The sequence below is a fragment of the Streptomyces sp. MH60 genome, from assembly GCF_002939385.1.
In the GTDB taxonomy this organism is placed as follows: Bacteria; Actinomycetota; Actinomycetes; order Streptomycetales; family Streptomycetaceae; genus Streptomyces.
In genome coordinates, this window is the sequence record NZ_MULI01000049.1 from 1 (window position 1) to 53,176 (window position 53,176).

The following is a 53,176-nucleotide window of genomic DNA, read 5'->3' on the forward strand; positions in this document are numbered from 1 at the left end:
CCCGCGGCCAGCAGCAGCCGGCCGGCCGCCGGACCGAGCGGCACGACGCCGGACCGGTCCCCCGCCCACGCCACCAGCCCGGTGACGAGGGCGACGGCCACCCCGCCAAGCAGCGGGACGGGCCGCCGCCGGCGCCGGTCGACGAGGGCCAGACGCAGGGCGGGCGCCCGCAGCAGGGCGGCGAGGACGGCGGCGAGGAGGAAGGAGACGGTGGCGGCGGCGATCCCGTAGAGCATGGGGACAAGCTATGCCGAATATCATGTTTTGCGACGAATCGCACCGCCGGACCGGCGTGGTGCCGCACCCCTTTGCCGCACCCCTCTGCCGCACCTCTCCACCCCCCGTACGGGCCCGGCGGGGTCAGGGTTGCCTCAGCGACGCAGATCACCGCACGTCCGACTACAGTGCGGCGGAGGATGGGGGTACTCTCAGACAGACTGAATAAGTTACCGCTTAGTAATACCGCCCCCTCGTAACCTCGCAGGCCCGAGGAGCCCTCAAATGCAACTCGCCGCGATCATCGTGTCGCTGGTCCTGATCGTGGTCGGCGTCGCACTGTTCGGCCGCGCCGTCCTGCAGATCGTCAACTACATGCGGCTGGGCCAGCCGGTGCCGGCCGGAACGCGGACCAACGACCCCGTGGACCGCACCGTCACCGTGGTCAGGGAGTTCCTCGGCCACACCCGGATGAACCGCTGGGGCATCGTCGGTGTGGCGCACTGGTTCGTCGCGGTGGGCTTCTTCTCCCTGCTACTGACCATCGTCAACGCCGTCGGCCAGCTCTTCCAGGCCGACTGGATCCTGCCGGTCATCGGCGACTGGGCGCCGTACAACGTCTTCGTCGAGTTCATCGGCACGATGACGGTGCTCGGCATCCTGGTGCTGATCGTCGTCCGGCAGCTCAGCCACCCGCGCAAGCCGGGCCGCAAGTCCCGCTTCGGGGGCTCCAACTTCGGCCAGGCGTACTTCGTCGAGGCCGTCATCCTCATCGTCGGCGTCTGCATCTTCATGCTGCACGCGCTGGAGGGCGCCCTCCACCACGTGGACGGCTACGAGGCGTCGTTCTTCATCTCGTACCCGGTCGTCTCCGCGCTCCGGGACGCCGACCTCGGCACGCTCCAGAACCTCGTCTACTTCTTCGCCGGGCTGAAGATCGCGACCTCCTTCATCTGGATGATCACGGTCGCCCTGAAGACCGACATGGGCGTGGCCTGGCACCGCTTCCTGGCCTTCCCGAACATCTGGTTCAAGCGCGACGCGAAGGGCGGCACCGCACTCGGCCCGCTGCTACCGATGACCTCGGGCGGCAAGCCGATCGACTTCACCGACCCCGGCGACGACGACGTCTTCGGAGTCTCCCAGGTCGAGCAGTTCTCCTGGAAGGGCCTGCTGGACTTCTCCACCTGCACCGAGTGCGGCCGCTGCCAGTCGCAGTGCCCCGCCTGGAACACCGGCAAGCCGCTCTCCCCCAAGCTCCTGATCATGTCCCTGCGCGACCACGCGCACGCCAAGGCCCCCTACCTGCTGGCCGGCGGCGGCAAGACGATGGAGGGCGAGGAGAAGGCGTCCGAGGAGCAGCTCGCCGGGGTCCCGGCCGCCGCCCTCGCGGAGGCCGAGCGCCCGCTGATCGGCACCCTCGAAGAGAACGGCGTCATCGACCCCGACGTCCTGTGGTCCTGCACCACCTGCGGCGCCTGCGTCGAGCAGTGCCCCGTCGACATCGAGCACGTCGACCACATCGTCGACATGCGCCGCTACCAGGTCATGATCGAGTCGGCGTTCCCGTCCGAGGCGGGCACGATGCTCAAGAACCTGGAGAAGAAGGGCAACCCCTGGGGCCTGGCCAAGAAGCAGCGCCTGGAGTGGCTCAAGGAGCTGGACTTCGAGGTCCCGGTCGTCGGCAAGGACATCGAGGACCTCACCGAGGTCGAGTACCTGTACTGGGTCGGCTGCGCCGGCGCCCTGGAGGACCGCGCCAAGAAGACCACCAAGGCCTTCGCCGAGCTGCTCCACATCGCGGGCGTCAAGTTCGCGATCATGGGCGGCGACGAGAAGTGCACCGGTGACTCCGCCCGCCGCCTGGGCAACGAGCCCCTGTTCCAGGAGCTCGGCATGGAGAACGTCATGACCCTCAACGCCGCCTTCGGCGAGGAGATGGACGACGACGGCAAGGTCACCGACGAGTCGCGCAAGCCCAAGTCGGCGAAGAAGATCGTCGCCACCTGCCCGCACTGCCTCAACACCCTCGGCAACGAGTACCCGCAGCTCGGCGGCGACTACGAGGTCATCCACCACACCCAGCTGCTCCAGCACCTGGTGGACGAGGGCAGGCTGGTCCCGGTCACCCCGGTCGAGGGCATCATCACCTACCACGACCCCTGCTACCTGGGCCGCCACAACAAGATCTACACGCCCCCGCGCGAGATCATCGCCGCCGTCCCGGGCGTCCGCAACGAGGAGATGCACCGCCACAAGGAGCGGGGCTTCTGCTGCGGCGCCGGTGGCGCGCGGATGTGGATGGAGGAGCGGATCGGCAAGCGCATCAACAACGAGCGCGTCGACGAGGCCCTGTCGGTCAACCCCGACATCGTCTCGACCGCCTGCCCGTTCTGCCTGGTCATGCTGACGGACTCGGTCAACGGCAAGAAGAACGAGGGCAAGGCCAAGGAGTCCATCCAGGTCGTCGACGTCGCCCAGCTGCTGCTGGACTCCGTCAAGACCCCGGGCGACCCGGCCGGCGAGCCGGCGCCGGAGAGCGAGCCGACGCCGGAGCCGGTGAAGTAGCCGCCTTCGGCCGCGTTCTCGACCGACACCCCCGGGTTCCCTGCGAACCCGGGGGTGTCGTCGTATGTCGAACACGTGCATCATTACCCGGTCGTTGTCGGTAATGGTGATACGGGTCGATACGGACGAGGTGAACGGTGCGCCTGCGAAGAAGCACCACCCTGACCGGCACAGCCGCCACCGGCTGCCTGCTGCTGCTCGCCGCGTGCGGCCACGGCCCGGCGCCCACCACCGAGGACGCCGCCCCCACCCCCGTACGCGCCGCCCAGGCCCCCGCCCTGCTCCCCGTCCCGCACGGCGACGGCAGCGAGGTCCCCGACGACTTCAACGGCGACGGCCACCGCGACCTGGTCCTCGACGACCTGGTCAAGGCGGAGAGCCACGCCGACGACGCGGGCATCGGGATCGTCTACGGCTCGCCGCGCGGACTGGTGCCGGGAGCCCGGCAGTTGCTCACCCCGAAGAAGCACGCGGCGCCGGTGGACGGCCGGTTGCCGGCCGTCTTCGAGGCGGAGGCGAGCTGCGACCTCGACGGCGACGGCTTCACCGACCTGGTGGTCACCACCGACCCGCCCTACGACGGCCAGGGCCGCCCCCCGGTCCCCCTCCAGCTCCTCTTCGGCTCCCCGTCGGGCCCGACCGGCCGCGCGGTCCCGCTGGCCGTCCCCGACCGGGCCCGCTACGGCAACGACTGGCCCGAACGTCCGGTGTGCGGCGACTTCGACGGCGACGGCGCCGAGGACCTGGTCGTCCACGCCTCGGGCGGCCGCCTCAGCCATCTGCGCGGGCCCTTCACCCGCAAGGGCGCCCCGCACCGGGCCGGCGCGCCCGTCCCGTCCCCCGGCGAGGCGCCGACCGGCCCCGCCGCCGACGTGAACCACGACGGGTACGACGACCTGGTCGTCCGCGCCTCCGCGGGCCCCGGCAAGGCGGCCCTCGTCCTGGGCGGCCCCGACGGCCCGACCCGCACCGGCGCCACCCTGCCCACCGGCGTCGACATCGCGCTGGGCGCCTTCGGCAAGGGCAAGGCGCTGGACGCGGCCGTGGGCGGCCCGGACGGCACCGCGATGCGCTACGACCTGCCCACCGCGGCACGCGCCGCCCTCGACATCCCGGGCTCGACGCTCGACACCGCCGACTTCGACGGCGACGGCCTGAGCGAGCTGGTCTCCAGCGGCTCCGGCGTACGCGTCGTCCCCGGCCGCAAGGCCGGCCTCACCACCCGGGCCGCGGTCACGGTGCGGCCCGCGACGACGGGCACGACGCGGGTGCTGACGGCCGGCGACTTCGACGGCGACGGTCTCGCCGACCTGGTGGTGCGCATCTGCCCGAGCGACACGAAGGACTCCGTCGAGGTCCACCGGGGCACGACGAAGGGCCTGGTGACGCCCCAGGCCGCCGTCACCTTCTCGACGTCCCAGTTCCTGACCCCGTAGGGGACCGGCGGGCGAACCCCGCGAGTGCGCCCCTCGGACCTCGGGGACTCCTCGGGGAGCACCCGTAGGGGATGTCACAGCTCGGCCGCAAAGGACCCCCCGAACGGCCGGGCCCCGCACGTCACTCTCCGGGACCAGGTACGTTCGAAGGCGTGGCTGGATTCAGGATCGGACGCGGCCGGGACAACGGCGCTCCAAACGCGCGACCGCAACGCCCCCCGTACGGACAGCAGGCGCCCCAGGGACCGTCGTACGGCGGCCCCGCGACGCCTCAGCCCCCGTACCCGCAGCAGCCGTACGGGGGCGGCGCCCCCGCGCCCGGCGGCTCCCCGTGGCCGCAGGCGCACGGCGGCGGCCACCCCGGACCGGGCGGACACGGCGAGCCGGAGTACTTCGGCGACGGCGGCTACGGACAGGGCCCCGGCGGGCACCCCCAGCAGGCCCCGTACGACCCGTACGCGGCCAACAACCCGGGCCACACCCAGGCGTTCAGGGTCGACGACCCCTACAACCAGGGCGACACCTACCGCGCCGGTTCCGCCCCGGCCCCCGGCCCGGTCGGCCCCCGCCTGCACTGGAAGGACCTCCTGAAGGGCGTGATCCTCGCGCCCAACCAGACCTTCCTCCAGATGCGGGACTACGCGATGTGGGCCCCGGCGCTCATCGTGACGTTCCTCTACGGCCTGCTCGCGGTCTTCGGCTTCGACGGCGCCCGCGAGGAGGCGATCAACGCCACCCTCTCGAACGCCATCCCGATCGTCCTGACCACGGCGGTCGCGCTGGTGCTGAGCGCCTTCGTCCTGGGCGTGGTCACCCACACCCTGGCCCGCCAGCTCGGCGGCGACGGCGCCTGGCAGCCGACGGTCGGCCTCTCCATGCTGATCATGTCCCTCACGGACGCCCCGCGCCTGGTCGTCGCGATGTTCGCCGGCGGCGACGCGCCCTTCGTCCAGATCCTCGGCTGGGCCACCTGGGTCGCGGCCGGCGCCCTGCTGACCCTGATGGTCAGCCGCTCCCACGACCTGCCCTGGCCGAAGGCGCTCGGCGCGTCCGCGATCCAGCTGATCGCCCTGCTGTCGATCGTGAAGCTCGGCACGTTCTAGTCGTCGGCGTACGAAAGGGCCCCGGTGTGCGTCACACCGGGGCCCTTGCCCTGCCGCACCGTGATCACCTCCTGCTACTGTCGCCCTGCTCACGCGGGACGAGCGGCGAAGACGTGAAACGCCCCCCTGCGTGACCGCCCTGGGGAGGGACTCCTTTCGTGATTCGTCCGCTGAACAAGCGGGCCGTGCGCCGTCGGCGTGCGCTCGGCCGTATCGCTCTCACCGTCACGCTCGCCGTGACCGCCGGAATCGGCACCGCCGCGGCGACGGCCGCCGCCGACACCCCCGCCGCGTCCGCCGACCCCGTCGTCGTCAGCCCGGGCGCACGCTTCGTACCCCGCGCCACCATCGTCCTGAACGCCGGCGAGACCGGCTTCCTCACCGCGCAGGAGGGCGACGACCGCCTGCGCTGGATCGACTACGCCACCGGCGCGACGACCGTCCTCGACCACCGGCTGCCCGCGCCGCTCTCCTACGACGTGGACGACTTCCGCTTCGACCGGTACCCGGGACAGTTCGGCCACGGCTCCGACACCGTGGCCCTCTACGCGCCGTCCCCCGCCCCGCACGTGACGCTCCAGCAGCGGGCGGGCGACGGGCCGACGGTCACGGTCCCCGTCCCGGAGGGCCAGTCGTACGTGGCCACCTACGGCGACACCGTCGTCACCCGCACCGGTGCCGAGAACGCCGTGACGAGCCTGCACCTGCTGCGCCTGGAGAACGGCGAGGTGCGGGACCGGAAGCTGGCGGGTCTGCCGGAAGGGTGGAACCTCAGCATCGACTCGGGCGACACCCGGTCCGTGGCCGTCCACGGCATCAAGTGGGAGGGCACCACGATGTCCCAGGGGTGGTGGGTCGCCGACCTCGCCACCGGGTCCCTGAAGACGCTCTCCCCACAGGGACAGAGCGTGTCCTTCGACCGGGACACCGTCTTCCACCTCGGCGCCCCGGAGTCCTACGCCGCCCAGGTGTACCGCCGGGACGACCTGGACGCGGAGCCGGCCACCCTCGACCTGCGGGACGTGGGCACGTACGACGACACCATCCTGCCCTTCGGCGACGGCTTCGCCACCGTGTCCCCGCCCAACCCCGGCAACGACGAGTACCGCGGCAACCACCTCTTCCTGGAGGACACCGAGGGCAACTCGGAGTCCCTGCTGGCCGTCGCCTCCCCCTCGGTGCACCGCACGCCCGACGGCTCACTGCTGGTGACCGGCGCCGAGGAGGACACCGACCGCGGCCCGCTCGACTGGGGGTACTACCTCCTCACGCCCGCCGCCGACGGCACGGTCACCCGCAAGCGCGTCGCGGACATCGAGGACCGGGAGGCCGAGCCGTTCGGCATCTCGCTGGGCAGCGGCATCCTCACCACGGCCGACGACTCGAACCTCTACATGCCGGGCACGTACGTCGGCGGCTACCGCAGCACCTGGCTGAAGACCTCCGGCCGCCCCGAGGAACTGCACTCGACCGTCGACGGCCTCGTGAGCGGCCGTGACGACGACTGCGGCGACACCGAGAACGGCCCCTGCGTGACCATGTTCGCGAGCGGCGACGGACACCACGGCCGCAAGGCCGGCACCGAGCAGGACGTCACCATGCTCTACCGCAACGGCGACGCCTCCTGGGGCCCGCGGGTGACCTCCGGGCTCGGCAGCCCGCAACTCGTCGACCTGTCCGGCCGGTACGGCGTGGTCGACCAGGCCTGGGGCAGTGAGCAGGCCGTCCTGCGCTTCGCGGACGGCGACACCGGCCGCGTGCTCCAGAAGCGGGAGCCGGTCGCGGCCGCCGTCTGGGGCAGCACCCTGTGGAGCGCCGACGGCAGCTGGGACCACCCCGGCCAGAACCTCCCGACCACGGTGGCGGCGAAGAACCTGTCGACGGGTGCCGCCGGTGAGACCTTCGACGCGGGGTGCGTCCCCCGCGAGGTCCAGGCCGTGGGCCGCTGGGTGTACTGGCAGTGCGACGACTCCTGGCCCAACTACCGGGGCGGCGGCGTCTACGACCGGCAGACCAAGCGCTCCCTGAAGCTCGGCACCGACAAGACGCTCCTCGGCGACGGCTACCTGGTCCGCCAGGCGGACGCGACCGGCCTGACCCTCGTCGACCTGCACGGGGGCCTCCAGGCCGGCGGCACGGAGGCGGACCTGCCCCGGCGGGTGATCGTCACCGCGGCGGAACTGGGCGACCGCACCGTACGCCGGGCCGGGTGGACCGTGGACCGCTTCGGCGGGCACGTCGCCTACACGGGCGCGGACCGCCGGGTGCGGATCGTCCCGTCGGGCGTCCCGGCCTCCCGGGTCGCCGTCATCGACGCGGAGACGCCCGCCCTCGACCTCAGGGCCGGGGCGTGGAAGCCCCGCTGGTGGCTGTCGAAGCCGGCGGCTTCCTGGACGCTGACGCTGAAGAACAAGGCGAGCGGCACAACCGTGCGGACCCTCTCCGGCGGCGAGGCCCGCGGCCTGGTCTCGACGTCCTGGGACGGCAGGGACGCGGCCGGGAAGTACGTCCCGAACGGTGCCTACACCTGGACCCTGACGGCGAAGCCCGCCGACGGCGCAGGGGCCGGCCTGTCCGCCTCCGGGACCGTGCCGGTGACCGGCGGCACCGCCGTGTGGCGGGACATGGCGGGCGACGACGGCTTCGGCGACCTGCTGACGACGGACTCCGCCGGGGCCGTGTCGCTGTACCGGGGCACCGGGACCGGCGCCGTGTCCTCCCGCACCGCCGGGTCCGCCGGCGCGTTCGCCACCGGCTCGGTGCTCGTGCCCGTCGGCGACGTGGACGGGGACCGGTGCGCCGACGTGCTGGCGCGGGTCGGCGACGAGTTGCGGGCCTACCGTCCGGGCTGCGGCAAGGTCGTCGGCGCCTCGTCGCCGTACACGCCGGTCGGCAAGGGCTGGGGCCAGTACGACCGGCTGACGTCACCGGGCGACCTGAACGGCGACGGCCACGTCGACCTGATCGCGCGCCAGACGACCACCGGCGACATCTACTTCTACGCGGGCACCGCCGACCACCACCTGAAGTCCCGGGTGCGGATCCAGGCGAACTGGAAGCTGTACCAGTCGATCACCGGCGCCGGTGACCTGAACGGCGACGGGCGCGGCGACCTGCTCGGGCTCGACTCCGCCGGAGTCCTGTGGCGGTACTACGGCACCGCGGCCGGCAGCGTGACCAAGCGGGAGCGGGTCGGCGGCGGCTGGAACGTCTACTCCGCCCTCGTCGGCACCGGCGACCTCTCCGGCGACGGCCGCACCGACCTGCTGGCCCGGGACACCACCGGGAAGCTGTGGCGGTACGCGTCCGCGGGAGACGGTACGTACGGCGGCCGGGTGCTGGTGGGCACGGGCGGCTGGAACACGTTCAAGGGCCTGTACTGACCTGAGCGGGCACGGAGAGGGGCCCTCGGCGGGACGACGTCCCGCCGAGGGCCCCTCTTCCTCGCTGGTCAGGCGTCGAGCACCTGCCCGTCCCGGCGCACGACGGGCGGCAGGACGGACCACGGGAAGTTGATCCAGTCATCGGTGCGCTTCCACACGTACTCGCACTGGACGAGGGAGTGCGACTTCTCATAGATCACCGCGCTGCGGACCTCGGCGACCGTGTCGAGGCAGAAGTCCCGCACCAGCTTGAGCGTCTTGCCGGTGTCGGCGACGTCGTCGGTGATCAGGACCCTCTTGTCGGAGAAGTCGATGACGTTCGGGACCGGCGCGAGCATGACGGGCATGTCGAGCGTGGTCCCGACCCCGGTGTAGAACTCCACGTTCACGAGGTGGATGTTCTTGCAGTCCAGCGCGTACGCCAGCCCGCCGGCGACGAAGACGCCCCCACGGGCGATGGACAGCACTATGTCCGGTTCGTACCCGTCGTCGGCCACGGCCTGCGCGAGTTCGCGCACGGCGACGCCGAACTGCTCGTAGGTCAGATTCTCCCGAACATCACTCATGCGCGCGTCCTGCTCATCACTGGGTTCATACCTGGGTCCGATGGAAATTGAGGTAGGACCGGGAGGCGGTCGGCCCCCGCTGGCCCTGGTAGCGGGACCCGTAGCGCTCGCTCCCGTACGGGTGCTCGGCCGGCGAGGTGAGCCGGAACAAGCACAGCTGCCCGATCTTCATCCCCGGCCACAGCTTGATCGGCAGGGTCGCGAGATTGCTCAGCTCCAGCGTCACGTGCCCCGAGAAGCCCGGGTCGATGAACCCGGCGGTGGAATGCGTGACGAGCCCGAGCCGCCCGAGCGAACTCTTCCCCTCCAGCCGCGAGGCGAGGTCGTCCGGCAGCGTGATGACCTCGTACGTACTGGCCAGCACGAACTCGCCGGGATGCAGGATGAACGGCTCGTCGCCCTCCGGCTCCACGAGCCGGGTCAGATCCACCTGCTCGACGGAGGGGTCGATGTGCGGGTACCGGTGATTCTCGAACACCCGGAAGTAGCGGTCGAGACGCACGTCGATGCTCGACGGCTGCACCATGGAGTCGTCGAAGGGCTCGATGCGGACCCGTCCGGCGTCGATCTCGGCCCGGATGTCCTTGTCTGAGAGAAGCACGCACCGAGGATACGCAAGGCGCGCGGAGCAGCGACAACCGCCGCCGCGCCGCGCGCCCGATCCCGCTCTGTGGCCGTGCTTACCGCTTCTCCGCACCCACCGGCACGGCACTCCGCAGCCGCGCACACCGCGGACATCGGACGAGCCGACCGGGGCCGAGTCGATCGGCCTGCTGCATCGGGAACGAGGTGGCGGTGAACACGTGCCCATCGGCACAGCGGACGACGGTGCGCTCCATCAAGTCCTTCAAGTCCCTTCCCCAAGAGCCGCGTCTGGCTTACTACCCTGACGACAAAAGCCACAGTACGGGATGAAAGAGACGACTCTCCAGGCGGCACTCCGCCCTCATGCGCACCCTCTCCGGGACCCCCACCGTACGCCCCAACTCGGAGCCCCCGCAGCCTCGTCCCCACCCCCGGAACGATCACCGGCCCCACGGCGCGAACACCGGGGGCCGGGCATGGGGTAGAGTGAGCGAGCGTCCAGGCACCAACCTCGGTCGGCGTCTTACGCGGGTGTAGTTTAATGGTAGAACATCAGCTTCCCAAGCTGAGAGCGCGAGTTCGATTCTCGTCACCCGCTCCACTTCGAACCCCCAGGTCATCAGCCCGGGGGTTTCTTGTTGTCTAGTCCGATCGCAGGCTGGCGTGCCCTCCGCATGCCCTAGCCTGCGGCCTCTCGTCGCCCCCTCGTCTCGGACGGCGAGAGGTGGTCGTCGCCGCCGACATCGTGGACCGCGATCCACGGATCGGACCGGGTCGCAGCACGCTCGAACGCGAGCCTCGCTCCGAGCAACTTCGTGTAGCAGGCAACGAGCCGGTCGAGGTCGATCGTGGACACCGTCAGATGGTTGATTCCTAAGAGATCAGGCATGACCTGCCATCCGTTGGTAAGGCATTCGAGTTCGACGGCTGTGGTGCCGGAGGCACCGGGCGTTCGGCACGAGGCCCGGTCCGGCTCCTCGTGCCGAACGCCTGGTCTGCCGACGGCTGTTCACTCGCCGGGGTCGGGCAACAGCCCGTCCCCGCCGAAGCAGGATCCCGGCAGTGGGGCACCGCCGTTCTTGCGGACCGCGATCGCCATGAGTTCGTCGAGGTCGTAGATCGCCTGCCCCGGCGTTCCGTACCGGGTGATCTTGCCTCGGCTGGCCCACTTGCGGATGGTCGCGCACGTCACGCCTACGGCGAGTGCGGCGAGCTCGGTGGTGACCCAGTTGCACATCCGTGGGCCGAATAGTCAGCCCTTCGCCAGGATGAGTCGGAAATGAGCGCCCTTGAAAACGGGGTGGCCGTCCGAGCGGGAGACCAGCAGAAGCGCGCCGTCGGCCGCTTCGGCGATGTCACGGGCGCGGTGGAGACCGTCGCCCCGGCTCTCGCCCTTGGTGGAGCGGCCCGCCCGGAAGACCAGGTCCTCCCGGCCCGGCGGGTAGGTGATCCCGGCTCCGTTGTCGCGGACGTCGACAAGCCACTCGTCACCGGACGGTTCGACGTGCACGGAGACGCGCCCCGACTCCGAACCGGCCAGTTCCTCACCGGCGTTCGCCAGCAGCTCGTAGAAGAGCGCTTGGGCGGCGCGGGCGCTGATCCGCGCCACGGCGGCGTCCGGGCCGCCGGTCTCCACCCGCACGCCGGGGAACGCCTGCTGCCACAGGCCGATCGTCTCGCGCAGCATGGGCACCAGATCGGTCGTCCCGGCCACTCCCCGTTCGTCCGCGGAGAACTCGGCGGTCTGCCGCTCCAGCCGCTCCAGCCGGGCGTCGATGTCCGCGGCCGGGGTGGCGCCCTCCAGGACGGCCAGGTACTCCTCGTAGTCGGAGTTGAGGCCGTGCCGTCGGGCCTCCCACAGGCGTACGGCATGACCGTGGTCCTCGGACGCGGCCGCCTCCGAGTCCGCCGCCCAGTCCCGCAGGGCCGTCTCCAGCCGCTGCTCCGCCCGCTCGCCCAGGAAGGTGAGCACCCCGCAGCGACGCAGCCGGACTTGCTCCGCGGAGGCCTGCGCGGTCAGCCGGAGACGGCCGAGCCCGGCCATGGCCGCGGTGAGGACGTCGGCGTCGGGGACCAGGTCGGCCGTGAGCTGCGCCACCGCCAGCAGTTCGTCCGCCGTGACCTCCTCGCCGGCCGGTGCCGCGGTGAGCGCCGCCCAGAACGCGATGTGCGCGACGCGTGACGGGCCGAGTGTCCGGAGCACCGTGTCCTCGACGGCGGCCCTGAACTGCCGCTCCTCCCGCCACCGGGACAGCCACCGTTCGCCCCCGCGGGCACGGCCCTGCCGCTCGGCCAGAGCCTGGAGGAACAGGTGGAGCAGCTCGGGATCCCAGCCGGTCGCGAAGGCGAGCGCATCCGCGACGACGATGCCGCCGAGACCGGTCAGGTCCAGGATCCAGCGGAGCGTCGACCATCGCGTGGCCTCGTCCGGGCCCAGCCGCTCGTCGAGTGCGACAGGGGTGCGGCCGACGAAGGTCGTCAGCGGCCACTGCCGTCCCAGCAGGCGCACAAGTGCCGTGGACCGGCCGGTACGCAGGGTGGCGAGCTGGAGAAGGTCCCGCAGCACCAGTACCGCACACGGGCTGCGGTCCGCCGGCGCGGCCAAGGCGGCGCCCACGGCGACGTACGGCGGCATCGCGTCCAGGCCCTCCGGCTCCCTGGTCTCGGGGCCGCCGATGAACAGGTCCAGGTTGCCCACGGGCCGGAACCGCTCGATCTCGGGGTCGGCGAACGCCCTTGCCACCGTGGCGAGGTAGCCGCCGGTGATCTCCTCGGTCCTGACCCGGTCGAAGTCGTCGGAGTGCAGGTAGGCGTTGAACGCCGCGGTGAAGCGCTGTGCCGCGCCGAAGCCGCCGTCGTCCAGGGAGGCGTACGCCTCCAGCAGTTCCCGGGCGGAGTCGTCGGCCGGCACCCAGTGGGCGTAGCGGACCTGCCGCTGGCGCTGGACGGGGTCAAGGTGCCATTCGAGGAGCTGCGCCGGGGACAGCTCGGGATTCCAGGCGGGCAGCGCAGGCACCTGTTCCGGGCCGGTGCTGCGCGTCCCGTCGTCGATCTGCCGGGCCGCGATCCGCAGCAGCCCCGCGTCGATGAGCGCATGGCTCGACTCCGCCCACGCGGGGTCGGCGGCCCCCTGCTCCTCCCGCTCCGCGAGCCGGGCCCGCAGCGCCTGTCGGCCCACCGCGAGCCCCTTCTCGAGTGCCGTCTCGGCGATCTCCAGCAGCCGCAGCGTCCGAGTCCAGGACACGGCGCAGCTGCGCTCCAGTTCCGCCATGTCCAGCTCGGGCAGAGCCAGGTCGGCGTCGCCTGCCCGCTTCCGCAGGGCGTCGCGGCGGTCCCGGAGATCGTCCCGCAGCTCCTGACGGCGGTCGGCGAGGGCCTGGAGGCGGCTGGACAGGCCGGCCCGGTCCGGCAACGGGCCGTGTTCCAGCAGGTACCCGGCGGCCTCCAGCTCGCCTTCCTGCAACAGGCTGTCGAAGACCGACTGCTCGTCCTCGTCCTCGGCGATGCCGCGCAGCACCGCGTCGACGAGGACGTCCTCGTCCAGCCGTTCCGGGGAGCGCAGCGCCACCGCCAGCCGGCCGAAGCGGAACCGCCCCGGCCACTGGCTCAGCAGGTCGATCAGGGGGGAGTCGGTCATGCGTGCACCCTTGCCCATGTGGCCACCGGCTCCAGGCGCTGGAGCAGGGCCAGCGCGGGGTGGCGATACGGCGGTGGAAGGACGTCCGCCTCGCTGAACAACCCGTCCCATGCCCGGGCCGTCCGCACGGCGAAGCCGCGGAAGGCGACCGGGACCGCTGTCTCGGCGTCGGCGCGGCTCGCGGCGGCGGACAGGCTGCGCGCCTCCAGCACAAGCGCCTCGACGCGGTTGAGGTAGGACGTCTGCCTGCCCCACTGGATGCGCTCCTGCCCGGCGGCCGCGACCAGCCGGTCGACATGGCGGCGGACGTCGGAGGGCAGGCCGGAGCCGAGCGCGGGGCGCAGCGCGGGATCCGTGGCGGCCGCATCGATGAGGGTGAGGAAGCCGTCCGCCGCGAACATCCCGTCGTGCCAGGCCTGGCCCGAGTCGAAGTTGAAACGCTGGCGGCGCCGCCGGATCTCGTCGATCCTGCGGGCCAGCTCTGCCCAGCGCTCCCCCACCTCCGCGGCCGTCATGGTCGTGGCGAGCTGCGCGCTGAACGCGTTCAGTGGCAGACCGCCGTCGAGCGGCCCCAGTTCGGCGACGAAATCGGCGAACTCGCGCCACCGCGGAGGCAGCGCCTCCTGGAGCAGCCCGACCACCTGGCCGCCGGCGGGGCCGCCCCACAGCAGCGTCTCGGCGAGTCCGCCGACGGCCGCCGCGCTCTGGTCCCGGGGGGCCTCGACCTCCAGGGCGCTGACCTCCAGTGCGCCGCCCACCGGGCCGAACTCCAGCGGCAGCACCGCCGTGCACACCGCCACCGTGAGCGGCTCCCCGTCGTTCGGCAGTATCCGCCCGATCAGGGCGGCCTCGAAGAAGGCGTACCGTCTCCAGGCATCCCTGACCAGCCAGCGGGCCCAACGAAGGCGGTGCACGGCCGGCACCCGGTCTGCGGACCGCAGGAGCATGGCGGCACCCCGGCGCAGATCGGCGACCGGAACCTCGCGCTCCTCCCACACCTCCAGGACCCGCCAGGGGTCGTCGAGCTCGCCCAGGACTTCCGTCATCACCTCGCCGTAGCGTCCCTCGGCGTGGGCCGCACGCGCCTTCTCCAGAGCGGCGTAGGCGGCGATCGCGCCGTCGGTGACCCGCGAGACGGGCGGCCCGGTCTCCCGCCGCGCCGGTTCGTGCTCCGGCTCCTGCGCGACACCCAGCCGGGACAGCACATCGGCCACGAACCCGGCGCCGTAGACCCGCACCCCGACCTGGCTGGCGGTGCCGGTCCCCTCAGCGCGGACGGAGTTGCGGCCCAGCGGGGCGAAGCTGCCGAGCTGGAGGGTGTCGTCGCAGACCACCACCCGGACACCCGTGCGACGCCGGTGCACGGTGATGCCCGGTGTCGACTCGACAACGCCGGTGAACGACTGCACCTCGGCGTCCCTGCCCGGCGAGGGCTGCACCAGGTGAACGGCGACGCCGCTCTCGGCGCGTTCCCGCATGGCCCGCGCGACGCGTTCGGTGGCAGCGCGAGGGCTGATGCGGCCGTCGGCGAGGACCAGCCGGGTGGTGGCACCGTGCAGCGCCTGCCAGAGGTAGTCCTGGTGGGAGCCGTCCTCCACCAGTTCCACGCTCGGCGCCTCGTCCGTGGCCTGCCGCACGGTGTCACGGAGCGCGGCCTGGTACTCGCGCCAACTCGCCGCCCAGATCCGCAGCATCTCCGGGGTGCCGTCGGCGGGGCCCGGCGGCAGCGGGGTCTCCGTGCTCTCGGCGCCGAACGGCTCGGCGGGGCCGGCCTCGGCCTCGGGGAACTCCGACTCCTGGGTGAGAATCTCCAGCCGGTTCTGCCCGGCGAACCCGGACCGGCGGACCCACAGCAGCAGTTCGGTGACGCAGCCGGGCAGTGCGGGACCGTACTTCGACGGCTCGACCAGCAGCCCCGTCATCTCGCCCGCGAAGCCGCTCACCAGGTCGAGCGGGCTGTGCGCGCTGACGTAGGCGCGCGCGTTGTCCTGGACCACGACGCACCCCGCGGTGCGCGCGCTCGCGGAGGACAGCAGCACCTGGCCCGGGTACTTGGCGGCCAACTCGTTCAGCGCGGTGCGCACCTCCGGGGCGGGCGTGTCGCTGATCGTGCGTCCCGACGACACGACGACACGGACCTTGCGCCGCAGCGCGGCGCGCAGATCGGGCAGCAGCCCGCTCAGGGTGGAGTAGCGGATCGCGGGTGAGACGATGACGATCTGCCGCTGCGCCTTCTCCAGCAGGTACTTGAGCGCCCACTCGTGCCCCTGGACGCTCTCGATCGGCTCCAGGCCGGCCCGCGCCTGGAGCAGTGCCCGCAGCCGCTGCTGGATGCGGCGCCCGAGTTCCTCCAGCGTCCTCTGGGCCTGCGCGGTGTGCGCGGCCTCCGTCGTCGGCAGCTTCTCCACCTGGGCGGCGAGCCGGCTCAGCAGCTGTGGGGCCCCCTCGGGCTCCAGCAGCACCCGGCTCGCCCTGCCGCGCAGCGCCTGCACCAGGGCGCTGTCCGGCTGTTTGTCGCCGAGCCGGGCGAAGTACTCCTGGAAGCGGGACTCCGCGCGGGCGCTCCAGAACCGCTTGCCCGCGTCGGAGACGGACACGGTGAGCCGCCCGCTGTCCTCGTCGGTCCGGACCTGCACACCGACGGTGTACCAGCGGATCTCGTCGGGCGGCTGAAGCAGGGGGTTGCCGAAGCTGATATTGAGGATGCGACGCCGGAAACCGGCCCCGCCGCCGTACCGGGTGGCCGCACGGACCGCGGCCAGCAGATCGCGGGGCGGTAGATCGGAGGCCTTCAGGCTGTGGTCGACCGGGGCGCGCAGAGCTGCCGGGGCGGCCCTCGGGGTGCCTTCCCGCTCCGCGAAGAAGCTGCCGGTGATCGGTTCGAACAGGTAGGCGCGGGTCTCCTGCGTCGTGCTGCCCTCGGCGAGTGCGGTGCCGGCCGCCGCACGGATGCTGTCGCGGCCCCCGTCGCTCAGTTCCAGGGCGCCGCTCTGGAGGTCGATGGTGAGCAGTCCGCGGGTCCACAGCGACGTCACCACGTCGAGCACCACCCGGTACGGCAGCACGAACAGGTCGGCCAGCTCCTGCACCTTGGTCAGCCCGGTACCGACGGCCTTGGTGACCAGGGTCTCCAGGGTGGTGTCGCCCTCCTCGGGGCCGACCTCCATCTTGAGGGTCACCATGCGGCACGGGAGCGCCAGTTGGACGAGATCGTTCACCGCGTTCTCACTTCGTCGGCGGAGACGACCTTGCCGTGGTGACGCAGCACCTTGATCACCGTCGCCCAGTGCTCACCGCCGTAGGTGGCGAAATGCCGGAGGTCGCCCACGACGACGAGGAGCCGCTTGGCCCGTGACATCAGGACGTTGATCAGTTCCCGGCTGCCCACATGGCCGACGTTGCGCTCGATGCCGCCGCCGGGGTCCGCGGTGGAGCGCACCAGGGAGACGATGACCCGGTCGGCCTCCCGGCCCTGGAAGGCGTGCACGGTGTACTCGCGGCCGCGCACCGAGTCCCGGCCGCTCAGCAGCTCCAGCTGGGCCTTGTAGGGCGTGAGGACGGCGAGGCTGCCGTCGTCGTCCAGGCGGTCGGGCGGCGCGGACGCCGGCAGCATCGACTGGGCGATCCGGTCCACCAGGTTCACCTCGCCGTCATTGCGCCAGCGGGGTTCGTCGCCGAACCCCTCGCAGCCACCCGTGTCGACCCACACCAGCGGCCGGCCGCGCAGGAAGGCCGGTTCGGTCAGGTCGTGCGGCTTGTGCCGCTCGGTCTTGAGGAAGCTGAGGGGCAGCCCGTCTTCCTCGCGCAGCGGTACGCGGGGGTAGAAGGCGCGACTGACCGGCTCGGCGATCGTCTTGTCCATGCGGAACTGTTTCTCGATCCGGCCCACGGCCGAGTCCGCCAGCTTGTAGTCGGCCTCGGTCTTGCCCGCGAAGATCTGCTCGAACAGCCGCAGTGCCTTGCGGTGGTCGTCCTTCTGCTCGTACTCCAGGGCCACCAAAGGGTCCGGGTGATGGCGCAGGGAGTCCAGGAATGCCTCCAGCTCTTCCTCGCGGTGCGGTCCGAGCTGCAGATGGTCACCGATGAGGGTCCAGCGCACACCGAGCACCAGCGGGACGATGATCTCCATGGACCACGCCTTCGCCGCTTCCTCGACGATCACCCAGTCGAACAAGTCCTTGGGGTCCCAGCGCCCGTCGTTGACGGTCGCGGCGATGGAGCAGGTGGCGAGGACGACACTCGCGCCGCTACGGATCCGGTCGCTGAGTTCCAGCTGGTTGGAGGTGATGTGCTTGAGCCACTGCTCGGCCAGTTCCCGGCGGGCCCCCTTCAGCGGCGGCAGGTTCGGCAGGTCGATCCACCAGCGCTCCGCCAGTTCGACGAGGTCCTGGGGGTACGGCTGGTCGTCGTATGGCGGATGCTCGTAGGGCTTGCGGGCGAGCCGGGTCCTGAGCAGCCGGGTCGAGGCGTCCTGCACCGACCGGGTCAGATGGGTGAGGGTGTGGGCGCGCACCAGTTCGTCCCGTACCTCGTCCTCCTTCTCGGCCGGCGTCTCGCGCAGGATGAGGGTGCGCGGGCTCTGCTGCTGGATCAGCTTGCGGGCCAGTCCGTCCAGGGTGTGGTTGGACTGTGAGGTGACCAGGATGCGGGCGCCCTGCTCCACGGCCAGATTGCGGCGGACGGCGGCGGCGGTGAGCGTGGACTTGCCGGAGCCGGGCGGCCCCTGCAGGGCGAAGAACGGGTGGGTGCCGAGCATCCGCTCGATGAGCTTGCGGGAGACGGCGTCGAAGTCGACCTCACCCTCCAGCGGGTGCGCGTCGATCCAGCGGCCGCGCCCGAGGTCGAAGGAGAACGGCTCGCGCAGCGACTCGATGAGCAGCGGCTGCGCCCGCAGCAGGGCCAACCCCCGCTCCTGGCGGTCGAGCTGGGGACTGGTGCCGCCGTCGTCGTCGTGCCGGATCCAGCCCGCCTTGGGGATGGTGCCCGCGCCCTGCACGGAGACTCTGACCGTGTACGGGTCGACGTACTCCTGGAAGACCGCGGTGAAGGTCTTGCCGCCGAAGTAGGGCTCGCGGGTGGAGCCGCGGCTCACCACGTTCAGCAGGGTGGCCTTGCCCTCGCGTTCGCCGTCGAGAGCGGCGAAGAAGTCCGCGAACCGCGGCCGACGCCGCTCGTCGAGCGCGTAGGCCGACAGCATCGGGGACGAGTGCCGCCGGTCGGCGTCCGCTTCCTCGTCGAACTCGATGGTCACCAGGCCCTGCTGAGCGTCGCCGACCACCCGGAAGGGGTAGGAGCGGGCCTGGAGCACCATGCGCTGGTAGTTGAGGAGGAACTGGAGGGAGCGCAGATACATCTCGTTGAGCGTGTCGGTGCGGGCGTGTCCGCGCACCGCCTCCTGGAGGTCCGTCCACGAGCGCCGGTCCTTGACCACCTCGGACATGTTCTGACCGGGCCGGAAGGGGATCAGTTCCAGCCCGCTCTCGATCTTGCGTCTGCGCTTGGCCGTCACCAGTTCCATGGTGATGTCCTTGTCCCGCAGGTACTTGATGACCAGAATCTGCTCGAAGTGCTTGCGCATGTTCGTCATGGGGACGGGGTCGTACAGGACAGCGCAGAACCAAACCGCTCGCCGCCCGATCAGCACCCACTGCGCCTCCTTGAGCCGGTCCTCCGGCCCGGTGGCGTAGCCGAGGGCGCCGCGCGCCGAGTGGACGAGCACGGCCTCGGCGAGTTCGCGCTGGAGGAAGAACCGCAGCTCCTCCTGGCCCACCGGGGTGGCCGGCGAGTGCCGGATCCATTTCCGGTCCTCGTAGAGCATCTTCACGCTCTCGTCCGGCATGAAGGCGACGAGCCGGGGCCGCTTCTCCTCCGGCTCCGCCCAGTGGGCGCGGATCTTCTGCCAGCTCTCCCCCAGGTGCTTGGCCGCCTGGTAGGCGGTCCAGCGACTGTCCGGGTGGGGTTCCATCATGCGGCGCAGCGCGTCGGCAAGGGCCGTGGGCAGTTCGGCCGTGGCGAGGTGGGAAGCCATGGCCCGCTGGAGCTGGGCCAGGGCGGTCTTGCGACCCTCCGGTCCGGCCCGCCGCACCTCCGCGTACGGCTCGGGCAGGACGTCGGGGATACGTCCGCAGAACCACTCCCAGGCCGTGGCCGCCAGGCCGTACACATCGGTGGTCACCCAGTCCCGGCGGACACTGGTGTGCTCGTCAAAGAGGTAGGCGTGCAACTCGGGTGCGAGGTAGGCCAGGTGGCGTTCGGAATCGATGCCGACGGGGGCCGTGTAGAACTGGCGGACCTCGGCCACCGTCTCGGCTCCGCTGCCCGCGCCCACGGTGCGGATCACGTTCCCCATCAGCGTGCTCATCTCGAACCGCGACAGGACGATGTCGACCTCGTCCGGCTCCGACACGTCGATCACGTGGGTGTTGAGGGAGGCCGCGGTGAGGTTGCGGTGGATGATGCCGGCCGAGTGCAGCTCGTTCAGGGCGTCCAGCAGGGTGCTGAAGTGCTCGAAGGCCCGGGCCGGGTTGCGGCGCGCCCAGGCCACGGTGTGGTCGATGTTGATGGGCTTGCCGCGCTCCCTGGTGAGGGTGAAGGCGATGTCCTCGCTCGGGACGAACTTGCCCATGGCGATCTGCGGCAGGGCCGGGTGGTTGAGCGCACCCACCCGGAGCAGGTTGCGGGCGGTGTGCTCCCACAATTCGCCGGCCAGGTCGGTGATCCTGTCGAAGATCGTGAGCTGGTAGGCGTCGTGCCCGTGGGATGCGTCGGTACGGCGGTGCAGGGTCGCCCGCACCAGGCGCTCGGGAACCACGATCTCCGGTTCGCCGAACAGGGTGTAACCCTCGAACTGGGCGTTGTCCCGGCAGAAGAGCCGGTCGATGAGTTCCTTGTACTTCGCTACGTCGTTCACCGGCGCCCCGTTCCCCTCGGCGTCCCCTCGTGCCGTCATTCTCGGGCGGTTTCCGACGGCCTGTCAGCCCGTTCGGCGAACACCACGCCGCCGCGGCCCTTGTCCTCGCCGTCCGGCTCGCCCTCGTCGGCCCACGCGCCCGGATCGAGGTCGAGCACGACGACCCCGTCCTGCGTCCCCACCGCGACGCCTCCGTCGCCCAGCCCGGTCAGGGCGTGGCAGCGCAGCCCCAGCCGCACCGTGTGCAGCAGCCGGGTGCCCGTGGGGTCCCACACCCGCAGCTCTCCCTCGCGGCCCACGGTGACCAGCACCCGGTGCGTCTCCGCCGGGCCGCGGACCACCGCCGTCGCGGCGAGCCTGCCCGGCCGTCCGGGGAACAGCGGATTCCAGGGCCCCTCCGGGCCGGCCGCCCACCAGACGTGGTGGCCGCCGTCACCGACGACGGCCAGGACGGTCGTCATGTCGTACCGGATCGAGGTCATCGCCGTGAAGGGGGCCGGCAGCCCCGTCGGAACCCGCCCCAGGAGAGCGCCGTCGCGCGCGTCCCACCAGCGCAGTTCTCCCGCGGCCGTGAGCCCGGCGAAGGCGGCATGCCCCCCGGCCAGTCGCAGCCCGGCGAGGAACTCCACGGGCGCTGCGGCAGGCGGCAGGGCCGGGGCGAGGCGCTGCGAGGGCACGGGCTTGCCGAGCGACTTCCCCGGTACGGCCTCGCCGTTCCGCCCGGCGTTGCCCCGCTCGGCCCGTACGGCCTCGCCGTCTCGCTCTCCAGCTTCGGTCTCGGCTCCCCGCTCTCCACCGCCGGTGGGGGCGCCGTCGATCCGGACGGTGCCGTCCTGGTGAGCTGTGGCCAGCAGGGTTCCGCCCTCGGGAACCGGCAGGGACGCCAAGGCCAGGACGTCGCCGCGGAGGCCCGGGGCGTCGAGCGCGGTGCCGTCGGCCGCGCTCAGGCGGGCGACGCCCCCGTCGGTGTACGCCACGCACAGCACGCCGCCGTGTACCGGGTCGGCGGCTTCCGCCAGGGCCCGCACCGGGGGCGGTGCCGTCGGCTGCCCGGTGGCGCTCCTGCCGCGCGGGTCCCACAGCCGTACGGTGCCGTCCTGGCCCGCGGTCGCCAGCACCGCCCCCTCCTCGGGATCCGTGAACGCCGTCACCGCGTACACCGGCCCCTCATGCCCCGTCAACCGCCCCAGCTCCCCCTGTCCACGCGGGTCCCACAGCCGCACGGTCCCGTCCTCACCCGCGACCGCCAGCACCACCCCCTCCTCGGGATCCGTGAACGCCGTCACCGCGCGTGCGCCCTGGCCGTGGGCCTGCCACTCGGTCTCGCGCCGACTGCGATCGGCCTGCCACACCAGCGCCCAGCCCTTCGCGTCGACCGTGACGAGCCGCTCGGCGCCGCTGCCCGGCTGCTCGAACACCGCCATGCCGTTCACCGGGCCGTGGTGGCCGGTCCGGCAGCGGCCCTCCCGGCCCTCAGCGGGGTCGAACAGCCAGAGCGGCCCTGGAAGTCGCCGATCGCCAGCTTCCCGGCGAAGGGCGCCATGGCCCGTACGGCGTCCCCCAGCAGCGAGTACGCCGGGTCGGCGGGCCGCCCGGTCGACACGTCCCAGAGTCGCAGCGTGCGATCGCTCCCGGCTGCGGCGATCAGGTCCGTTCCGTCCGGCTCGCGCAGCGGGGCGAGCGCGCACTGGGCTCCCTCGCGCGGGCCGCCGCGCAGTGCGGGTGCCGTCTCCAGGCCGGTGCGCAGGTCCCAGGCCCGCACCACCCCGGCGTCCCCGGCGCCGACGAGCAGCTTCCGCCCGTCCGCACGGCGGGTGAGCGCCTGCAACGACCGCATCGGCGCGTTCAGTCCGGCGAGGGTCAGATGCGGGGCGTGCGACGACAGCGCGGCCCACCGCACAGTCCAGGATGCGGCAGGACCGTCGTACGGCGGCATGCCGGGCGCAGCCGGGGCGGCGCCCCCCATCCGCCGGCTGCCCAGCTCGCGCAGTCCTCTGCGGTCGGCCGGAGAGGCGGCGACGGCCAGGTGCGCCAGGGCCAGGGCCCCGGTGACCGCCGGGGGCAGGGCGGCGAGCCCCGCGCCCGACCGCAGCGCGGCACCCGCCTGCGCTGCCGGGTCCAGGTGGTCGAGCACCCCGAGGTGTCCGGCCAGCACCCGCCAGCCCTCGGTGCCCGCCTCGGCGGCGTGTCCGGCGAGATGGCGCACCAGGTAGGGGTGCGGCCGCGGAACGGCCGTCGTGCCCTCGTCCTTCGCCGCGGCCAGCCGGGTCAGGGCGGTGACGACGCGCAGCCTGTCCTGCTGCGTCCGCCAGGTGTCCCGCTGATCGTCGCCGCCGAGGAGGAAATCGCGGAAGGTGCGGTGCGCCAGCCGGTAGACGGCCTGCCCGTCCTCGGCGTCGAGCATGATGTACGGCGCCGCGGCCCTGGCCACGGCATCCAACCGGGCGGCGTCGACGGGGGTGTCGTTCAGCGCGGAGGCGACCGTCGCCCAGATCCGTTCGGCCCGGGGCAGACCGCGGCCCTGTGCGAAGGCCAGGGCGCGCAGGACGGCTGTACTGCCCGGCAGCGCGTCCCGCAGCCGCGCCACGACGGCGGCGAACAGCCGCCGGTGGTCCTTGCCGAGCAGTTCCGCCAGGTCGGCCCGTCTGCGATCCAGGAGCAGCGTCGGATCAGCGATGATCTCGTGCACCGCCAGCGTGGCGTAGAGGAAGTCGCGCTCCGCCGCCGGCTGCGGCGCCGTGCAGACCAGGGCGACGACCCGCTGGACCGCCGCGTCGAGGTCGATCTCCGGGTGTGCGAACGCGCCGCGTTCGGCGAGCAGTGCCTCGCGCACGTAGATGGCGAGGTCCTGGGGGTCCCGTCGCAGGCGCAGGGTCTCGGCCGCCGGCCGTCCCAGCCCTTCGAGCAGGTCCTCCACGACGGCCCGCGGCACGTCGAGGCTGTCGGTGGACGACGGCCTGGTGCCCACCACCACGCGCACGCCGGGCAGCGCGCCGAACGCACGGAGCAGGCCGGCGAGCCGGTTCGGGTCGTCGGACGCGTCCAGGGCGTCGGCGAACAGGGTCCAGCGCCGTTCACCGGGCCGTACGGCGTCCAGGAGGGCGCGGATGCGTTCGTCGTCGTTGGAGGCGTCCGGCGCAGTCGCCACGGCGAACACCTCGGCGAGCTGCCCCACGGCCTGCCGGACCGAGGCGCCGGTGAGATTCAGGAAGGTGTCCGCCCGGGGTCGCGGAACGTCCTCGGGCCACGGATCGTGCCGCAACGCGGGTCCGGCCCCAGGTGATTCGCCGTGCCCCGCGGCGCGCAACAGGATGTGGCCGAGGAGCGCGGACTTCCCACAGCCGGGCGGCCCGGTCACCGCCAGCACGCCATGGTCGGCGTCCGCCAGCCAGCCCGCGATCCGGTCGCGCTCCCCGGACCGTCCGACGAACAGCCACGACAGCTCGCCGGAGGGGGACCCGGCCGGGACGGGGGCGGATGCGTCGGCCGGGACGGGGGCGGGTTCGGCGGACGCCGTCTCCGCGCGCGGCCGTGCGTAGTCCTCCAACGTCATGATCACGGATGCGGCCGCCCCGTCCCGGCGGGCCAGGATCTCGTCCCCGGCCAGCTGGTACCAGACCCGGCCCGGCTCCAGCAGGTCCTGGATGCGCTGCGCCAGGTCCCTGAGGCGTATGTGGCTGTAGTTGCCAGAGAACTCGCCCAGCACCGTGGTGAGCACCTCGCGGAAGGAGGCCAGGTATCCCCAGCCTTGGTCGGCCCCCGAACCGATGATCACCAGGCGCTCGGCGGCGCGCCGATTCACGACGTACATCAGCAGCTTGTCGACGAAGCGGGCGGCTCCGCACGCCTCGACGACCACGACAGCCCAGTAGTCCTCGCGGGCGCGGCGGCGGAACTGGCGGACGATGTGATCGCCCAGCTGGTCGGGCTTGACGCTGTCGTCCTCGTCGTCGACGCCCGCGCCGCGGACGGCGAGCAGGGCGTCGTCCTCGTTCGACTCGCCGTGACCGAACCAGAGCAGCATGGAGTTGCGGGGCGGGCGCGCCCGGGACCACTCACGCAGCCGTGCCTCGGTGGCCCCGCCGGTGCGGTCCTCGCCCTGCCACGGCCGGTGTTCGCCGCCCCAGCCGGTCAGCAGTTCGGCGACGCCGTCCGCCTCCGCCACGACCTCGTGCAGCTCGGCGAAGCGGCTCGTGTCGACGTACGTGTCCATCGGCAGCGTGACGATGGTGAAGCCGTCGTCCTGGCCGAGGGGGTCGGGCAAGCCCCCGTCCAGCCCGTCACCGTGCATGCGGGTCCCACTCCCCGTGTCGTCTCTCTCCGCGCGTCCGAACTCCGCTCAGCCGACCATGACCAGCCGGGTGACCGGGTCGCCGCCGGCGCCCACCTTCACCCGGTACAGGCCGGGGTCGTCGAGCAGCACACGGGCGCTGAGCAGCGCGTCCTCCCCTGGTACGGGTGTCAGCAGCGGCTTGCGGACCGGGTTCTGAAGCGCCTCGGCACCGGCGTCCTCCACCAGGCAGCTGACCCGGTCCGGGTCCTGTTCGGTGCGTGCCACGACCTCGAAGGCGGTGCCGGCCGGGACCCGGTCGGGGGTGTCGAGCCCGACGTCGGCGCCGCCGAGGCGTGCGCCGCGCCGGTTTCCGGTGAGCAGGCCGCGGGCGAAGTCGAGAACCGAGCCGGTGACCGCGAGGGCGGCATGCTGCTGGGCGACGGAGTAGGTCTCCACGTCGCGGTGGGTGGTGGAGTAGCGAAAGACGGTACCGTCGCCGCCGTGGTCGTACTCGACGAGCCGGCCGATCGCGTCGCGCAGGAGTTCGCCGTCGTCGTGCCGGTCGTAACCGACGTGCCGGGCCTCGACTACGCCGTCCCGGATGCGCAGCGACTGGGTGGTGTCCTGGGCGGTGCCTTCCACGATGCGGTGGCCGGGCAGATCGACCCCGTCGAGCCGGGCGTGCAACCGGAAGGCCGCGTCACCCAGTTCGCGGTCGCCGCCGACGGCCTCCACGTCACCGGGGGTCAGCGCCACCACATCGTCCCCCGTATCCAGGCAGCGGTAGCTGGGCAGCAGTTCATGCACGCCGGGCAGGGTGCGGGCCAGCCGACTCAGGTTCCTCGCGGGGAGCCCCAGCATGCCGCGGCCGCTGTTGAGGATCTCCATGGCCTTGACGGCGCCGTGGAAGGGCGTTCCCGCGGTCAGCACGGCACGGACGTCGGTGAGGGCGCCCGGGATCAGCCCCAGCGCCGCGGCCACCAGGCCGCCCATGGAGTGCGCGACGATGACCATCCGGGCGGGCCGCTGGTCGGGGGCGGCGGCCCGGGCCGCTCGGCAGTCGGGATGGGCGCGCCAGGCGGTGAGATGCTGGTCGATCCTGTCGGCCAGCGCCTTGGCGTTGTGCTCGACGGGAAGCCGCCAGTCGTAGCCGAACTCGCCGACGGCGGCCGGGTGGACGACGGCCTTGCGAAGGCCCTTGACCAGCGGGCCGTAGGGCTCGAAGCCGTCGGTCAGCGGCATCCAGGCCGGCGTCCGCAGCAGTCGGCCGGGCACCACCCGGCCGAGTCGGCCCGCACGCTCGTGGTCGGTCAGGACGAGCGCGTCCATGCCCTTCTCGAGGTCCCAACGGGCGGCGTACTCCGCCACCTTGCGCATGCCCCACAGCATGCGACCCGTGGCGGCCTCGTATAACTCCGTGCCCATGATCCCCGGCACGACCAGGACTGCGTCATGCGTGGTCCCCGGCCGGGCAGGACCCCTGTCCCGAACAATCGTCGAATCCATGGAGCAAAGTTAATGGAGGAGCACGGGAGACGATACGGGCTTGCTTCCGGACGAATCGTTCCACGCTGCCGGAGCCGGGGCGGCGCGGGACGTCCTTTCATCCGGACCGACTGTGGGACCGGTGGCGAACCGTCCTCCGGGTCTCCCTTGACGGGTTCACTCGTCGGCTCGGCAGTACGGTGAACCCGTGACCTCCTTACCGGAAGAAGCGCCGTCGCTGATCGGTGAAGACGACCGCGAGGCAGCCGTGCGACGCCTGCAGGAGGCGTACGCGGAAGGGCTCATCGCACACGAGGTGTTGGACGAGCGCCTTCATCGGGCGCTCAGCGCCCTGACGCAGAGCGAACTCGCGTCCGCTCTGTCCTCGCTCCCGGAGGGACACCCGGACAGCACGGCCACGATCGCCGCCGCCGGTGGACGGATCAAACGGCGTGGCGCGTGGCGGGTGCCTCGTGTCCTCAAGGTCGGGTCAGCATATGGAAGGGTGCGCCTGGACCTGTCCCGGGCGGTCATCGAGCACCCGGTCGTCGACATCGAGCTGCAACTGGGAACCGGCGGGGCCAGGATCACGGTGCCTCGTGACGCGACAGTCGACGTCGAAGGGTTGAGCACGGGCTGGAAGGACCTGCGCTACAGGGTCCCGCGGCGTTCCCGGCCCGGCGGGCCGACGATTCGAATCTCCGGGGTCATGGGATACGGACGCCTGAAGATCCGCCACTCCCTGCGTTGAGTCCCCATCCGGTGCTTCGACCCCGCCGGCTGCGGGCGCGGCACTGGGCGGGCACCAGGTCTCCCCGTGCCTCGCGAAGAGCCGTGCCCACGACAGGCCCCGCCACGGCCACCTGCCGAAGCTCGTCATCTGACCAGGTACTCGCCCACGTGCCTCCCGGCAGCACCGACGACGCGGCCCCGCTCGCCCTGCGGGTGCCGACGCCATGAGACGACGGCGGCGTCCGCCCGCTGCTGACGCTCCGCTACCGATGACCGACCGTCACGCCGCCTTTACGCGCCGGGGAGTAGGCTGAGGGGACCGAGGGCATCAGGCACGCCGGCGGCGGGCCGGCTCCACCCTCGGAATCCAACGGAGTTCCTCACGCCGGACGGCGCCCCCTTCACTCCGTGCATGCCCGCCGACTCTCCTCCCACGAGTTCTCGCTGATCGTCGTCCCCGCTCTTCTCAAGAGACGGGCGCGGGCGGGCCGTCAGCCGCCGTGCCCCGTAGCCCTCTACGCCGCGGCCGGTGCCCGCGTCCGCCGCACCCACCGGACCGCCTCGCCGCCCCGGGTACCAGAAACGCCCACTTCGTCAGAGAGAACTCACGTGACCACCGCTCCGGACGCACCGTCCGCCCTCCCCCTGCCCCTCGTCCGCCTGCGCCTCGCGCCACGCGGCGTGCTGCCCCGCCGGAACGACGGAGTGTGGTGGCCGCACTCCCGCGACCTGCTGACGCAGCTCCCCAAGTTGCTCGCCGCGCTGCCGAGCGCGTGGGGCGACATCGTCGGCGTCACCGTGGACGCCGCGGCCTGGTCGGCGGCACCGGGGCGCATGTTCGTCGCCAACCAGGTCGTACGCCTGAACAAGGCCCCGGTCTCGCCGCCCGCGCTGGACAGGGTCACCCTGCTCTCCCCCGGTCTCGGCCGTTGGGACCTGCTGGTGGTGTCGCCGGACGCGACGGAGGAAGCCGCCGCCCTCCTCATGGCCACCGCACTCGAAGGCCGCGTGCCCGGCGCCGACGGAGAAGTCCGCCCTCCGGTGCCGACGGCGGCAACGGATCCTCGCAGCCATGTGGGACCCACCGGGCCGGGAACCCGTGCCCGGGGGTAGGCGCCGCCGTAGGGCAGGTTCGGGTACGCGCCCGGTCCCCGCAGCTGCCTTGCTCGCCGCTCCGAGTCATCCGCCCGCCTCTCAGGGAGCTTCCCCCTCATGACCATGGCCACCACCTCCGCCACGCGTTCCGACGGCCCCGGCAGCGACTTCGCCCGGCTGTCGAAGAGGATCGCGGACGCCGGTCTGATGAGGCGCCGCCCCGGCTACTACACGTTGCGGATCACCGCCGTGACGGGGCTCTACGCCGCCGGCTGGGCCGCCTTCGCCTTCCTCGGCCCCTCATGGTGGACGCTGGCGGTCGCCGCCTTCATGGCCGTCATGTACGGGCAGGTCGCGCTGGTCGCCCACGACATGGCCCACCGGCAGGTGTTCCGCCGCCGCCGGGCCAGTGAAGTGTCCGGTCGGATCGCCGGCGCGGCGATCGGCATGAGTTACGGCTGGTGGCAGGACAAGCACACGCGTCATCACGCCAACCCCAACACCGAGGACCTCGACCCCGACATCGGCCCCGACCTGCTCGTCTGGTCGCCGGACCAGGCTCGCGCGGCCACCGGTCTCCCCCGCCTGCTCGGCCGCTGGCAGGCGTTCCTGTTCTTTCCGCTGCTCACGCTGGAGGGTTTCAACCTGCACGTGGCGAGCGGCAGGGCGGTCGCCAACCGCCGGCTCAAGCGCCGCGCGCTCGACGGCAGCCTGCTGTTCGCGCACTGCGCGGTCTACCTGACCGCCCTGTTCTGGGTGCTGCCGCCGGGCATGGCGTTCGCCTTCCTCGCCGTCCACCAGTGCCTGTTCGGCGTCTACCTCGGGTCCGCCTTCGCACCCAACCACAAGGGGATGCCGATCCTGTCGGCCGACGACCGCCCCGACTTCCTCCGCCGCCAGGTGCTCACCTCACGCAATGTCAACGGAGGCCGGCTCACCGACCTGGCGCTCGGCGGCCTGAACCACCAGATCGAGCACCACCTCTTCCCGAGCATGCCGAGCCCCAACCTGCGCAGGGCCCGCGCCATCGTCCGGCGGTACTGCGGGGAACAGGGCGTCGACTACGCGGAGACGGGGCTGGTCGCCTCGTACCGGCTGGCACTCGCCAGCCTCCACGACGCCGGCGCACCGCTCCGGCGCTCCCGCGCCCGAGCCTAGAAGCCGGAAGCCGCGGACCGGCGTGCCGGTGTGGACGGCCGTCGCCGGTACGGCCCGCCGGGGTCCGGGGCGCCGTACCGGCGTCGGGGTGGGTTACTTGGTGAAGGTGAAGTACTTCCAGGAGCCGTGCGTCGTGGAGTTGATCGTGTCACCGGAGGAGCCGTTGACGTACGACGAGCGCATGCGGGCGCGGAGGCCGGACTCGCCGGGTGCCTCCAGGCGTACGGCCGACTTGCCGCCGGTGCCCAGGGCGAAGTACTCGGTGGCGGAGTCGCGCCAGGCGCCCCGGTAGTAGACCTGGAGCTGGAAGCGCTGCTTGCGGCCCTTGTAGTAGTTCATGGTGGTGGTGAACACCGGATCGGTCTTCTTGTGGAAGTAGTAGTACGTCGTGGAGCCGATCCGGCCCGTCTTGTAGTGCTTGGAGACGGCGGTGGAGACCCTGACGTGGGCGTACCCCGTGGACTTCACGGTCTTCGCGGCGTAGCGGGCGTCGCCGGTGAAGACCGCGGAGACGGTGGTGTCGCGGGTCAGGGTGACGGTGGCCGACAGGTTGCCCTTGGAGTTGACCTTGGCCGTCCTGAGCAGCTTCTTCGGCTTGTCGGTGCCGAAGGGGTCCGTGTAGATCGAGACGGTCCGGTTCTTGTACGTCGTGCCGAGGTGCGCGGTGAAGGTGACCTTCTTGCCGTACGCGTACACCTTGCCGTTGTTGTTCAGGCTCAGCACGGCCGTCCTGCGGGAGACGTCCACCGCGTCCGAGCCGGCGGCCGGGGCGTGCGTGGCGTCGCCCGCGTAGGAGACCTTGTAGGTGACCTTGCCGCCGGCGGGCGGTGTGTCCGTGAAGGAGAAGCTGCCGTCCGCCTTCGTCCTGACGGCGGCCAGCGTCCTGCCCTTCGGCGACTCGACGTCCGTACGGGTCACCTTCAGGCCGGTGCCGGCGGCCAGGGGCTTCCTGGAGGTCAGCTTGCCGGTGACGGTGAGCTTCTTGGCCCGTTCCGACTTGGCCGGGGCCGCCACCTTGAGGGAGGGCAGTTCCTTGGTGGGGTCGGTCAGGGCGCGCAGGGTGTGGGTGCCGTAGGTGTTCACGGAGACGGCGAAGACCCGGCTCGAGTCCGGCGCCCAGGCGAGGGCCCCGTCCACGAGGGTGTCGGCGCCGCTGCTGTTGCCGGTGTTGGGGAAGTCGTACTCCCGCACGGGCACCTTGTCACCGGGCCGGTGGACGTGGACGTCGGGGTCGTACCAGGAAAAGCTGCCCCCCGCGACGCTGCCGTCCGGCGCGACCCGCACCGCGTTCGGGTAGGCGTCGATGGGGTAGCCCGACTGCTCGGTGAGGTCGGCCGTCGAGTAGGAGCCGAGGCCGTAGCCGTACTCCGGGTCGCCCCACGAGGTGAGGACCTGCTTGCCGTCGGGCGTCAGGTCCAGCTGCTTCACGGCCGTGTCCATGGCGCCCTTGACCCGCAGCGCGGCCCCGTCCGCCGAGACGTCGTAGACGGCGAGGTCGCCGCCGTTGCCGGCCACCAGGACGCCCGGGACCGCGGGGTCCGACGCCAGGAACATCCCGAAGGCGCCGTAGAAGTCGGCGTCGCCGCGCTGGGCGAGGTGCACGACGGGTTCCGGGCCGGAGGTGTCCAACGAGCCGAAGTCCGTCCCGTGGGCGAACCAGATCCGGCCGTCCACCACCTCCAGGTCGCCGGGAGCCGCGCCCACCGGGTAGCTCGCGGTCCGGGTGTACGTGCTCGTCGCCACCGAGACGATCCGGTTGCCGCCGGTCACGGCCGCGTACAGCTGCCCGGAGTCGGCGGACAGTGCCAGGCCGGAGACACCGGAGAGGCCGGTCAGTGTCGCCTTCACGGTGCCGCTGTAGTCGGTGACGACGATCTTGCCGCCGGTCGGGTCGGAGACGTAGACCCGCTGGTGGGCTCCGTCCACGACCAGGTCGCCGACCGACTTCACCGGAAGGCCCTTCGCCGAGTCGGCCGATGCCGGGCCCGCCACGCCCCCCACCAGGACGGCGGAACTGAGGACGACCGCGAGTGCCGTCGCGGTCGCGATGCTGCGCGTGCGCACAGTGATGTGAACCCCCACAGAAGAAGCCCGGTTCGCACCGGGCGAGAACGAGAGGCCGCGCGTCCCCCCGCACCCGACGACGGGTGCGCGAGCGCTGCCGAGGACGCAGCGTATGACATGTGAGGGACAAGTGAAGACGGCGAGGTCCGCGCGCGGGAGCCGCGCGCCGGGCACGCGTCGAAAGAAGTCGCGCGCCGCTGTCGATCCGGTGGCCTCCCGTTCGACATCTTGACGTAGGACGCATCGCCCGGAACCCACAGGACCTGATGAGGGAACGCATGGATCAGCTGCTGCGAGTGCAGAACTTCACCGTCTCGAGCGACGGCGTCGCCGCCGGCGAGGACCAGAGTCTGGAGCGGCCCTTCGGCCACGCCGTCGATCCGGCGCGGCTCATGGCCTGGGCCGGCGCCACGGCGAGCTGGCCCAACCGCACCGAGCCAGGGGGGAGCCGGGGCCTCGACGACTACTTCACCCGGGACTTCAGCCACAACATCGGCGCCGAGATCATGGGCCGCAACAAGTTCGGGCCCCAGCGCGGGCCGTGGCAGGACCACGACTGGCGCGGCTGGTGGGGCGACGAGCCGCCGTTCCACACACCGGTGTTCGTCCTGACCCACCACACGCGTCCGTCGTTCACGCTCTCCGACACCACGTTCCACTTCGTGGACGGCGACCCGGCCGGCGTGCTCGCGCAGGCGCGGGAGGCCGCGCAGGGCAAGGACGTCCGGCTCGGCGGCGGCGTGTCCACCATCCGGGAGTTCCTCGACGCCGACCTCGTCGACACCCTGCACGTGGTCGTCGCGCCGGTCACGATGGGGTCCGGGCTGCGCCTGTGGGACTCGCCCGAGGAGCTGCTGGACCGGTTCCACGGAGAGGCCGTGCCCAGCCCGAGCGGCGTGACGCACCATCTGTTCTGGCGCAAGTGACCACCCGGACCAGCCGTTCACGGCCCGGTGCCTCGGGGGGCCTTCACCGGCCAGTGCTTCAGGGTCCGGCCCGTCGACTTGTCCGCGAACTCCCCCGGGATTGTCCGTGATCCGTAACGGCGGGATCCCGCGGCCCGGTTCTCCCGTCCTGTCATGTGGTCCCCGACGTGAGCGGGGGCGGCGAGGAACTAGGCGAAGGCGGGGCGGCGGACATGGCGCGGCACGGTGGTGGACGAGGCTGGTACGGCAAGGTCGTCGGGGCGGCGCTCGGTGTGACGATGCTCGCCGTCGGCGCCTCGGTGTGGACCGCGCAGGCCGACTCCGTCGGGGGCCCTCCGGCGCCGGGGGCGTCCGCGTCGGCCACGCCGGGCGGTGCCGCCGAGCCGGTCGACATCAGCATCGCGCACGCCTCGGACGCCGGGCCGCGCGGCGTGAACATCACCATCGACGACGGTCCCGACCCGGCGTGGACGCCCCAGGTGCTGGACCTGCTGGACGAGTACGGGGTGAAGGCCACCTTCTGCATGACGGGCGGTCAGGCGCAGGCCCACCCGGACCTCGTGAAGGACGTCGTCGCCGCCGGGCACCGGCTGTGCGACCACTCGGTGTCGCACGACACCGGCATGGACAAGAAGTCCGAGGCCTACCAGTCCAAGGAGATCCTGGACGCCGAGCGCATGATCATCGAGGCGTCCGGGGGCGTCCGGCCGATGTACTACCGGGCCCCCGGCGGGGCGTTCACCCCCTACAGCCGCAAGCTCGCCGCCTCCCACGGCATGCGTCCGCTGGGCTGGAACGTGGACACCAAGGACTTCGAGCGGCCCGGCACGGACGCCATCGTCGCCACCGTCCAGCGGGAGCTGTCCAACGGCCCGACCATCCTCTTCCACGACGCCGGGGGCGACCGCACCCAGACCGTCGAGGCCCTGCGGCAGGTCCTGCCCTGGCTGAAGGAGCAGGGCCACACCTTCGGGTTCCCGGTGCGCTGAGCGTGGCGGGGGCTCAGCCCGTCGTCGCCGGCTGCGGAGCGGGGGCCGTGACCGGGCGGCGCCGGGTCGGGATGCCGAGGGTCGGGTTGGCGACGCCCCAGGCCGCGGACTTGCAGACGAGTTCCTTGTAGAGGGCGGCGAGCCGTCCGGTCAGGGCCCCGCGCACGGCCCGGTCGTCGGCGGTGACGTACTGGATCAGGCCCTGGCCGCGGCCCAGCGAGATGCACTGGTTGAAGTAGCGCGGCGTCACGTTCGGCAGCTTTCCGCCGGTCAGCCGGGCCGCGATGGCGTCGGCGGCCTGCCAGGCGGTGGGGACGCCCGAGGCGCACGACATCCGCAGCGGCTTGCCGCCGGGGCCCGCCGCGAGCGCCGCGTCGCCGACCGCGTACACGTCCGGGTGGGACACCGAGCGCATGGTCGCGTCGACCACGATCCGGCCGGTGTCGGTGACCTCCAGCGTGGTGGCCCGGGCCAGCGGGTGGACGGCGAATCCGGTGGTCCACACCGTCACGTCGGCCGGTACGGACGTGCCGTCGGCGGTGACGACGTGGTCCGCGGCCACGGCCGTGACGGGGGCGTTCTCGTACGCCGTGATGCCGAGGGCGGCGAAGACCTTCCGCAGGTGGCGGCGGCCCCCGGGGGAGAGCCAGTCGCCGAGGCCGCCGCGCGCCGTGAGCGACACGTCCAGGTCCGGGCGGGCCTCGGCGATCTCGGACGCGGCCTCCAGGCCGGTGAGCCCGCCGCCGACCACGACCACGGACCCCCCTGCCTCCAGCCCCGCCAGGCGTTCGCGCAGCCGGAGCGCGCCCGCGCGGCCGGCGATCTCGTGGGCGTGCTCCACGGCACCGGGGACGTCCTGCGGGTCCCAGGCGCTGCCGAGGGCGTAGACCAGGGTGTCGTACGCCAGTTCGGCGGCGCCGTCCGGACCGGTGACGGAGACGGCCCTGCGGTCGGCGTCCACGCCGGTGACCCGCGCGATCCGCACGTCGACCCCGGTGTGCGCGAACATCGCGTCGAGCGGCCGGGTCCTGAGGTCCTGGCCGACGGCGAGCTGGTGCATCCGGACCCGTTCGACGAAGTGGGGCTCGGCGTTGACGAGGGTGATGGCCGCGTCCTCGCTCCGCAGTCGCCTGGCGAGGCGACCGGCGGCGACGGCTCCGGCGTATCCGGCGCCCAGGACGACGATGCGGTGCCGCGGGGTGTGCTGCATGACGTGCTCCCTTGTCTCCGGCCGCTGAGGGTCTCTCCAGCGGGACTCGCCCCGTGAACCGGGCAGCCCGCCGATTCCTGACAGGGACGGGGAGTGACGCGCACCACAGTCCGGTCAGAAGACCTGGAGCAGGGGGTCCCCGTGGTCGGTGGCCGTCCACCGACGGGTGGCGCGTTCGAGCTTGTCGGGGTTGACCTGGTTGCGGAAGCCCGCGAGTCCCTCGGGCGTGACCTCCAGGCACATGATCCCGATGACCCGGCCGTGCACGACGGCCACGACGGCGGGGTCGCCGTTGGCGGTGACGGCGTAGATCTCGGCGGGACCGCCGGTCAGGGCGCGCTTGGCCTTGCCGGGCTTGAACAGGCCCCGCAGGAACGTCGCCACGGCGCGGGCGCCCTCGAACGCCTTGGCGCGGGCCGGGATTTTGCCGCCGCCGTCGCCGATCGACACGGCGTCCTGGGTGAGCAGCCGGATCAGCGGTTCGGTCCGGCCGCTGGTGGCCGCCGCGAGGAACTCGTCGACGATCCGCCGGGCCGCGGCCTCGTCGACCTCGGTGCGGGCCGTGCCCCGCGCGACGTGCTTCCTGGCCCGGTGCAGGGTCTGCTGGCTGGCGTCCTCCGTGATGTCGAGGATCGCGGCGATCTCCCGGTGCGGGTACCCGAACGCCTCCCGCAGGACGTACACCGCCCGCTCGGCCGGTGAGAGCCGCTCCAGCAGGGCGAGGACCGCCAGGGAGACCGACTCGCGCTGCTCGGCCGTCTCCGCCGGGCCGAGCATGGGGTCGCCGTCGAGCAGCGGCTCGGGCAGCCACTGGCCCACGTAGGTCTCCCGGCGGGCGCGGGCCGAGGTGAGCTGGTTGAGGCAGAGGTTGGTGAGGACCTTGGTCAGCCAGGCCTCGGGGACCTCGACGCGTCCGACGTCGGCCGCCTGCCAGCGCAGGAAGGTTTCCTGCACGGCGTCCTCCGCCTCGCTCGCGGAGCCGAGGAGGCGGTAGGCGATGGCCTCCAGACGGGGCCTGGAGGCCTCGAACCGTTCCACGTCGCGCACGGTCAGGGCCATGGCCCGGATTGTAACCAGACGTCAGTTGCCGGCCGCGGGTGCCACCAGTTCCTTTAGCGCGATGTTCAGTTCCAGCACGTTCACCCGCGGTTCGCCGATGAAGCCGAGGGTGCGGGAGGCGGTGTGCTCGTCGACGAGCCGCTGGACGCGCTCGGCGGGCAGGCCGTTCCGCTCGGCGACCCGGTGCACCTGGAGGCCGGCGTACCGCGGGGAGATGTCCGGGTCCAGTCCCGACCCGGAGGAGGTGACGGCGTCCGCGGGCACGTCCTCGGGCCGCACGGGGTGGCCGGGCACGGAGTTGTCCTTCACCACGGCGGCCTTGGCCTCCCGCACCCACCGGACCAGTTCCGCGTCGTCGGCGGAGCGGTTGGTGGCCCCGGACAGGATGAGGTCGTACTGGGTGTTGACGCTGTTGGTGCCGAGGCCGTTTTGGGGGCGGCCCTGGAACCACTTCAGGTCCGGCTCCGGGGTCTTCCGGCCGTCCCGCAGCGGCAGGTCGTACGCCTGGCCGATGAGGGACGAGCCGACGACCCCGCCGCCGTCCGCGGTGATCTCCGAGCCGTTGGCCTTCCCGGGGAACAGCCCCTGTGCGACGCCGGTGACGACGAGCGGGTAGACGATGCCGGTGACCACGGTCAGGACGAGCAGGGCGCGCAGGCCCGCCGCGACCAGCCGGGCGGCGTTGGTCAGCGAAGTGTTCATGTGGGTCAGCCGATCCCGGGAAGGAGGGAGACGATCAGGTCGATGAGCTTGATGCCGGCGAACGGGGCGATGAGGCCGCCCAGTCCGTAGACGGCGAGGTTGCGGCGCAGCATCCGGTCGGCGCTCATGGGCCGGTAGCGCACGCCCTTCAGCGCGAGCGGGACCAGCACCACGATGATCAGCGCGTTGAAGACCACCGCGGACAGGATCGCGGAGGACGGGGAGGACAGCCCCATGATGTTGAGCTTGTCCAGGCCCGGGTAGACGGCCGCGAAGAGCGCCGGGATGATCGCGAAGTACTTGGCGACGTCGTTGGCGATGGAGAACGTCGTGAGCGCCCCGCGGGTGATCAGCAACTGCTTGCCGATCTCGACGATCTCGATGAGCTTGGTCGGGTCGGAGTCGAGGTCGACCATGTTGCCGGCCTCCTTGGCGGCCGACGTGCCGGTGTTCATGGCCACGCCGACGTCCGCCTGGGCCAGCGCGGGGGCGTCGTTGGTGCCGTCGCCGGTCATCGCGACCAGCTTGCCGCCGGCCTGCTCCCGCTTGATCAGCGCCATCTTGTCCTCGGGCGTGGCCTCGGCGAGGAAGTCGTCGACGCCCGCCTCGTCGGCGATCGCCTTCGCGGTCAGCGGGTTGTCGCCCGTGATCATGACGGTCTTGATGCCCATGCGGCGCAGCTCGTCGAACCGTTCCCGCATGCCCTGCTTGACGACGTCCTTGAGGTGGATGACGCCGAGGACGCGCGCGCCGCGCTCGTCCTCGACCGCGACGAGCAGCGGCGTACCGCCCGCCCGGGAGATGCGTGCGGCGGTCGCGGCGGCGTCCTCGGCGACCGCGCCGCCCCGCTCCTCGACCCAGGCGACGACCGAACCGGCCGCGCCCTTGCGCACCTTGCGGCCGTCCACGTCCACGCCCGACATACGGGTCTGGGCGGTGAACTCGATCCACTCGGCGCCGGCCGGCTCGCCCTGCCGCCGCTCGCGCAGCCCGTACCTCTCCTTGGCGAGGACGACGACGGAACGGCCCTCGGGTGTCTCGTCGGCGAGCGAGGAGAGCTGGGCGGCCTCGGCGACCTCGGCCTCCGTCACCCCGCGCACCGGCACGAACTCGGCGGCCTGCCGGTTGCCGAGTGTGATCGTGCCGGTCTTGTCGAGGAGCAGCGTGGAGACGTCACCGGCGGCCTCGACCGCGCGGCCCGACATCGCCAGCACGTTGCGCTGCACCAGGCGGTCCATGCCCGCGATGCCGATCGCGGAGAGCAGGGCGCCGATCGTGGTCGGGATGAGGCAGACCAGCAGGGCCACCAGCACGACCAGGTCCAGACGGGTGCCGGCGTAGTGGGCGAACGGCGGGAGGGTGGCGCAGGCCAGCAGGAAGACGACGGTCAGCGAGGCCAGCAGGATGTTCAGCGCGATCTCGTTCGGCGTCTTCTGCCGGGCCGCCCCCTCCACCAGGCTGATCATCCGGTCGATGAAGGTCTCGCCGGGCTTGGTGGTGATCCGGACGACGACGCGGTCGGAGAGCACCTTCGTCCCGCCGGTGACCGCGGACCGGTCGCCGCCGGACTCGCGGATGACGGGCGCCGACTCCCCGGTGATGGCCGACTCGTCGACGGAGGCGACGCCCTCGACGACGTCGCCGTCGCCGGGGATGACGTCCCCCGCCTCGCAGACGACCAGGTCGCCGACCGTGAGTTCGGTGCCGGGAACCGTGGTGCCGTCGACCCGGCGGGCGACGGTGTCGGTCTTCGCCCTGCGCAGGGTGTCGGCCTGGGCCTTGCCGCGGCCCTCGGCGACCGCCTCCGCCAGGTTGGCGAAGAGCACGGTCAGCCACAGCCAGGCGCTGATCGTCCAGCCGAACCGGTCGCCTGGGTCGGTGAAGGAGAAGGCCGTGGTCAGGACGGAGCCGACGAGGACGACGAACATGACGGGCGACTTCACCATCACCCGCGGGTCGAGCTTGCGGAACGCCTCGGGCAGCGAGGTGAGCAGGTGCTTCGGGGTGAAGAGACCCGCGCCGACGCGGCCCTCCCCGGGCCGGGGCCCGGCGGGTGCGTCGCCGTGCGGCGCCCGGGGCGGGGTGGTGACTGTGGACATGGCGTCCTCTTGCTTCCGCGTGTCGGTGGTCATGCCAGCCCCTCGGCGAGCGGGCCCAGGGCGAGGGCCGGGAAGTAGGTCAGACCGGTGATGATCAGGACGGCGCCCACCAGCAGCCCGGCGAACAGGGGCTGCTCGGTGCGCAGGGTGCCCTGGGTGGCCGGCACCGGCCGCTGACCGGCCAGCGAGCCCGCGAGGGCCAGGACGAACACCATCGGCAGGAAGCGGCCGAGGAGCATGGCGAGGCCGAGGGTGGTGTTGAACCACTGGGTGTCGGCGTTCAGGCCCGCGAAGGCGGAGCCGTTGTTGTTCGCGGCGGAGGTGTAGGCGTACAGGATCTCGGAGAAGCCGTGCGCCCCGCTGTTGGTCATCGAGTCGCCCGGGGTGGGCAGGGCCATCGCGGCGGCGGTCAGGACCAGGACCAGGGCCGGGGTGATCAGGATGGAGCAGGCGGCGTACTTGATCTCGCGGATGCCGATCTTCTTGCCCAGGTACTCGGGGGTGCGCCCGACCATCAGGCCCGCGATGAAGACCGCGATGACCGCCATGACCAGCATGCCGTAGAGGCCGGAGCCCACCCCGCCGGGCGCGATCTCGCCCAGCATCATGCCGAGCATGGTGATGCCGCCGCCGAGGCCGGTGTAGGAGGAGTGGAAGGAGTCCACGGCGCCGGTGGAGGTGAGGGTGGTCGACACCGCGAAGATCGACGAGCCGCCGATGCCGAAGCGGACCTCCTTGCCCTCCATCGCGCCCCCGGCCGCCTGCAACGCCGGGCCGTGGTGGGCGAACTCGGTCCACATCATCAGGGCGACGAAGGCCAGCCAGATGGTGGCCATCGTCCCGAGGATCGCGTAGCCCTGGCGCACCGAGCCGGTCAGGACGCCGAAGGTGCGGGTCAGGGCGACCGGGATCAGCAGGATCAGGAAGATCTCGAACAGGTTGGTGAACGGCGTCGGGTTCTCGAAGGGGTGGGCGGAGTTGGCGTTGAAGTAGCCGCCGCCGTTGGTGCCCAGCTCCTTGATGACCTCCTGGGAGGCGACCGCGCCCCCGTTCCACTGCCGCGGAGCACCCAGGAACTGGCCGACCTCGTGGATGCCGGAGAAGTTCTGGATGACCCCGCAGGCCACCAGGACCAGCGCGCCGACGACGGCGAGGGGCACCAGGACGCGGACGACTCCGCGGACCAGGTCGGCCCAGAAGTTGCCCAGTTCGCCGGTGCGGGACCGGGCGAAGCCGCGGACGAGGGCGACGGCCACGGCGATGCCGACGGCGGCCGAGACGAAGTTCTGCACGGCCAGGCCGGCGGTCTGCACGACGTGGCCCATGGCCTGCTCGCCGTAGTACGACTGCCAGTTGGTGTTGGCCACGAAGGACGCGGCGGTGTTGAACGCCTGGTCCGGGTCGATGGAGGCGAAGCCGAGCGAGCCGGGCAGGACGCCCTGGAGCCGCTGGAGCAGGTAGAGGAAGAGGACTCCGGCGAGGGAGAAGGCGAGGACGCCGCGCAGGTACGCGGGCCAGCGCATCTCCGTGTCCGGGTCGGCACCGATGCCCCGGTAGATCCACTTCTCCACCCGCAGGTGCGTGGACGAGGAGTAGACCCTGGCCAGGTAGGTGCCGAGGGGGACGTAGGCGAGCGCCAGCGCGGCCATGAGCGCGAGCAGCTGGAGCACGCCGGCGAGGACGGGGCTCATGCGGTGCTCAGAACCTCTCCGGGTGGATCAGGGCGAGGACGAGGTAACCGAGCAGGGCGACGGCCACGATCAGACCGACGATGTTCTCCGCGGTCACAGCCTCGTCACCCCCTTGGCGGTCAGGGCGACGAGCGCGAACACCGCGATCGTGATGACGACGAAGGCCACGTCGGCCATCGCTGGCTCCTAGTGAGGTTCGGGAGAGAAGCTGACAAGGAGATGAGAGACCCCTCCCGACCGGTTTCGGCCACCGTTGACGGCTTCCATACGGCGGCGCGAACGCCCTTGACACCTCTCTGACGACGGGGCCGACGGAACGCCCCCGGACCGCGCGAAGACGACGAGGCGCAGGACCGCGAAGCGCGCGACACCGGTGAGGGCGGAGGCGGACAGGTAGACGGCCTGTTCGAGCACCGCACCGGGCGTCGCCACCACCTGGTGCAGGGCGAGCATCGCCACGGACGTCACCGCGAACGCCGCCCCCGCCGATCCGGCCGACTGGGCGTGCTGGCGCCAGGTCGTACGCCCGCCCGCGCCGAAGGTGAAGCGGGCGTGCAGCTCGGTGCCGAGCAGCGTGGACGCCGCGGTGACCAGGGCGTTGGCCAGGGCCCAGGGGACCCAGGAGGCGAGGCCGGCCACGGCGAAGCTGGCGGCGAGGCCCAGCCCGCCCCCGCAGAGCACGAAGCGGGCGAAGGCCGCGAGGGCGCCGGGCGTGGCCCGTCGGTTGCTCCGGGCTGTGTCCATGTCGGTCCGTCCCCCTCCATCGCACCATCGATGGCACCACTATGACACATGTTTGGCGCTACTTGGAGCCATTTCTGCGCCACCTGTGCCATCGCCCGGACAACGCCAAAGGGGCGGCGCCCCGACGAGGTGTCGGGGCGCCGCCCTTGGTGGAACGGGTCGCGGTGCCGCCCGGAGGGGCGGCCGCCTACTTCGCGTCGCGGTTGAAGACCGACTTCGACCAGAGGTAGCCGAGCGTGCACAGGGCCACGCACCAGGCGAGGGCGAGCCAGCCGTTGTGGCCGATCTCCGTGCCGAGGAGCAGACCGCGCAGGGTCTCGATGGCGGGGGTGAACGGCTGGTACTCGGCGACCGGCTGGAACCAGCCCGGCATGGCGTCGATGGGCACGAAGGTGCTGGAGACGAGCGGGAGGAAGATCAGCGGCATCGCGTTGTTGCCGGCCGCCTCGGCGTTCGGGCTGATCAGGCCCATGCCGACCGCGATCCAGGTGAGCGCGGTGGCGAACAGGGTGACCAGCGCGAAGGCCGCGAGCCACTCCAGGACGGTGGCATCGGTGGAGCGGAAGCCGATGGCGGCGGCGACGGCACCCACGAGGACCACGCTGACCACCGACTGCAGCACGCTGCCGATGACGTGCCCGGTGATCACCGAGCCGCGGTGGATGGGCATGGTGCGGAAGCGGGCGACGATGCCCTCGGTCATGTCGTTGCAGATGGAGACGGCGGTGCCGATCGTGGTGCTGCCGATGGTCATCAGCACCAGGCCGGGCACCAGGTACGCGATGTAGGCGGACCGGTCGGCGCCGCCGCCGATGCCCGCGCTCATCGTGTCTCCGAAGATGTAGACGAAGAGGAGCAGCAGCATGATCGGCGTGAGCAGCAGGTTGAGGGTGAGTGAGGGGTAGCGCCGGGCGTGCAGGAGGTTGCGGCGCAGCATGGTGGAGGAGTTGCGCGCGGCGAGGGTGAGGCTGCTCATCGGACCGTCTCCTTGGTCGCGTCGGACTGGGCGGGGACGCCGGCGCCGCCGGTCAGGGCGAAGAAGACGTCGTCGAGGTCGGGGGTGTGCACGGTCAGTTCGTCGGCCTCGATGCCCGCGCCGTCGAGGCGGTCGAGGACGGAGCGCAGGTCGCGCTGGCTGCCGTCGCTGGGGATCCGGAGGGTGAGGGAGTCGTCGTCCCCGGTGCCGTCGGGCAGGGCCGTTGCGGCACCGCGGTAGGCGTCCGGGTCGGTGAAGCGGAGCCGGACGTGGCCGCCGGGGACGAGCCGCTTGAGTTCCTCGGCGGTGCCTTCGGCGGCGATCCTCCCGTCGTGGAGCACGGCGATGCGGTCGGCGAGTTCGTCGGCCTCGGTCAGGTACTGGGTGGTGAGGAAGACGGTGACGCCGCCGGTGACGAGTTCGCGGATGATCTGCCACATGGTGTGGCGGGAACGGGGGTCGAGCCCGGTGGTGGGCTCGTCGAGGAAGATGACCCGGGGGCTGCCGACGAGGGTCATGGCGATGTCCAGGCGGCGCTTCATGCCGCCGGAGTAGGTGGAGGCGGGCTTCTTCGCGGCCTCGGTGAGGCCGAAGCGTTCCAGCAGTCCGGCGGCGATCCGCTTCCCCTCGCGCCGGGGGATCAGGTGCAGGTCCGCCATCAGGAGCATGTTCTCCTCGCCGGTGATCAGGCCGTCCACGGCCGAGAACTGCCCGGTGACACCGATGGCGCCGCGCACGGCCTGCGGGTCGGTGGCGAGGTCGTGGCCCGCCACCTCGATCCGGCCGCCGTCGGCGGAGACGAGGGTGGAGAGGATCTGCACGGTGGTGGTCTTGCCGGCGCCGTTCGGCCCGAGCAGCGCGAACACGGACCCGGCCGGGATGCGCAGGTCGATGCCGTCGAGGACGGTCTTGTCGCCGTACGACTTGCGCAGGCCCACGGCGGAGACGGCGGCGGACGCCCGCGGACCGGTTCCCGAGGTGGTCGTGGGCATGACAGATGAAGGCATGGAGCCCTCCCGTTCGAGGGGATGACGGATCGGGGATGACGGATCGGAGCGGTGAGAGAGGGGACGCCGGGCGGACGGCGGCCGGTGAGGCGGGACGGGCGAGCGCTCAGCCCTTGGCGCGGCGGACGTCGATGTTGCCGTACCGGGTGCGGGCGTGGACCTTGACGGTCTCCTCGGTCGCCGCGGGGCCGCCGGACGCGGTGAGGGTGTTGCGCACCTGCCCGCCGCTGGACTGGGCGTCGAGCCAGGCGGCCGTGCCCTCGCGGACGCCGACCTGGATGGCGCCGTAGGAGGTCTCCAGCCGGATCTCGCCGCGGACCACCTCGTCCACCCGCAGGGTGCCGTGGGCGGTGGTGGCGGTGAGCGAGGCCTCGGCGCGGGTGACGTTGATGTCGCCGTTGGCGTTCTTGACCCGCAGGTCGCCGAGCGCGACGCCCACGGTGGTGGAGCCGTGCGAGTTCTTCAGGACCGCGGTGCCGTCGATGACGCCGACGCGCACGCTGCCGGAGCTGGTGGTGATCTCGGCCGGGCCCTCGACCCGGTCCACGGTGACCGAGCCGTGGGAGGCGTCGAGCCGGAGCGGCCCGGTGGTGTCCAGGCGGACGTCACCGCCCGGGGTCTTCACCCGGACCTCGCCGAGCCGGCCCTCGCCGAGGACCTGGGTCCAGGAGCCCTCCATGTCGACGCGTGAGCCCGTGGGCAGCTCCACCGTCACGTCGACGGTGCCGGTGGGGCCGATGAAGCGGCGCTCCTTCGTGCTGATCGTCAGGACGCCGCTCGCGCAGGAGACCTCGGTCTGCTCGGCGGCCCGTACGTCCTTGTCCCGCTTCGGGTCGCCGGGGCGCACCTCGACGACCGTGTCGAGCCGGTCGCCCGCGGTGAACCGGATGGAACCGGCGCCCACGTGGGCGGTCACCGCGATGGGTCCGGGAGTGTCGTAAGAAGGCATGGCTGTACCGTCCTCGTGAGTCCGTGGGATGTCCCCGCTGGTGGGACGTGGTGGGTGAGCGCTGTGCTGTGCTTGGTTCTCCGGGGCCGGGTGCGGGCCGGGGGTGGGCCGGGCGCGCGTCCGAGGGGCTAGCGCACCCAGCCCGTGAAGCTCTGTCCGACACTGCTCGCCCGCTCCGGCGCGGGCGGGGCGCCGCCGCCTTCGACGGCGGCCGACACGGCCCGCACCAGCCAGGCGTTGACCGACAGTCCCTCGCGGCTCGCGGCCTCCTCGGCGCGCGTCTTGAGGTGGGCCGGCAGCCGCAGGTTGACCCGGGCGGTGCCGCCCTCGTCGCCGTCGCCGGGTGCCGGCGCCCTGACCGTCTCGACGGGCGCGGCCTGCACCGCGGCACCGCCGATGTCGGCGGGCGGCAGCGTCACGACGAAGTCGGGTTCGAGCCCGCGCAGCCGTACGTCGACCGAACCGGGGGCCAGTTCGCGGGTGATCTCGTCCATCGCGGCGGAGAGCACGTTGAGCATGGTCAGCCGGGTCGCCGAGTCCAGCGGAGCGATGAGCCGCTCGGCCAGCTCGCGGGCTTCTTCGCCACCGGCTTCGGCGGCCACCGCGAGTTCGCGGCGAAGGGTGTCGACGTACGGGGTCAGGTCCATGACGCCATAATGGCACCACGATGGCGTCACACGCAAGCCGCAATGACACCACACTCGCAAGTCCATCAGGAGCAACCCTCCGACCTGCGGAAACGCTTCAGAAATGATGGATGCCTCCGTGGTGCCATGCGTGGCACCACGGAGGCACCGGGGGCGGTCGGCTACTCCGGGAGCCCGTGGGCCGCCACGCGCTTCACCGTTCCCCCGGCCAGGCGGTAGGACAGGCCGACGACCGCGCACCGGCCCGCGGCCACCTCGGCCGCCAGCAGCGCCGAGCGGCCCACCAGCCCGTCGACGCTCCGGCGGATGTGCTCGTCCACGAACTCGTCGATCCCGGTACGGCCCCGGGCGCGCCCCGCGAGCACGCTCGGGATCACCCGCTCCACCACGTCCCCGAGGTAACCGGCCGGCGCGGTGCCGCCCTGCACGGCCTCGGCGGCCGCGGTGACCGCGCCGCAGGAGTCGTGCCCGAGCACCACCACGAGCGGCGCGCCCAGCACGTCGACGCCGTACTCGACACTGCCCAGCACCTCCGCGCCCGCCACATGGCCGGCCGTCCGCACCACGAACAGGTCACCCAGCCCCCGGTCGAAGATGATCTCGGCCGCGAGCCGCGAGTCCGAGCATCCGAAGAGCACCGCGAACGGATGCTGGCGCGGGGCCAGCTCCGACCGGCGGTCGGCGTCCTGGTTGGGGTGCAGTCGGTCACCGCTCACGAAGCGGGCGTTGCCCTGCAGCAACGCCGCGTAGGCCTCGGCGGGGGAGGAGGGGCTCAGATCAGGCATGGGTGCAAGGTACTGGTCCGGGGGCTTGAGGGCGGGTGACCGGGTGTGGTGCCGCGCGGCGCACGCCGGTGGCGGTCCGGGCCGCCGGCGCCGCGCGTCCCCTCAGGCCGCTTCGAGTTGCGGTTCCGGACGGGCCGGCGGCGGCACGGTCACCGGTTCCCAGCCCTTCGTGGTCCGTACGTAGCCGTGGATCACCGAGGCCATCCCCAGCAGCAGGAGCGGCCCGAAGAGCCACGGGTGCCGGGCCATCTCCAGCGACAGGTAGCGCGTCGACGCCAGGATCGCGGTGAACACCAGCGCCCCGTGGGCGACCAGCAGGCTTCCCGACCGGTCCCAGCCGCGGTCCAGGGCACGCAGTCCCGCCTCGACCGTGACCGCGAACACCACTCCGGCGACGAGGTCGATGGCGTAGTGGTAGCCGAATCCCAGCGTCGCGGTGAGCGTGGCGACCAGCCAGAACGTTCCCGCCCAGCGCAGGACGCGCGGGCCCTTCCGGGAGTGGATGAAGATCACGGTGGCCCACGCCGTGTGCAGGCTGGGCATGCAGTTGCGGGGGGTGACCCCGTCGTACGTGAAGGGGTGGGGCGCGCCGATCGGCGGGGGCGTGTGCGGCCACAGGTCGGCGATCGCCCACTCCGCGCCGCCGGTGCCGAAGGCCCCGGTGCCGTAGGCGAAGACCGGACCGACCACCGGGAAGATCATGTAGATGCCCGGCCCGAGCAGACCGATCAGCAGAAAGGTGCGGACCAGGTGGTGGCGCGGGAACCGGCGCTCGGCCGCCACGTTGCGCAGCTGGTACAGCGCGACCACGACCGCGGCCACCGCGAGCTGGACGTAGACCCAGTCCAGTACGAGCTCACCGACCGCTCCGGTGGCCTGCACGGCCCGTCCCATCAGCCACGACGGGTTCCCCAGCGCGTGGTCGGCGGTCGCCACGTACGGGTCGAGGACGTCGGGGCGGGTCTTCGAGGTGATCAGCAGCCAGGCGTCGCCCGTCTTGCGCCCGGCCACCAGCAGGAGGCCGAGCCCGACGCCCTTCAGCAGGAGGATCCGTTCGGATCCGGTGCGCCGCGTCACGGCGACGACTCCGCAGCCCAGGACCACCCACAGCGCGCCGTTGCCGAAGCAGTGGCTGCCGGACACGGTGGCGTCCGCCGCCCACCGCACCAGCGCGATGGTGAGGTCGATGCCGACCGCGACGGCCGCCGCGACGAACCGCTGCCGCCAGGTCAGGACCACCATCGTCAGCGCCAGACCGGCGTAGAGCAGGGGCCCCGACGCGGGGGCGAACACCAGCTCCTTGGCCTGGTTGGTCATCGGCCCCGGCAGGCCGTAGCGGCGCGCGGCGATCTCCAGGGCTATGAGGAACGCGAGGGTCGCCGCACCCGCCACGGCCCAGAGTCCTGCCCGCGTCCCGCCCCCGGGTATTCGCGGAGTTTCCCGTGATGACATGCACAGGAAACTAGCCCATCAGTGGCTGAGTTCCGGCTGCCAGGTGAAGCCGTCCGGGTCGTCGAACGGGCGGGTCCCGCCGGCGACGACGAGACGGTGCGAACCGGTGCCCTCGGCGGACACGCCCGCGACCTTGGCGAGGGCCCGGCGCTTGTAGAGGGAGAGCTTGACGGTGCCCGGGCCGGTGGCGAACTCGACGTACTTCCCGCCGAAGCTCTTGCCGACGGTCAGGCCCTGCTCGACGTAGAACCGCTTGGTGGCCCTGACGTCCTCGACGCCCAGGAGGAGCACGATCTCGTCGACGTCGCGGGTGACCGGGGCGGTGTCCTTCTTCGCCGACGTCGCGATCTGCCAGACCGTGCCGTCGGGTGCCTGGACGACCCCGCCGTAGCCCCACAGCGACTTCGCGGCGGGCTTGAGGACGGTGGCGCCGGCGTCGACGGCGGCGGAGAACAGCGCGTCGACGTTGCCGGGCTGGGCCACCACGAGCGACAGCGTGAAGCCGCGGAACCCGCTCGTCGGGGCGTCACCGGCGCGGACCCGCACCCGCGATCCGTCGAGTCCGAAGGCGTCGGAGTAGAAGCGTGCGGCGGCCTCGGTGTCGGCCACCTCGAGGGTGACGGAGTCGATGGAGTTCATGTCCTCGACGGTAGGGGCGAGCGGGCCCGCGGTGCTTCTCGAAAACTGACCGTCCGCCCCCGCCGCCGGGCCTCAGGCGCCGGCGGTCCACGCGTCCGGCCGCGGGGACAGTACGGCGCGGACCACCTCGGCGGACGAGGCCATGACGTCGGCCGCGAAACGGCACCGTCCGACGCCGAGGCGGCGCAGCCCCGCGCCGTGGTCGGCGACGACGACGAGGGTGGCGGCGAGGAGGAGCAGCCGCCACAGGGCCATCACGGGGCGTCGCGTCACGGCGGGGAGTTCGGCCAGCGAGTCGTGCAGCCGCGCGCAGTGGAAGGGGACGTGGCGCCGCTCGTCGGCCAGGATCCGGCCCGCCACCTCCGAGGTCAGCACGTCGTCGGTGCCGTCCCGCAGGGCGCGGTAGTAGCGCAGCGCCACGACCTCGGCGATCATCAGCACCAGCAGTTCCGTGCGCAGGCCCAGCAGCCGCCGCAGCCGTACGAAGGCGGTGTCGCTCCAGTGGCCGCTCAGCGTCGGCCTGCCGCCCGCGGCCAGCAGCCGGGCCAGGAGCCGGGCGTGGTTCTGCTCCTCGGCGACGAAGAGCCGCACGGCCCGCGTGTAGTCGGCGTCGCCCGCCTCCTCCGCCTTGGCGACGAGGTTCGCGCCGTCACCGTCCTCGCCGACCTGGAAGCGCTGGATGCCGGCCCACACCGCCCGGTGCAGCACGGCGCCCCGCGCCCAGTCCGGGTCGCCCCGCGCCGCTCTGCGCTCGCGCTCGTCCTCGAACCATCGCGTCCACTTGGCGAACCCGTCCGTGCCACCCACCGCGCCGCCCCTCCCCGGGGCACGCCCGCCGCACCCTGAAAGGGGACGACGCAACCGGACACCGAACCGTTCCGCGCGAACCGTTCCGCGCGGACCGTTCCGCGCGGACCGTTCGGCCGTGGTGCCGTCAGCCGCTCAGTCCCAGTTCGCCCGCCCGCACCCCCGCCTGGAACCGCGATCCGGCGTCGAGGGCGTCGAGCAGTTCGGCGACCCGGCGCCGGTAGGTGCGCAGCGACATGCCCAGTTCCCGCGCGGCGGCCTCGTCGGTGGCGCCCGAGCCGAGCGCGCGCAGCACCGTCCGGCTCCCGGCGTCGAGCCGCGGCTGCTCGCCCCGGAGGAACGACGCGAGGTCGGTGGCCGCCTCCCAGGCGGCTTCGAACAGGGCGTGCACGCCGCCGACCAGGGTCGGCGCACCGGTCACGGTGTACGCGCGGCCGCCGGGCGAGTCCGCTCCGGCGAGGATCGCCCAGCGCCGGTCGATGATGATCGTCTCGTGCGGCAGGGCACTGGCGGCGATCCGCACCCGGGCACCCCGGGCGGCCAGCTCGCCCAGATGCGCCCTGCCGCCCTCGTCGGCCAGCGCGGCGGGGCTGAGCAGCTTGCGGACGCGCGAAGCGCCGCTGTCCCGCACCCGTGCCTGGGCGACCTGCCGGGCGGCGGGGCGGGGCCAGGTGTCGAGGTCGCGGGCGGCGCAGACGAACTCCTCCCGGACGGAGGAGAAGAGATGCCCGGCACGGGCCAGCAACTCTGTATCACCGTGCACCGTCATGCTCTCTGCCATACGGCCATTGTGCCGCGTGGGCCCTCGCGGGCCGCCGGGGTCGCGGCGATCGCGGCGGGCGGGCACCGCGACGTCTCCCCGGTGGGTTCCGGACGGCCCGTCGGCCGGGCGCCCGCCCTCCCCCTTCACCACGGTCCGGTGGGGCGGCTGCCGGTCGCTTGGCAGCAAGCTGCCACGGTCTCGTCGGCCGGGGGCGTGCCGCGCAGGGTGAGGCCATGAGCAACGACTTCCGCCTCGGTGGCGACCTTCCGATCGGGCGGCTCGGCTTCGGAGCCATGCGCCTGCCCACCAACAGCTTCCACGGTCCGGCCCGCGACCCGGAGACCGGCCGCGCCGTACTGCGCCGTGCCGTGGAACTCGGCGTCGACCACATCGACACCGCCGCCTTCTACACCAGCGACGACGGCTCGGTCCGCGCCAACGACCTGATCCGCGAGGCCCTGCACCCCTACCCGGAGGGCCTGGTGATCGCCACCAAGGTCGGCCCGCTGCGCACCCCGGACGGCGGTCTGGAGGCGACCACCGACCCGGGCGCGCTGCGGGCACTGGTCGAGGAGAACCTGGAGAGCCTGGGCGTCGACCGACTCGACCTGGTCTACCTCCGCATCGGCGGCATCGAACCGCCACCGCACGGCGAGTCCGTCGCCGCCCGCTTCGAGGCGCTGGCCGCACTGCGCGAGGAGGGCCTGATCCGGCACCTGGGACTCAGTCACGTGGACGCCGGGCACCTCACCGAAGCGCGGGCGATCGCCCCCGTGGCGGCCGTCCAGAACCACTTCCACACCGACAAACGCGACGACACGGAGGTGCTGGCCCGCTGCGAGGAGGCCGGCATCGCCTATGTGCCGTACTTCCCGCTGGGCGGCGGCCTGAGCGACATCCGCGGGGACCGCATCGCCAAGGTCGCGGACCGGCACGGCGCCACGGTGCCGCAGATCGCCCTGGCCTGGCTGCTCGCCTCCTCGCCCGTCACCCTGGCCATCCCCGGCACCGGCTCCGCGGCCCACCTGGAGGAGAACACGGCCGCCGGTTCGATCACCCTCACCGCGGAGGACCTGGCCGACCTCGGCTGACCGCCCGTACGAACGTGTCCTTTGTCTCGGTACGGGGGTGTCCGGGGCAGGTCCGGGGCGATATCTGCCGCGACGGCGGGAGAAAATCCGTCGCCGTCCCGGGAATATTCCCCGGGCAGCCGATCGGCCAAGATTATCGCCGGGACCCGGCCGATCACGGCGTGCTAGTGTCGAGGGAAGTTGCAGTTGTGGTTGGTTGCCTGAAGGTTTTTTCCGACGGGGTGATCATCACGGCGACCGGAGTGCACACAGGGTGAACTCCGAGCACCGTACCGAAGGAGAAAACATGGCTTCCGGCACCGTGAAGTGGTTCAACGCCGAAAAGGGCTTCGGCTTCATCGAGCAGGACGGCGGCGGCCCCGACGTCTTCGCCCACTACTCGAACATCAACGCGCAGGGCTTCCGCGAGCTGCTCGAGGGTCAGAAGGTGACCTTCGACATCGCGCAGGGCCAGAAGGGCCCGACGGCCGAGAACATCACCCCGGCCTGACGCTCACGCATACTCCGCAGCTGGGGCCCGCACCTTGGGGTGCGGGCCCCAGCTCGCCGCGTTTCCGGGCGCCCGCCGCCCGGCCCCGCCGCGGGGGGCACCGATTTCCCCCCGCGCATTCGATTCACCCGCGTTTCCCGCAATTCACCAATTCTCCCGGTCCACTCGGCGCACCGCGCCGAAATCGACCGGGTCGGCTCGTTCTTGCGATTCCCTGCGCCGCTCGTCCGCTGCGGGTCTCCCTTGATACGTGCCATATCAAGGAAGGTTCCCCATGAACCGCACACGCACCAACGACCGCAGGCGCTCCGGCGAAGGCCCCCGTCGCTCCCGGTCGGCCGGCCGCCCGCAGAACTCCGGCCGCCGTCCGGCCGCCGCCCCCCAGGGCGGCGAGTTCGCGCTGCCGAAGACGGTCACCCCGGCGCTGCCCGCCGTCGAGACGTTCGCCGAACTCGACCTGCCGGCCCGCATGCTGGCCGCCCTCGGCGACCAGGGCGTGACCGTGCCGTTCCCGATCCAGGCGGCCACCCTGCCGAACTCCCTGGCCGGACGGGACGTACTGGGCCGCGGCCGCACCGGCTCGGGCAAGACGCTCGCCTTCGGTCTGGCCCTGCTGGCCCGTACGGCCGGCAAGCGCGCCGAGCCGCGGCGTCCGCTCGCCCTGGTCCTCGTCCCCACCCGTGAGCTGGCCCAGCAGGTCACCGACGCGCTCAGCCCGTACGCCCGCGCCGTCGGCCTCAGGTCGGCCACCGTGGTCGGCGGCATGTCGATCGGCCGGCAGGCCGGGGCGCTGCGCTCCGGCGCGGAGGTCGTCGTCGCGACGCCCGGACGGCTCAAGGACCTCATCGACCGCGGCGACTGCGCCCTGGGCGACGTCACCATCACGGTGCTGGACGAGGCCGACCAGATGACCGACATGGGCTTCATGCCGCAGGTCACCGCCCTGCTCGACCAGGTACAGCCGGACGGGCAGCGGATGCTGTTCTCGGCCACCCTCGACCGCAACGTCGACCGGCTGGTCCGCCGCTACCTGACCGACCCGGTGGTCCACTCCGTCGACCCCTCGGCCGGTGCCGTCACCACGATGGAGCACCACGTGCTGCACGTGCACGACGAGGACAAGCAGCGCGCGACCGTGGAGATCGCGGCCCGCGACGGCCGGGTCATCATGTTCCTGGACACCAAGCACCGGGTGGACCGGCTGGTGAAGCAGCTGCTGAAGAGCGGGGTGCGCGCCGCCGGACTGCACGGCGGCAAGTCCCAGCCGCAGCGCACCCGGACCCTCGCCCAGTTCAAGGACGGGCAGGTGACGGCGCTGGTGGCGACCAACGTCGCGGCCCGCGGCATCCACGTCGACAACCTCGACCTGGTCGTCAACGTGGACCCGCCCGGCGACCACAAGGACTACCTGCACCGGGGCGGCCGTACCGCCCGGGCCGGCGAGTCCGGCAGCGTCGTCACCCTGGTGACGCCGGACCAGCGGCGCGAGATGACCCGGCTGATGTCCCTGGCCGGTATCACCCCGCAGGTCACCCCGGTCCGCTCCGGCGAGGCCGACCTGGCCCGCATCACCGGTGCGCAGACCCCCTCCGGGGTCCCCGTCGTCATCGCCGCGCCGGTCGTGGAGCGCCCCCGGCGCACCGCCGCCGGTTCGGGTTCCTCGTCCCGCGGCCGCCGCGGCCGTTCCTCGCAGGGACGCGCCGGCGGACAGGGCACCGGTGCCCAGGCCACCCGCTCCGGCTCCGCGCAGCCGCGCACCGGCCAGGGGCGGCCCGCCGGTGAGGCCCCGCGCCGCAGGCCGCGCCGCCAGTCCACGGGCGGTTCGACCGGCTCGGCCGCCTGAGACCGTTCGGACAACCCCCCGGACACCACCGGAAAACCCTGGAAGGCTCCTGGGACGCCCCGCCCCGGGACCGACCGGACCCACCCCCCGCCCCGTCCCGCTTGTGGAGGCAATCATGCGCTGTGTCATCGCCCGGTACCCGTTCGACCTCACCAAGGGCGGGGTGCTGGACTCGATGAAGGGCGTCACGCCCGAGGCCGTCACCGGTGAGTCGGTCACGATCGGCCGTCGCCGCTACCCCGTCAAGCAGGTGGGCGAGGTCATCACCCGGCAGGACCGGCGCGACTTCTCCGGCGGCGAGGTGACCCGGGCCATGGCCCGCCTCGGCTTCACCTGCCACCCCGCCCCCGGCGCCGAGCCCGCGCCCTCGGCGCCGGCCCCCACGCCGGTCGAGACGGCGTCCGCGCTGCTCGGCGGGACCGCCGTCCCCGAGGACCACTGAGGTCAGGACAGTCCCGTGGCCCGGCCCCCGTCGTCCCAGCGGACCGCCAGCACGCGCTGGACGGCCGCGCGGTCGAGGGGGCCGAACACGTGCGGGAAGCGCGTGCCCGCGGCGACGCCCGGGGGCGGCGCGGGATCGGCGGCCTCCCACTCGCACCTCGCGGTGAGCCGGTCCTCGTCCAGGAGGAGCGCCACCAGCGGCCGGGGCGCGGCGCGGTAGAAGGCGTTGACGACGGCGAGCGTGGTCTCCTCGTCGGGCGAGCAGTGGACGAACCCGTCCTCCGCGAGGGAGGCGGGCGCGTACGGCTGCCCCGGGTCGGCGTTCCACTCGGCGAGCGGAACCACGTGATAGATCATCGCCCTGTTGTAGCAGCCGCGCCGTCCGCGGCGGCCGGGCCGCCCTGCTCGGCGGGGTCGGGCGCCGAAGGCGTGGGCGTGGGCGCCACGGTACCGGGCGCGCCCGACGGTGCCTGCCCGACGGGCGGGTCGCTCGGCTCGGCCGACGGCTCGGAAACCGACGGCTCGGAGGGCGACGGCGTGGCGGCGGACGGGGCGGGGTCCTCGGTCGGCAGTGCGGGACCGGTGCCGGGCGCCCGTGTGGAGTCCCTCGGCGGGGCCGGGCTCGGCGAGACCGCGGGTGTCGGGGCGGCCGGGG

41 protein-coding genes, 1 tRNA gene and 2 pseudogenes are annotated in these 53,176 nt (G+C 72.4%); 15 read left to right on the forward strand and 29 right to left on the reverse strand.

Annotated features, from left to right (window positions below):
* A pseudogene (locus BZZ08_RS25615) lies at window positions 1-236 on the reverse strand (undecaprenyl/decaprenyl-phosphate alpha-N-acetylglucosaminyl 1-phosphate transferase); the annotation flags it as partial.
* A gap of 265 nt (window positions 237-501) precedes the next feature.
* On the opposite strand from BZZ08_RS25615, the gene BZZ08_RS25620 reads away from it, so the two are divergent.
* The 4 genes from BZZ08_RS25620 (at window position 502) to BZZ08_RS25635 (ending at window position 8,706) form a co-directional block, all read left to right on the forward strand.
* Complete coding sequence (locus tag BZZ08_RS25620) at window positions 502-2,784, forward strand: heterodisulfide reductase-related iron-sulfur binding cluster (protein ID WP_104634611.1); 2,283 nt, start codon at window positions 502-504, stop codon at window positions 2,782-2,784.
* A gap of 137 nt (window positions 2,785-2,921) precedes the next feature.
* The gene (locus BZZ08_RS25625) at window positions 2,922-4,220 is read left to right on the forward strand and encodes an FG-GAP repeat domain-containing protein (protein WP_104634612.1); all 1,299 of its coding nucleotides are present in this window, start codon (window positions 2,922-2,924) and stop codon (window positions 4,218-4,220) included.
* Between the two features lie 71 nt (window positions 4,221-4,291).
* Window positions 4,292-5,323: a Yip1 family protein gene (locus BZZ08_RS25630; protein ID WP_104634613.1), complete on the forward strand. Its 1,032-nt coding sequence runs from the start codon at window positions 4,292-4,294 to the stop codon at window positions 5,321-5,323.
* Window positions 5,324-5,481: 158 nt separating this feature from the next.
* On the forward strand, window positions 5,482-8,706 hold the full coding sequence (locus BZZ08_RS25635; protein ID WP_104634614.1) for an FG-GAP-like repeat-containing protein: 3,225 nt from the start codon (window positions 5,482-5,484) through the stop codon (window positions 8,704-8,706).
* A 68-nt stretch (window positions 8,707-8,774) separates the two neighbouring features.
* On the opposite strand, the gene BZZ08_RS25640 is transcribed toward BZZ08_RS25635, so the two are convergent.
* Together BZZ08_RS25640 and dcd are read right to left on the reverse strand one after the other, a co-directional pair.
* Window positions 8,775-9,272 carry a phosphoribosyltransferase gene (locus BZZ08_RS25640; protein WP_104634615.1) on the reverse strand — a complete coding sequence of 166 codons (498 nt, stop codon included), beginning with the start codon at window positions 9,270-9,272 and terminating at the stop codon, window positions 8,775-8,777.
* Window positions 9,273-9,297: 25 nt separating this feature from the next.
* Entirely contained in the window at window positions 9,298-9,873 is a 576-nt protein-coding gene (dcd, locus tag BZZ08_RS25645) for a dCTP deaminase (protein ID WP_104634616.1), read from the reverse strand.
* A 511-nt stretch (window positions 9,874-10,384) separates the two neighbouring features.
* Here dcd and BZZ08_RS25650 point away from each other — a divergent pair.
* A tRNA-Gly gene (locus BZZ08_RS25650) sits at window positions 10,385-10,458 on the forward strand.
* A gap of 78 nt (window positions 10,459-10,536) precedes the next feature.
* Here the strand turns inward: BZZ08_RS25650 and BZZ08_RS25655 are convergent.
* The 8 genes from BZZ08_RS25655 to BZZ08_RS25695 all read right to left on the reverse strand — a co-directional run bounded on the left by BZZ08_RS25655 (window position 10,537) and on the right by BZZ08_RS25695 (window position 26,054).
* Window positions 10,537-10,746: a VOC family protein gene (locus BZZ08_RS25655; RefSeq protein WP_104634617.1), complete on the reverse strand. Its 210-nt coding sequence runs from the start codon at window positions 10,744-10,746 to the stop codon at window positions 10,537-10,539.
* Between the two features lie 120 nt (window positions 10,747-10,866).
* On the reverse strand, window positions 10,867-11,094 hold the full coding sequence (locus tag BZZ08_RS25660) for a hypothetical protein (RefSeq protein WP_104634618.1): 228 nt from the start codon (window positions 11,092-11,094) through the stop codon (window positions 10,867-10,869).
* Window positions 11,095-11,109: 15 nt separating this feature from the next.
* Window positions 11,110-13,494, reverse strand: coding sequence for a sensor histidine kinase (locus BZZ08_RS38870; RefSeq protein WP_157953356.1), 2,385 nt, complete (start codon window positions 13,492-13,494; stop codon window positions 11,110-11,112).
* Window positions 13,491-16,712: a hypothetical protein gene (locus BZZ08_RS25675; RefSeq protein WP_104634620.1), complete on the reverse strand. Its 3,222-nt coding sequence runs from the start codon at window positions 16,710-16,712 to the stop codon at window positions 13,491-13,493. Before BZZ08_RS25675 ends, BZZ08_RS38870 begins: the two co-directional genes overlap by 4 nt.
* Entirely contained in the window at window positions 16,709-20,404 is a 3,696-nt protein-coding gene (locus tag BZZ08_RS25680) for an AAA domain-containing protein (RefSeq protein WP_198601691.1), read from the reverse strand. Before BZZ08_RS25680 ends, BZZ08_RS25675 begins: the two co-directional genes overlap by 4 nt.
* A gap of 35 nt (window positions 20,405-20,439) precedes the next feature.
* Window positions 20,440-21,828: a hypothetical protein gene (locus BZZ08_RS25685; protein ID WP_133169222.1), complete on the reverse strand. Its 1,389-nt coding sequence runs from the start codon at window positions 21,826-21,828 to the stop codon at window positions 20,440-20,442.
* A gap of 5 nt (window positions 21,829-21,833) precedes the next feature.
* Window positions 21,834-24,695 (reverse strand): AAA family ATPase, encoded by a 2,862-nt coding sequence (locus tag BZZ08_RS25690; protein WP_104634623.1) that lies wholly within the window; start codon window positions 24,693-24,695, stop codon window positions 21,834-21,836.
* A 48-nt stretch (window positions 24,696-24,743) separates the two neighbouring features.
* The gene (locus BZZ08_RS25695) at window positions 24,744-26,054 is read right to left on the reverse strand and encodes an esterase/lipase family protein (protein WP_198601692.1); all 1,311 of its coding nucleotides are present in this window, start codon (window positions 26,052-26,054) and stop codon (window positions 24,744-24,746) included.
* 316 nt (window positions 26,055-26,370) lie between these two features.
* Here BZZ08_RS25695 and BZZ08_RS25700 point away from each other — a divergent pair, with 316 nt between their 5' ends.
* The 3 genes from BZZ08_RS25700 (at window position 26,371) to BZZ08_RS25715 (ending at window position 29,147) form a co-directional block, all read left to right on the forward strand.
* A complete protein-coding gene (locus tag BZZ08_RS25700; RefSeq protein WP_104634625.1) occupies window positions 26,371-26,913 on the forward strand; it encodes a DUF1707 SHOCT-like domain-containing protein in 543 nt (180 codons plus the stop codon).
* Between the two features lie 590 nt (window positions 26,914-27,503).
* Window positions 27,504-28,007: a DUF5994 family protein gene (locus BZZ08_RS25710; protein WP_104634627.1), complete on the forward strand. Its 504-nt coding sequence runs from the start codon at window positions 27,504-27,506 to the stop codon at window positions 28,005-28,007.
* Window positions 28,008-28,106: 99 nt separating this feature from the next.
* On the forward strand, window positions 28,107-29,147 hold the full coding sequence (locus BZZ08_RS25715) for a fatty acid desaturase family protein (protein WP_104634628.1): 1,041 nt from the start codon (window positions 28,107-28,109) through the stop codon (window positions 29,145-29,147).
* 93 nt (window positions 29,148-29,240) lie between these two features.
* On the opposite strand, the gene BZZ08_RS25720 is transcribed toward BZZ08_RS25715, so the two are convergent.
* Complete coding sequence (locus BZZ08_RS25720) at window positions 29,241-31,211, reverse strand: hypothetical protein (RefSeq protein WP_104634629.1); 1,971 nt, start codon at window positions 31,209-31,211, stop codon at window positions 29,241-29,243.
* Between the two features lie 278 nt (window positions 31,212-31,489).
* Between BZZ08_RS25720 and BZZ08_RS25725 the strand changes: the two genes are divergently transcribed.
* Both BZZ08_RS25725 and BZZ08_RS25730 read left to right on the forward strand, forming a co-directional pair.
* Window positions 31,490-32,137, forward strand: coding sequence for a dihydrofolate reductase family protein (locus BZZ08_RS25725; protein WP_104634630.1), 648 nt, complete (start codon window positions 31,490-31,492; stop codon window positions 32,135-32,137).
* Window positions 32,138-32,349: 212 nt separating this feature from the next.
* Window positions 32,350-33,126: a polysaccharide deacetylase family protein gene (locus tag BZZ08_RS25730; RefSeq protein ID WP_198601693.1), complete on the forward strand. Its 777-nt coding sequence runs from the start codon at window positions 32,350-32,352 to the stop codon at window positions 33,124-33,126.
* A gap of 13 nt (window positions 33,127-33,139) precedes the next feature.
* Here the strand turns inward: BZZ08_RS25730 and BZZ08_RS25735 are convergent, their stop codons facing one another.
* The 16 genes from BZZ08_RS25735 to BZZ08_RS25810 all read right to left on the reverse strand — a co-directional run bounded on the left by BZZ08_RS25735 (window position 33,140) and on the right by BZZ08_RS25810 (window position 48,674).
* The gene (locus BZZ08_RS25735; RefSeq protein WP_104634632.1) at window positions 33,140-34,336 is read right to left on the reverse strand and encodes an NAD(P)/FAD-dependent oxidoreductase; all 1,197 of its coding nucleotides are present in this window, start codon (window positions 34,334-34,336) and stop codon (window positions 33,140-33,142) included.
* 114 nt (window positions 34,337-34,450) lie between these two features.
* The gene (sigJ, locus tag BZZ08_RS25740; RefSeq protein ID WP_104634633.1) at window positions 34,451-35,395 is read right to left on the reverse strand and encodes an RNA polymerase sigma factor SigJ; all 945 of its coding nucleotides are present in this window, start codon (window positions 35,393-35,395) and stop codon (window positions 34,451-34,453) included.
* Window positions 35,396-35,416: 21 nt separating this feature from the next.
* Window positions 35,417-36,097 (reverse strand): potassium-transporting ATPase subunit C, encoded by a 681-nt coding sequence (locus tag BZZ08_RS25745; RefSeq protein ID WP_104634634.1) that lies wholly within the window; start codon window positions 36,095-36,097, stop codon window positions 35,417-35,419.
* 5 nt (window positions 36,098-36,102) lie between these two features.
* Window positions 36,103-38,196: a potassium-transporting ATPase subunit KdpB gene (gene kdpB, locus BZZ08_RS25750; protein WP_241965564.1), complete on the reverse strand. Its 2,094-nt coding sequence runs from the start codon at window positions 38,194-38,196 to the stop codon at window positions 36,103-36,105.
* Window positions 38,197-38,225: 29 nt separating this feature from the next.
* Complete coding sequence (kdpA, locus tag BZZ08_RS25755; protein ID WP_104634636.1) at window positions 38,226-39,887, reverse strand: potassium-transporting ATPase subunit KdpA; 1,662 nt, start codon at window positions 39,885-39,887, stop codon at window positions 38,226-38,228.
* A gap of 7 nt (window positions 39,888-39,894) precedes the next feature.
* Window positions 39,895-39,984 carry a K(+)-transporting ATPase subunit F gene (gene kdpF, locus BZZ08_RS25760; RefSeq protein WP_037922167.1) on the reverse strand — a complete coding sequence of 30 codons (90 nt, stop codon included), beginning with the start codon at window positions 39,982-39,984 and terminating at the stop codon, window positions 39,895-39,897.
* 89 nt (window positions 39,985-40,073) lie between these two features.
* Entirely contained in the window at window positions 40,074-40,631 is a 558-nt protein-coding gene (locus tag BZZ08_RS25765) for a hypothetical protein (RefSeq protein ID WP_241965565.1), read from the reverse strand.
* Window positions 40,632-40,818: 187 nt separating this feature from the next.
* Window positions 40,819-41,607 (reverse strand): ABC transporter permease, encoded by a 789-nt coding sequence (locus BZZ08_RS25770; protein WP_104634637.1) that lies wholly within the window; start codon window positions 41,605-41,607, stop codon window positions 40,819-40,821.
* Entirely contained in the window at window positions 41,604-42,599 is a 996-nt protein-coding gene (locus tag BZZ08_RS25775) for an ATP-binding cassette domain-containing protein (protein ID WP_104634638.1), read from the reverse strand. The genes BZZ08_RS25770 and BZZ08_RS25775 overlap by 4 nt, the downstream gene beginning before the upstream one ends.
* Before the next feature lie 121 nt (window positions 42,600-42,720).
* Window positions 42,721-43,563 carry a DUF4097 family beta strand repeat-containing protein gene (locus tag BZZ08_RS25780; protein ID WP_104634639.1) on the reverse strand — a complete coding sequence of 281 codons (843 nt, stop codon included), beginning with the start codon at window positions 43,561-43,563 and terminating at the stop codon, window positions 42,721-42,723.
* Between the two features lie 128 nt (window positions 43,564-43,691).
* Complete coding sequence (locus BZZ08_RS25785) at window positions 43,692-44,210, reverse strand: hypothetical protein (protein WP_104634640.1); 519 nt, start codon at window positions 44,208-44,210, stop codon at window positions 43,692-43,694.
* Window positions 44,211-44,371: 161 nt separating this feature from the next.
* Window positions 44,372-44,995, reverse strand: a complete 624-nt coding sequence (locus tag BZZ08_RS25790; RefSeq protein WP_104634641.1) for a carbonic anhydrase — start codon at window positions 44,993-44,995, stop codon at window positions 44,372-44,374.
* 102 nt (window positions 44,996-45,097) lie between these two features.
* The gene (locus BZZ08_RS25795; protein ID WP_104634642.1) at window positions 45,098-46,387 is read right to left on the reverse strand and encodes a phosphatase PAP2 family protein; all 1,290 of its coding nucleotides are present in this window, start codon (window positions 46,385-46,387) and stop codon (window positions 45,098-45,100) included.
* 78 nt (window positions 46,388-46,465) lie between these two features.
* Window positions 46,466-47,086, reverse strand: coding sequence for a VOC family protein (locus tag BZZ08_RS25800; protein WP_104634643.1), 621 nt, complete (start codon window positions 47,084-47,086; stop codon window positions 46,466-46,468).
* 72 nt (window positions 47,087-47,158) lie between these two features.
* Window positions 47,159-47,893, reverse strand: a complete 735-nt coding sequence (locus tag BZZ08_RS25805; protein ID WP_104634644.1) for a hypothetical protein — start codon at window positions 47,891-47,893, stop codon at window positions 47,159-47,161.
* Window positions 47,894-48,020: 127 nt separating this feature from the next.
* On the reverse strand, window positions 48,021-48,674 hold the full coding sequence (locus BZZ08_RS25810) for a response regulator transcription factor (RefSeq protein ID WP_104634645.1): 654 nt from the start codon (window positions 48,672-48,674) through the stop codon (window positions 48,021-48,023).
* A 215-nt stretch (window positions 48,675-48,889) separates the two neighbouring features.
* Between BZZ08_RS25810 and BZZ08_RS25815 the strand changes: the two genes are divergently transcribed.
* From BZZ08_RS25815 to BZZ08_RS25830, 4 genes are all read left to right on the forward strand, one after another.
* Window positions 48,890-49,747, forward strand: coding sequence for an aldo/keto reductase (locus tag BZZ08_RS25815; protein ID WP_104634646.1), 858 nt, complete (start codon window positions 48,890-48,892; stop codon window positions 49,745-49,747).
* Between the two features lie 286 nt (window positions 49,748-50,033).
* On the forward strand, window positions 50,034-50,237 hold the full coding sequence (locus BZZ08_RS25820; RefSeq protein ID WP_003975209.1) for a cold-shock protein: 204 nt from the start codon (window positions 50,034-50,036) through the stop codon (window positions 50,235-50,237).
* Between the two features lie 274 nt (window positions 50,238-50,511).
* On the forward strand, window positions 50,512-52,080 hold the full coding sequence (locus BZZ08_RS25825; protein WP_104634647.1) for a DEAD/DEAH box helicase: 1,569 nt from the start codon (window positions 50,512-50,514) through the stop codon (window positions 52,078-52,080).
* Between the two features lie 115 nt (window positions 52,081-52,195).
* On the forward strand, window positions 52,196-52,522 hold the full coding sequence (locus tag BZZ08_RS25830) for an SCO5918 family protein (protein ID WP_104634648.1): 327 nt from the start codon (window positions 52,196-52,198) through the stop codon (window positions 52,520-52,522).
* Window positions 52,523-52,524: 2 nt separating this feature from the next.
* Here the strand turns inward: BZZ08_RS25830 and BZZ08_RS25835 are convergent, their stop codons facing one another.
* Window positions 52,525-52,878, reverse strand: coding sequence for a DUF952 domain-containing protein (locus tag BZZ08_RS25835; RefSeq protein WP_104634649.1), 354 nt, complete (start codon window positions 52,876-52,878; stop codon window positions 52,525-52,527).
* Between the two features lie 78 nt (window positions 52,879-52,956).
* Here BZZ08_RS25835 and BZZ08_RS39055 point away from each other — a divergent pair.
* Window positions 52,957-53,176 (forward strand): annotated as a pseudogene (locus BZZ08_RS39055) (hypothetical protein); the annotation flags it as partial.

What these genes read in the sequence shown, in the direction of transcription:
- BZZ08_RS25780 (WP_104634639.1), bottom strand. Translation starts at nt 43,563, where the DNA reads ATGCCTTCTTACGACACTCCCGGACCCATCGCGGTGACCGCCCACGTG.
- BZZ08_RS25830 (WP_104634648.1), top strand. Translation starts at nt 52,196, where the DNA reads ATGCGCTGTGTCATCGCCCGGTACCCGTTCGACCTCACCAAGGGCGGG.
- BZZ08_RS25765 (WP_241965565.1), bottom strand. Translation starts at nt 40,631, where the DNA reads ATGGACACAGCCCGGAGCAACCGACGGGCCACGCCCGGCGCCCTCGCG.
- BZZ08_RS25800 (WP_104634643.1), bottom strand. Translation starts at nt 47,086, where the DNA reads ATGAACTCCATCGACTCCGTCACCCTCGAGGTGGCCGACACCGAGGCC.
- BZZ08_RS25655 (WP_104634617.1), bottom strand. Translation starts at nt 10,746, where the DNA reads ATGCCTGATCTCTTAGGAATCAACCATCTGACGGTGTCCACGATCGAC.
- BZZ08_RS25770 (WP_104634637.1), bottom strand. Translation starts at nt 41,607, where the DNA reads ATGAGCAGCCTCACCCTCGCCGCGCGCAACTCCTCCACCATGCTGCGC.
- BZZ08_RS25820 (WP_003975209.1), top strand. Translation starts at nt 50,034, where the DNA reads ATGGCTTCCGGCACCGTGAAGTGGTTCAACGCCGAAAAGGGCTTCGGC.
- BZZ08_RS25620 (WP_104634611.1), top strand. Translation starts at nt 502, where the DNA reads ATGCAACTCGCCGCGATCATCGTGTCGCTGGTCCTGATCGTGGTCGGC.
- BZZ08_RS25715 (WP_104634628.1), top strand. Translation starts at nt 28,107, where the DNA reads ATGACCATGGCCACCACCTCCGCCACGCGTTCCGACGGCCCCGGCAGC.
- BZZ08_RS25785 (WP_104634640.1), bottom strand. Translation starts at nt 44,210, where the DNA reads ATGGACCTGACCCCGTACGTCGACACCCTTCGCCGCGAACTCGCGGTG.
- BZZ08_RS25835 (WP_104634649.1), bottom strand. Translation starts at nt 52,878, where the DNA reads ATGATCTATCACGTGGTTCCGCTCGCCGAGTGGAACGCCGACCCGGGG.
- BZZ08_RS25810 (WP_104634645.1), bottom strand. Translation starts at nt 48,674, where the DNA reads ATGGCAGAGAGCATGACGGTGCACGGTGATACAGAGTTGCTGGCCCGT.
- BZZ08_RS25745 (WP_104634634.1), bottom strand. Translation starts at nt 36,097, where the DNA reads ATGAACACTTCGCTGACCAACGCCGCCCGGCTGGTCGCGGCGGGCCTG.
- BZZ08_RS25815 (WP_104634646.1), top strand. Translation starts at nt 48,890, where the DNA reads ATGAGCAACGACTTCCGCCTCGGTGGCGACCTTCCGATCGGGCGGCTC.
- BZZ08_RS25825 (WP_104634647.1), top strand. Translation starts at nt 50,512, where the DNA reads ATGAACCGCACACGCACCAACGACCGCAGGCGCTCCGGCGAAGGCCCC.
- BZZ08_RS25790 (WP_104634641.1), bottom strand. Translation starts at nt 44,995, where the DNA reads ATGCCTGATCTGAGCCCCTCCTCCCCCGCCGAGGCCTACGCGGCGTTG.
- sigJ (WP_104634633.1), bottom strand. Translation starts at nt 35,395, where the DNA reads ATGGCCCTGACCGTGCGCGACGTGGAACGGTTCGAGGCCTCCAGGCCC.
- kdpA (WP_104634636.1), bottom strand. Translation starts at nt 39,887, where the DNA reads ATGAGCCCCGTCCTCGCCGGCGTGCTCCAGCTGCTCGCGCTCATGGCC.
- BZZ08_RS38870 (WP_157953356.1), bottom strand. Translation starts at nt 13,494, where the DNA reads ATGACCGACTCCCCCCTGATCGACCTGCTGAGCCAGTGGCCGGGGCGG.
- BZZ08_RS25735 (WP_104634632.1), bottom strand. Translation starts at nt 34,336, where the DNA reads ATGCAGCACACCCCGCGGCACCGCATCGTCGTCCTGGGCGCCGGATAC.
- BZZ08_RS25690 (WP_104634623.1), bottom strand. Translation starts at nt 24,695, where the DNA reads ATGCACGGTGACGGGCTGGACGGGGGCTTGCCCGACCCCCTCGGCCAG.
- BZZ08_RS25725 (WP_104634630.1), top strand. Translation starts at nt 31,490, where the DNA reads ATGGATCAGCTGCTGCGAGTGCAGAACTTCACCGTCTCGAGCGACGGC.
- BZZ08_RS25630 (WP_104634613.1), top strand. Translation starts at nt 4,292, where the DNA reads ATGTCACAGCTCGGCCGCAAAGGACCCCCCGAACGGCCGGGCCCCGCA.
- BZZ08_RS25695 (WP_198601692.1), bottom strand. Translation starts at nt 26,054, where the DNA reads ATGCGCAAGGTGGCGGAGTACGCCGCCCGTTGGGACCTCGAGAAGGGC.
- BZZ08_RS25730 (WP_198601693.1), top strand. Translation starts at nt 32,350, where the DNA reads ATGGCGCGGCACGGTGGTGGACGAGGCTGGTACGGCAAGGTCGTCGGG.
- BZZ08_RS25775 (WP_104634638.1), bottom strand. Translation starts at nt 42,599, where the DNA reads ATGCCCACGACCACCTCGGGAACCGGTCCGCGGGCGTCCGCCGCCGTC.
- BZZ08_RS25685 (WP_133169222.1), bottom strand. Translation starts at nt 21,828, where the DNA reads ATGGCGGTGTTCGAGCAGCCGGGCAGCGGCGCCGAGCGGCTCGTCACG.
- kdpB (WP_241965564.1), bottom strand. Translation starts at nt 38,196, where the DNA reads ATGTCCACAGTCACCACCCCGCCCCGGGCGCCGCACGGCGACGCACCC.
- BZZ08_RS25660 (WP_104634618.1), bottom strand. Translation starts at nt 11,094, where the DNA reads ATGTGCAACTGGGTCACCACCGAGCTCGCCGCACTCGCCGTAGGCGTG.
- BZZ08_RS25640 (WP_104634615.1), bottom strand. Translation starts at nt 9,272, where the DNA reads ATGAGTGATGTTCGGGAGAATCTGACCTACGAGCAGTTCGGCGTCGCC.